Here is a 56,310-nt window from a genome sequence, read left to right on the forward strand (position 1 = left end):
GCAAACCGTACGCCGCGCGCTTGGCGACCTGCCGCTGGCTGGCTTCTTTGCCGGCGGCGAGATCGCAAGGGATCACCTCTATGGCTATACGGGGGTGCTGACGGTATTCACCGGCCATTGAATCAGCGAATGACAGCATCGATGTTGCGCATCTGGCGCGCAAACCAGATGCGCAACAGGCTGTTCGACGGCACCATCGGCAGCGAACACGCAATGATCCGATATACCTTGCTGCGCTGCAGCCGGGATGTCCTTGCCGGGTCCAGCCAGTCGTCGTTGCGCACCAGGAGCAGCAGGGTCTCCATGCCGATAAGGACGGGCCACAGGCAAGCCAGCCGCAGCCGGATAAAGTGCGGGGGAATGGCAAGCGTGTAGGCCATCGCCTCGTGAAAGTGGTCCAGCGTGTCGTGCACGAGTTCGAGCATCAAGGCCCGCGCGCGCAGCGAGGCGTCCGGGAGCAGGAGATCCTGCGGGCTCAAGCCATGCTGGTGCAGCATCGTCGCCGGAAGATAGCAGCGCCCGATGCGCAGGTCCTTGCCGCAGTCCCGCAGGACATTGGTCATCTGCAAGGCCTTCCCGAAGCGGACCCCGCGGCGCAGCATGGTGTCGGGCACGCCGATTGCGCCAGGCACATGGGCGGCAGTCATGCTGGTCCAGAATTCGCCGACGCATCCGGCGACCAGGTACGTGTAACGGTCAAGCGCTTCCGGTTCGCCAAGCGCGACGATGCGGCCGGCGTGTTCATCGGGGAACGTTCGCAGGTCGAATTCCATGCCCTCGGTCAGGGTCGACACGATCTGCCGTACCGCTTGCTGGTCGTCCGGCTCCAGCTGCGCCAGCAGCGCCAGCGCAGGGCCCAGTGACTGGAGCAGGATGCGTTCATCCGAGTGTTCCTGCCGGCCTGCCACCTCGGTTGCGATGCTGTCGGCCAGCGCTGAGTCTGCTGTGGCACCGTTGACCTGGTCGCGCAACGACAACAGCAGCGCCAGCCGCCGTTGTGGCGGGATCAGCGAGGTATCGGCAATCGTGTCCGCGGCGCGCGCCAGCAGATAGGCCAGGCCGACCGGATCGCGCATATGGACAGGCAGCACGCGCAGCGTCAGATAGAACGAACGCGAGACGCCTTTGAGCAGCGGTCCGAGGAGGAACGCCCGGCTGGGGTCGCGCATGGCTGGTGTCCTGTTCCCTGAGAGGTTTGCGAAAGTGACATTGCCCGGGTGGCCGTCAGGCCGGGCCCGGGCATTGTACCTTCGACGCCAGGGGCAGGTTGCAGGCCCTGGTCAGGGCGAGTCTTTGCCGAGATAACGCTCGAACCACTGCGCCGCCAGGCGAGCGACCGATTCCAGTGCGCCGGGCTCCTCGAACAAATGGGAGGCGCCGGGCACGATCACCAGCTTCTTGGTGCATGTCAGCTGGGCATAGGCCGACTCATTGCGTTCCAGCACGCTCAGATCCAGCCCGCCGATGATCAGCATGGTGGGCGCAAGCAGCTTGGCAAGGGCGTCGGGGCCCGCCAGGTCGACCCGGCCCCCGCGCGAAACGACGGCGTGTATTGGGATGGGCGACTGGCACGCGGCACGGATCGACGCGGCGCCACCAACGCTGGCGCCGAAGTAGCCGAACCGCTGTGGCACGGCTTGCTGCCGCGCCACCCAGCTGGTTGCCTGTGCCAGCCGTGTCGCCAGGAGCTCAACGTCGAAGCGGATGGCCTGCACCTGGTCTTCGTCCGGCAGCAGCAGGTCCATCAGCAGCGTTGCCATGCCGCAGCGATTGAGCTCGGCGGCCACATAGCGATTGCGCGGGCTAAGCCGGGAACTGCCCGTGCCGTGCGCAAACAATACCAATGCGACAGCGCCGGGCGGCAATGTGAGTATGCCTTGCAGTTCCACGCCGCCGGCGGGGATCACAACCTCGATGGCTTCTGAATTGCTCCGCATGGCGCAGTCCTCCGACAGGTGGTGCGTTGACGTGCATCGCGTTGCAATCGCGCCCATCCAAGTCCACTATAGGGCGGGCGTGGCGGCGAGGCCAGTCGCCGTGTGCAGGTCTGCTGACGCGCAATCGACAACCATCCCTGTGGATCAGGAGGGAACATGAAGACCCTGTTTCTCGTCCGGCATGCCAAGTCAAGTAAAGATGATCCCTCCTTGCCCGACCGCGAGCGCCCCCTGAATGACCGGGGCCGGCACGACGCCCCGGAAATGGGCAAGCGCCTGGCCGAGCGCAAGCTGAAGCCCGACCTGCTCCTGTCGAGTCCGGCCCTGCGTGCGCTGACGACAGCGCAACTGATTGCCGACGAGCTCGGCTATGCCCGCAAGGACATCGCGCTCGATGACCAGCTGTACGCCACCAGCGCGGAGGAGTTGCTGGCCGTCGTTCGTGCGCTCGACAAGAAGCTCGATTGCGTGATGCTGTTCGGTCACAACCCCGAGTTCACCGACTTCGCGCATCGCTTGTCGGACGAGATTACCGACATGCCGACCTGCGCCGTCGCCAGATTCAGCTTCGACACAAAGGCGTGGGAGGATGTCGGCGAAATCACCCCCTCGAAAGTCACGCTGGAATCGCCGAAGGAGTAATCCGATGCCGGCCGCCGTCGGCGTGACAGTGATATCTTCGGCTTGACCATACGGGGCGAAGCGATAAGAATTTGTGATCGCAGGCGAAAGCCGGCCCTCACGCTTCTCTACGCTTCGTCCCACCCATGATCCCACCCGTCAGCACCCTCCACGGCCGCCTGAAAATGCAGCACCTGCGCCTGTTGCTGGCGGTGGAGGAGCGCGGTTCGCTGCGCCAGGCCGCCGAGGCGCTGACGCTGACGCAGCCCGCGGTCAGCAAGATGCTGCAGGACATGGAAGACCTGCTCGGCGTGCCGCTGTTCGAGCGCCATGCGCGCGGGCTGCGGGCCACGCGCTTCGGGCTGGCGGCCACGCGCTATGCCCGGCTGGTGTTTGCCGACATGGGCGGGCTGCGCGATGAACTGGTGGCGCTGGAGTCCGGCAAGATCGGACGCGTGCGGGTCGGGGCGGTGATGGCGCCCACGCCGGGGCTGCTTGCCGATGTGATCCGGCAGCTCAATCGCGATCATCCGCGGCTGGAGGTGGCGGTGCATGTGGAGACCAGCGATGTGCTGATGCCGCAGCTTGAGCGCGACCAGCTCGATATTCTGCTGGGGCGCGTGCCGGATGGCTGGGACAGCAGCGGGCTGGAGTTCGAGCAACTGGGCGACGAGGGCCTGGCCATCGTGGTCGGGCCGCAGCACCCGCTGGCGCGGCGCCGCAAGCTGTCGTTCGAGGAACTGACGGGCTACCCGTGGATCATGCAGCCGCGCCCCAGCCCGATGCGGGCGCTGATCGACCGCTCGTTCGAGGATGCCGGCGTGCCGGCGCCGCCGTCTACCATCGAGACGGCGGCGGTGCTGATGACCACGTCATTGCTGGCGGACAGCGAACTGATTGCGGTGTTGCCGGAGTCGGTCGCCGCCTACTACGGCCGGCTTGGCGCGCTGGCGGTATTGCCGCTGCCCCTGCCGCGCAAGCTGGGGCCTTATGGCATCGTCACGCGGCGGGGCCGCCCGCGGACGGCATCGATGAGCCTGCTGATCGATGCGTTGCGGGCGTTGTCGAGGTGAGCCTCAGCCGGGCATGACTTGCAGCTTGCCGTCGAGGCGCCACGCGTGGCGTTGCGGGCTGTCCGGGCGCAGCGATGCGGGCAGCAGGCCGGGCGGCATGTCCTGGTAGCTGACCGGGCGCAGGAAGCGCGCGATGGCGAGGCTGCCGACCGAGGTGCTGCGGCCGTCGGACGTAGCCGGCCAGGGTCCGCCATGCACCATCGCATGCCCGACCTCCACGCCCGTGCCGAAGCCATTGACCAGGATGCGTCCCGCCAGGCGCTCCAGCGCTGGCAGGAAGGTGCGGGCCGCGTCGTGGTCGGCATCGTCGATATGGAGGGCGGCGGTCAGCTGGCCTTCCAGTGCGTCGATGACGCGCCGCATCTCGGTGAGGTCGCGGCAGCGCACCACCAGCGAGGCGGCGCCGAAGACTTCGTGGCGCAGCGCTTCGTCGGCCAGGAAGGCACCGGCGTCGGTGGCGAACATTGCGGCCTGCCCTTGCGCAGCCGATCCCGCCGCGCCACGCGCAACGGTCTGCACTTGCGCATGGCTGGCGAGCGTATCGACGCCGGCGCAATAGGCACGATGGATGCCGGGCGTCAGCATCGTGGCGGCCGGCAGCACGCCCAGCCGCGCAGCCGCGGCATGCAGGAAGCGATCCAGGTCATCCCCCGCAACCGCCAGCACCAGGCCGGGGTTGGTGCAGAACTGCCCCGCGCCCAGCGTCAGCGAATCAGCGAACGCCGTGCCGATGGCTTCGGCGCGATTGGCCAGTGCGTGCGGGAACAGCAGCACTGGGTTGATGCTGCTCATCTCGGCAAACACGGGGATCGGCTCGGACCGTGCGGCCGCGATCGCCATCAGCGCCATGCCGCCGGCGCGTGAGCCGGTGAAGCCGACGGCCTTGATGCGCGGGTCGGCCACCAGCCCTTGCCCGACCTCCAGCCCGGCATCGAACAGCAGCGAGAAAGTGCCTTCGGGCAGGTCCATGTCGTCAACGGCCTTGCGGATGGCGCGGCCGACTAGCTCAGATGTGCCCGGGTGCGCCGGATGCGCCTTGACGACGACCGGGCAGCCCGCGGCCAGGGCCGAGGCGGTATCGCCGCCGGCCACCGAGAATGCCAGCGGGAAGTTGCTGGCGCCGAATACCGCCACTGGGCCCAGCGGGATATGGCGCAGGCGCAAGTCGACGCGCGGCAGCGGCTTGCGTTCAGGTTGCGCGGGGTCGACGCGCAGTTCAAGGAAGTCGCCCTGGCGCGGCAGGCTTGCGAACATGCGCAACTGCGCCACGGTGCGGCCGCGTTCGCCTTCGATGCGGGCGCGCGGCAGGCCGGATTCGCTGGTGCAGCGTTCGATCAGGGCATCGCCCAGCGCCAGGATATTGGCGGCGATGGCCTCGAGGAAATCGGCGCGCCGCTCGGGCGCGGTCTCGCGGTAGGCGTCGAATGCCTGCCACGCCAGCGCGCAGGCCTGGTCGAGCTGCGCGGCCGTGGCGCCGCCGAATGCCGGTTCGAGGTTGGCACCGGTGGCCGCGTCGATGGCGCGGATGGTGCCGTTGCCGCCGCGTTCCGCGCGGCGGCCGATCAGGAGTTCGCCTGAGAGAGTCATGTCTTGTCCTTTCAATGAGATCAGCGGGCCCAGCGCAGCACCAGCGGATCGAGCCGGCGTGCAATCATCAGCAGCCCTTCGCGGGTGGCCGGGTGCATCGGCTGCAGCGGATGGCGCACGGCGTCCGATGCGATCACGCCGCCTGCCTGCATCAGCACCTTGCTGGTGGCCAGCCAGCCTTGCCGGTTCTCGTAGTTGATCAGCGGCAGCCATTGCTGGTAGCGCTGCGCGGCCAGTTCGGCGTCGCCGGCCTGCCAGGCATCGAGGATGTGGCGGATGCCGTCGGGGAAGCCCGCGCCGGTCATGGCGCCGGTGGCGCCCGCTTCCAGGTCGGCCATCAGCGTGATGGCCTCTTCGCCGTCCCACGGGCCGACGATGGCGTCGCCGCCCAGTTCGATCAGCTCGCGCAGCTTGGCCGCGGCCTGAGGCACTTCGATCTTGAAGTACGACACATTGCCGATCTCGCGCGCCATGCGCGCCAGGAACGGCGCGCTCAGCGTGGTGCCGCTGACCGGCGCGTCCTGGATCATGATGGGAATGTCGATGGCATCCGAGACCGTGGCGAAGAACTCGTAAATGCTGCGCTCGGGCACGCGGATGGTGGCGCCGTGGTAGGGCGGCATCACCATCACCATGGCCGCGCCCGCGTCCTGCGCCGCGCGGCTGCGCTCGGCGCACAGGCGCGAGCTGAAATGCGTGGTGGTGACGATCACCGGCACGCGGCCGTCCACGTGTTCCAGCACGGTCTTCATCAGCACGTTGCGCTCGTCGTCGCTCAGCACGAACTGCTCGGAGAAGTTCGCCAGGATGCAGATGCCGTGCGAACCCGCGTCGATCATGAAGTCGATGCAGCGGCGCTGGCCGTCGAGGTCGAGGCCGCCCTGTGCGTCGAAGATGGTGGGGGCCACCGGGAACACGCCGCGGTAGGCGGTGGGGGATGGGGTGCGGGTCATGGTCTCCTCCGGCTGCTTATGAATTGGATCGGGCCAATATACGAGCCGCCCCGCGGGCTGTATATTGAAACCTTTCCATCTGATGATCGCTTTTGCGACTCACAGACGCTTCATGAAATCCACCCTCGACACCCTGACCGGCCGGCTGCGCATGAAGCAGCTGCAACTGCTGATCGCGCTGGACGAGCATTCCTCCCTGCACCAGGCTGCCGCGGCGATGGCGATGACCCAGTCGGCGGCCAGCAAGTCGCTGCAGGAACTGGAAGGCATGCTGGAAGCGCCGCTGTTCGAGCGCTCCAAGCGCGGCATGCGTCCCAATGCCTTTGGCCATTGCGTGATTCGGCACGCACGCCAGCTGGTGGCCGACCTGGGCGCGATGTGCGAGGAGGTGGCGGGCATCCGCGCGGGCAGCGGCGGGCGCGTGGCCATCGGCGTGATCATGGGCGCGGTGCCGGAGGTGCTGGTGCCGGCGCTGGCGCAGTTGCGCCAGGCGCAGCCGGAGCTGGCGCTGGAGATCATCGAGGACACCAGCCTGCGCCTGCTGGGGCTGCTCGACGACGGCCACCTCGACCTGGTGATCGGCCGCTCGCTGGTCAGCGATGAACCGGCGCGGTACCACTACCACCCGCTTGGCGACGAGCAGGTCGCGGTTGTGGCGGGCCATGCGCATCCGGCGCCGCGCGCGCGTGCGATGGGGTTTGCCGACCTCGCGGGTTATCGCTGGATCACCTATGCCGGCCATATGCCGATGCATGCGCTGCTGCAGCGCGAGCTGGACCTGGCCGGCATGAGCTTCCCCGCCAATGCGATCTCGACCTCGTCGGCCCTGGTCACCGTTGCCATGCTGCAGGGTGACCCGGGGCTGGTGTCGCTGCTGCCGACCGGCGTGGCGGCGATGTTCGAGCGCCAGAAGATGCTGCGCATCCTGCCCGTGCGGCTGCAGTCGCGGCAGCAGACTTTTGGCATCGTGACGCGGCGCGGCGGCGCCTTGTCCGCGTCGGCGCGGCAGCTGGTCGCGATCCTGAAGGCATTGCCGCGCACCGCGCGGCAGGCGGCAGCCGAGGTATAACGCCAAGTGATCGCCAGTTCAAAAAACATCAGTAGTGGCGAATCACTGATGCTCCTATAGTCTGCCCATCCGCGCCGCAGAGCCGGACAGCAAAACGACGGAGACAGCAATGAAGACATGGATCGCCGGCGCACTCGCCGGCCTGGCCACGGTGGCGGCGGTAACGGGCAATGCCTGGGCGCAGGACACACGGCCGGTGCGGCTGATGGTGGGCGCCGCGCCCGGCGGCGGCACCGACGTGATGGCGCGCATCGTCTCCGACAAGCTCGCCGCGCAGCTGAAGCAGCCCGTCGTGGTCGACAACCGCCCCGGCGCGTCCAACACCATTGCCGCGGATTTGACCGCCAAGGCGGCGCCGGACGGCAACACGCTGCTGATGGGCGTGGTGACTTCGCAAGCGATCGCCCCGCACCTGCTCAAGCTGCAGTTCGATCCGCTCAAGGACCTCGCGCCGGTGGCGCTGGTGTCGTCGGTGCCCAATGTGCTGGTGGTCAACAACCAGGTGCAGGCGCGCGACGTCAAGGCGCTGGTGGCGCAGATCCAGGCCAATCCGGACAAGTTCCGCTACAGCTCGTCCGGGGTCGGCAGCACCCAGCACCTGGCCGGCGCGTCCTTCGCGCGGCAGATCAAGGGCAAGCTGCTGCACGTGCCATACAAGAGCAGCAGCAGCGCGCTGGTGGACCTGATGGGCGGGCAGGTGGACATGAGCTTCGAGACCATGCCGTCGGTCATCAGCCATATCAAGGCCGGCAAGCTGCGCGCGCTGGCGGTCACCGCGGACCAGCGCTCGGCGCTGCTGCCCAACGTGCCCACGCTGGCTGAAGCGGGCGTGCCCGGCATCCAGATGAGTGCGTGGTACGGTGTCTATGCGCCGGCCGGCACGCCGCCCGCGACGCTGCAGAAGCTGGGCAGCGCGCTGGCCACGGTGATCAAGGACCCTGACACCGTGCGCCGGCTGGCCGATGTGGGCGCGGTGCCCGGCGCGCTGACCGCGGCGCAGTTCGATGCCTTCTCGCGTGCCGAGTATGTGCGCTATGGCAAGCTGATCGCTGAGCTGGGCGTCAAGCTCGACCAATAACAACCACGGAAGTCCCATGAATTCCCGTCCAAGAATCGCCATGGTGCTGGGCGACCCCGCCGGCATCGGCCCCGAACTGATCGCCAGGTTGCTGGCCGACCCCGCGACCGCCGCGCAGGCCGAGATCCTGCTGATCGCCGACCGCGACGAATGGCGCCACGGCATGCGGATCGCAGGCGTCGAGCTGGCGCTGGCCGAGACCGATGCGCCCGCCTTTGCCGATGATGGCAAGCCGCGCCTGTACCACTGGCAGCTGCCGGAGCGCCCGGCGTATGCGCGCGGCGAAGCCAGTGCCGAGGGCGGGCGCTACAGCCTGGGCACGCTGGCGCTGGCACTGCAGCTGGCGCAGGCGGGCCAGGCCGACGCGATCCTGTTCGGGCCGCTCAACAAGAGCTCGCTGCACGCCGCCGGCATGGCGCATAGCGATGAGCTGCACTGGTTTGCCGAGCAGCTTGGCTACCACGGCAACTTCTGCGAGTTCAATGTTCTGGACGGGCTGTGGACCTCGCGCGTGACCTCGCACGTGGCGCTCAAGGACGTGCCGGCGATGATCACGCCGGAACGCGTGGGCGGCGCCATCGACCTGATCGACCACGCCCTGCGCCGCGCCGGCATGGCGCGCCCGCGCATCGCGGTGTGCGGCCTGAACCCGCACAACGGCGACAACGGCGCCTTCGGCCGCGAAGAGATCGACGTGATCGCCCCGGCCGTGGCCGCGGCGCGTGAGCGCGGCGTGGCGGCCGACGGTCCGTTCCCGGCCGACACCATCTTCCTGAAGGTGCAGGGCGGGCCGTCGCAGCGCCAGTTCGATGCCATCGTCACCATGTACCACGACCAGGGCCAGATCGGCATCAAGCTGATGGGCTTCTCGCGCGGCGTGACGGTGCAGGGCGGGCTGCCGGTGCCGATCACCACGCCCGCGCACGGCACCGCGTTCGACATCACGCAGCAGGGCCGCGCCGATCCGGGCGCCACGCTGCAGGCATTCCAGATCGCCTGCCGCATGGGTGCGCAGCGGCGCGCCGCGCCCTAGCCACCACCTTCACCACACCAAGACCAGCAAGACCGCCCCCGGTGCGGCCGGGGAGCGTTCGCGCCAACACATCGCCATCAGGAGCTGAACATGAAGATCACCAACGTCCGCGCCCGCGTCTTTGAATGGAAGGGCAAGACCGTGCCGCCGCAGGCGCATTTCTGCACCAACGCCACCGACATCCTGTTCGAGCGAGGCGACGCCATGGGTTCGTTCCGCTTCCATGGCTGGCTGGTGGTGGAAGTGGAAACCGACACCGGCCTGGTCGGCATCGGCAACTGCGCGCTGGCGCCGCGCGTGGCCAAGGAGATCGTCGACCAGTACCTGGCACCGGTGGTGATCGGCCAGGACCCGTTCGACAACGAATACCTGTGGCAGAAGATGTACCGCCGCACCCATGCGTGGGGCCGCAAGGGCATCGGCATGGCGGCAATCTCCGCAGTCGATATCGCGCTGTGGGACCTGATGGGCAAGGCGGTCGGCAAGCCCGTGTTCAAGCTGCTGGGCGGGCGCACCAAGGAGAAGATCTGGTGCTACGCCTCCAAGCTCTACAACAACGACGACCGCGACGCGTTCCTGGCCGAAGCGCAGGGCTACCTCGACCAGGGCTTCACCGCGATGAAGATGCGCTTCGGCTACGGCCCCAAGGACGGTCCCGCCGGCATGCAGAAGAACATCGAGCAGGTGCGCCTGCTGCGCGAGCTGGTCGGCGACGGCGTCGACATCATGCTGGAGTGCTACATGGGCTGGACCCTGGAGTACGCGCGCCGCATGCTGCCGCGCCTGGCCGAGTTCAACCCGCGCTGGCTGGAAGAGCCGGTGATCGCCGACGATATCGAAGGCTACGCCGAGCTGAAGAAGGCGAGCCCGTTCCCGATCTCCGGCGGTGAACATGAATTCACCTCTTACGGCTTCAAGGACCTGCTGGAGCGCCGCGCAGTGGACGTGATCCAGTACGACACCAACCGCGTCGGCGGCATCACCGCGGCGCAGAAGATCAACGCCATGGCCGAAGCGTGGTCGGTGCCGGTGATCCCGCATGCCGGGCAGATGCACAACTACCACCTGACCATGGCCTCGACGGCTTCGCCGATGGCCGAGTACTTCCCGGTGCACGACGTCGAAGTCGGCAATGAGCTGTTCTATTACATCTTCAAGGGCGATCCCGCACCCGACAACGGCTACCTGCAGCTGGACGACAACCTGCCGGGGCTGGGGCTGGAGCTGAACGAGGAGTACTTCAGCCAGTTCGACATCATCGGCTGAAGCAAGGAAAGGCGCCGGTTCAGGCCGGCGCCTGCCCGCCATAGATGGACTGCCCGCTCTCGCGCAGCGCGTCGGCCACCAGCAGCGCGCCCGGCGACATCAGCCGGTCGGTTGGCGTAATCAGGCCGAAATCGTCCATGTGGCAGGGCATCTCCATCGGCAGGATCTCCACCATGCCGAACGCGGCGTAATACTGCGCCACATCGGCGGTCAGCACCGCGATCATGTCCGATTGCGTCACCATGCGTGTCAGGAACAGCAGCGCGGCGGTCTCCACCACGTTGACCGGCGGCGCCAGGCTGGCGCGCTGGAACATCAGCTCGAAGCGGTGGCGCAGCACCGTGCCCGCCGGCGGGATCAGCCACGCGGCCTCGGTGGTGTCGGCCAGCGACAGGCCCCATGCCGACAGCATCGGGTGGCCCGGCCTGACCACTGCGCACACCGGCTCTTCCGACATCGGCTCATAGCGCAGCCGCCCCTTGTCGTGCTCCGGAAAGAGGCGCGCCACTACCATGTCCAGCTTTTCCTGCCCCAGGCGGTCGAGCAGCACGTTGCTGTTGTCGATCTCCACCGACACGCGCAGGCCCGGGTAGAGCGTCTTGATCTGCGCGATCGCCGGCGGCAGCAGCCGCACGCCTGGCGACGTGATGGCGCCGATCGCCACATGGCCGAGCCGCCCCGCCTTCAATGCCAGCACCTCTTCACGCGCCTGGTTCAGGCTGCCGATCACCGCGCGCGCATGCCGGATCATCGCCCGTCCGTAGTCGGTCGGCGCCATGCCGCGCGGCAGGCGCTCGAACAGCGGCACCGACAACATCTCTTCCAGTTCCCGCAGCAGTTTGGACGCGGCTGGCTGCGTCATCGCCAGCCGCTCGGCGGCGCGATGGATGCTGCCTTCGTCGGCGACTGCCAGCAGCAGCAACAATTGCCGGGTCTTGAGGCGGGTGTGGCTTTGCCAGAGCGGCGCGGCGTCGGGGGAAGGGGAATTGGCGGGGGCTTGCATAAAGACTAGGGTTAATACCAATGCCGGGATTGATATGGCAACGGCTGAACTCTTCATTAGTAGCATATCGGCAAGCTGCATACACTCCGTCCGACAAAAGAAAAACGACCGGAGACAGCATGGCGCGGCGCCGGCATGACGCAACGCTGCTGGATCCGTCGTCCCTGCCATTCCGGCCGCCAGCCATGGCGGCCATCGCATCAGGAACAACATGTCGGATTCCAAGGACAAGCAACCCAAGCCGCTGCGCTCGACGGCGTGGTTCGGCAGCGCGGACAAGAACGGCTTCATGTACCGCAGCTGGATGAAGAACCAGGGCATCCCCGACCACGCCTTCGACGGGCGCCCCGTGATCGGCATCTGCAATACGTGGTCGGAGCTGACCCCTTGCAACGCGCACTTCCGCAAGCTGGCCGAGCACGTCAAGCGCGGCGCGTATGAAGCCGGCGGCTTTCCGGTCGAATTTCCGGTTTTCTCCAACGGCGAGTCCAACTTGCGCCCGACTGCGATGCTGACGCGCAACCTGGCGGCGATGGATGTCGAGGAAGCCATCCGCGGCAACCCCATCGATGCGGTGGTGCTGCTGACCGGCTGCGACAAGACCACGCCCGCGCTGCTGATGGGCGCGGCCAGTTGCGATGTGCCGGCCATCGTCGTCACCGGCGGGCCGATGCTCAACGGCAAGCTCGACGGCAAGGACATCGGCTCGGGCACCGCGGTGTGGCAGCTGCATGAATCGCTCAAGGCGGGCGAGATCAACCTGCACCAGTTCCTGTCGGCAGAGGCCGGCATGTCGCGCTCAGCCGGCACCTGCAACACCATGGGCACGGCTTCGACCATGGCTTGCATGGCCGAGGCGCTGGGGACTTCGCTGCCGCACAATGCCGCGATTCCGGCGGTGGACTCGCGCCGCTACGTGCTGGCCCACATGTCCGGCATCCGCATCGTCGAGATGGCGCGCGAGGACCTGACGCTCTCCAGGATCCTGACGCGCCAGGCCTTCGAGAACGCGATCCGCGTCAACGCCGCGATCGGCGGCTCCACCAACGCAGTGATCCACCTGAAGGCCATCGCGGGCCGCATCGGTGTGCCGCTGGAGCTGGAAGACTGGAGCAAGGTGGGGCGCGACACGCCGACCATCGTCGACCTGATGCCGTCGGGCCGCTTCCTGATGGAAGAGTTCTATTACGCGGGCGGCCTGCCGGCGGTGCTGCGCCGCATGGGCGAGGCCGGCCTGCTGCCGCACCCCGGCGCGCTGACCGTGAACGGCAAGGCGATCTGGGACAACGTCAGGGACGCGCCGATCACCAACGATGAAGTGATCCGCCCGCTGGACCAGCCGCTGATCCGCGACGGCAGCATCCGCATCCTGCGCGGCAACCTGTCGCCGCGCGGCGCCGTGCTCAAGCCCTCGGCGGCCACGCCGAAGCTGCTGCGCCATCGCGGCCGCGCGGTGGTGTTCGAGAACCTGGAACACTACAAGGAACGCATCGTCGATGAAGCGCTCGACGTCGACGAGAATTCGGTGCTGGTGCTCAAGCGCTGCGGACCGCGCGGCTACCCAGGCATGGCCGAGGTGGGCAACATGGGCCTGCCGCCCAAGCTGCTGCGCCAGGGCGTCAAGGATATGGTGCGCATCTCCGATGCGCGCATGAGCGGCACCGCCTATGGCACCGTGGTGCTGCACGTGGCGCCGGAAGCCGCGGCAGGCGGCCCGCTGGCGATCGTGCGCGACGGCGACTGGATCGAACTCGACTGCGAGGCCGGGCGCCTGCACCTGGATATCGACAAGGCCGAATTTGCGCGCCGCATGGCCGACGTGCAGCCGCTGGAAGCCCCGGCCGACGGCGGCTATCGCAAGCTCTATGTCAACCACGTACTGCAGGCGGACGAGGGCTGCGACCTCGACTTCCTGGTGGGCTGCCGCGGCCGCGAGGTGCCGCGCCACTCGCACTGAACCACGGCGCCGGCTGCCGCCGCGCAGCCGGCGCGATCCTGCCTGTCACAATAAGAGGAGACTTGCCATGCATGGCACCCAGACCGCGCCGATGGAGCGCGCCGCCCCGACACAGGGTGAAGATTCACAAGCGATAGAGGAAAGCCGCATCATCGGCATGCTGGTGCGGCGGCTGATCCCGTTCCTTGCGCTGATCTACGTGGTCGCGTATATCGACCGTTCAGTGGTGGGTTTCGCCAAGCTGCATATGAACGCAGCCATCGGCATCAGCGATGCGGCCTACGGCCTGGGCGCGGGCCTGTTCTTCGTCGGCTACTTCCTGTGCGAAGTGCCGAGCAACCTGGCGCTGGAGCGCTTTGGCGCGCGCCGCTGGTTCGCGCGCATCCTGCTCACGTGGGGCGTCATTACCATGGCGATGGCGCTGACCAGCGGCCCCTACAGCTTCTATGCGCTGCGCTTCCTGCTGGGCGCGGCCGAGGCGGGCCTCTACCCGGGCATCCTTTACTTCCTCACCAAGTGGTTCCCGATGCGGCACCGCGCGCGCATCATCGGTCTGCTGGTGCTGGCGCAGCCGATCGCACTGATCATCACGGGTCCGCTGGCAGGGCTGGTGCTGTCCACGCATGGGCTGTTCGGCATGAACAACTGGCAGACGCTGTTCGTGCTGAGCGGCCTGCCCGCGGTGCTGCTGTGTCTGCCGACGCTGAAGCTGCTGCCGGAGTCGCCGGCCAGCGCCGCGTGGCTGGCGCCGGGCGACCGCGCCTGGATCGAGCGTGAGCTGGCTGCCGACCAGGCCGCCTATGCGCTGAAATCCCACGGCAATCCGCTGCAGGCGCTCAAGGACAAGCGCGTGCTGCTGCTGTCGCTGCTGTTCCTGCCATTCCCGCTGAGCATCTACGGACTGTCGCTGTGGCTGCCGACCATCATCAAGCAGTTCGGCGTCACCGATGTGATGACCGGGATGCTGTCGGCCGTGCCCTACCTTTTCGCCGTGGTCGGGCTTTACCTGGTGCCGCGCCATTCGGATCGCAAGCGCGAGCGCTACGGCCATATCGTGGTGGTGTCCGGCATGGCCGCGGTGACCATGGCGCTGAGCGCATGGGTGCAGTCGCCGGTGCTGCAGTTCCTGTTTATCTGCCTGACGGCGTTCTCGATCTATTCGATCCAGGCGGTGGTGTGGGCGCTGCCGGGCGAGTTCCTGACCGGCGCCAGCGCCGCGGTGGGCATCGCTACGATCAATTCGCTGGCCAATCTCGGTGGCTACTTCGGGCCGTATGGCATCGGCGTGATCAAGGACGCCACCGGTAGTCTCGCTGCCGGCCTGTACTTCCTGGCGGTGATGCTGCTGTTTGCGGTGCTGATGGCCTTCGTGGTGCGCGCCGCGCTGCAGCCTGCGGCCGTGCGGGCCTGAGGGAGCAGGCGGCCTGGGAATCCTCAGGGCCGCCTCTTCTTCCACTCGTAGTCGGGCGGCGGATCCGCCGCCCCGGCTCGTCCCACCGAGTTGGGATTCTCCGAGCACAGCGTGACACCCATTAGCCGACCGGAGTCAAGGGACAACACTACCCCGTCGTTGGGTGCAGGGGTGATGCAGCAGTACATCACCCCTGCACCCAACGAAACATTCGGCAATCACTACCCTGCTGCTCTTGGAGCGAAATCGCGCCCATGTTTTCGTTTGGCTGGCTGCGAACTGAATCGCGCCAGACACCCATCGGGATCAAGCTGGCTGCGCCAATATCCGCAGCCGCCCTGGCGGCGCTGACCGCCCCAGAAAACCATCGGTGCCAGACCGTGTCCAAAGGCGTGTTTACAATGCCTTGGCTATCGCACGCGACGCCAGTCTTTAGGTGGCTCACGGCCTGGGCGATTCAATCATCCGCAAACAGTCGGTCGGCGCAGGGGGAGCGTCCAATCAAAGCCCTGGTTGCAGGCCAGTCACGTTACTGGCTCGCCAGCTTGCGCCGAACCATCAAACAAAGCATCGGTTCACATCGAATGGCTGCTGCTCGCGCAGCATGTAGTAACAGGCGCGCGCTAGTTTGTGGGCCACGGCCTTGAGCGCGACAAACCGGTTCGTGGCGCGAAGCTTGCGTTCATAGAAGCGCCGCGCCGGTAAGCATTGGCGCAAGGTGAAATTGGCCGCCTCGACGAAGGCCCACGCGAGATACGCATTGCCGTTGCGGGTGTTGCCTTCGCCTTTCTTCTTGCCATTACTTTGCCGTGCGCTGTCCACGCAGCGGCAATACGAACTGAATTTGCCGACCTCCGCAAACCGCGTTGGCGTTCCGGTCTCCAGCATGATGGTGGTGGCCAGCGTTTCACCGATCCCGGGCACGGTCTTCAGCAGAAGATACTCGGCTCGTAGTTTGACGCATTCGGTTAGCCGCTTCTCGAGGATGGCAATCTGTTGTTGCAACGCGTCGCTGATCGCAAGATTTGCCTTGACCGCGAGTGCGACGTCCGCCGGCAGGCCGATCGCGTCCACTTGCTCGGTGGTCATGCGCTTGACCGTGCGACTGCTCATTGACTTGCCCGTATGGCGCGCGAAGAGGTTCTCGATCGCCAGAATCTGGGCGGTTCGGCACCGGACTAGCTGGATCCGCTTGCGAGCCAGGTCGCGTGCAGCCCGCTGCTCGCGTGGATAGATGTAACCTTCAGGCAATAGCCCCAGACGTAGCAACTGCGCCAGATAGGCGGCATCGGCCGCGTCTCCGCTATGCTTCAATCCTTCGTACCGCTTGATCGCTGCGACGTGCGCCAGATGAACCTGGTAGCCGGCATCCATTAACCCATCCACTAGCCAGTACCAGTTGTAGGTCGATTCCACCACGACGCCAACCAGCTCATCCTGGTGGGCAGCAAGGGCCGACAGGATCTGCTCCAGATCATTGGGCAGACGCCGTTGTAGCACGATACGATCCTCCACATCGCTGACCACCACCACACTGTTATTCGAGTGCAGGTCTATTCCGCAGTACTTCATGTCGGCCTCCGTCAGGTCAAAGTGCACGTCCCACCTTGACTCTAACCTCACCACTTCTCAGGGCGAGGCCACGACCGGCTATATGATTATCAAAGCTCACCGGCTCGCCCGCGTGCTGGCGCTGGCGCAGCGCTTCGGTAAAACGCAGCGCTTCGCGCATGGCATCGCTGGGAAATGACTGCGCGTGGGGGCTGAGCCCGGCGCCGTCGGCTTCGGACCAGTAGACCATGTACATGGGGGCTTCCTCTTCGTTGTGCCGGGTCACGTGCCGGGTGCTGCATCCTGCGTTCCCGGCATGCCCATTGCAATCCCTGCATCCGGATTTTGCAAGCCTGGGCCTGCCGCAGGCACAATGGGCACTTCCCGATACCTCGCCGGGTGTGGCGAGCCCGGCCTTCAGATTCGTGCCACCTGTCATGTCCGATCTTGCGCTGATCCCCGCCACGGCTGCCGATGCCGAACGGCTTGCCGCCATGCACGCCGCCAGCTGGCAGCACACCTATCCCGGCATGCTGCCGGCCGCTTACTTGCGGGACCAGGCTTTCCCGGAACGGCTGGCCGCCTGGCGCGCCCGCATGCACAACGGCGCCGACGGCCCCGTGGAAGTCACGCTGGCCATGGTCGACGGCGAAGCCGCTGGCTTTGCCTGCCTGCTGCCCGAGGCGGAGCCCCGGTTCGGCATCTATCTCGACAACCTCCACGTGCTGCCTGCCTTCCACGGTCAGGGCCTGGGCAAGCGCTTGCTGGCCCACTGCGCGCAGCGCGTGGCCGCGCACTGGCCCGGGCGGCCGCTGTTCCTCTATGTGCTGGAAGCCAATACGCAGGCGCGCGAGTTCTACCAGCGGCTGGGCGGCGAGGAATCCGAGGCGTTCGAGGATGATTTCCACGGTCCGGACCTGCGGGTCATGGTCCGCCGCGTGACCTGGCCGGACGTGGCGGCGCTGGTCAGGCGCCTGGACTGACCAGGGCGCGTCCGGGTCTGTCGCCGGCAAAACCTTCCCACAGGAGTCGCTTCCCCATGCTGCAAGCCATTGCTCTCGTTGTGCCAAGGAAACCATGCCGGGCTTTGGCCGGTGCCGCCATCGCCATGGCCGTGCTGGCCGGTTGCGCCAGCGCACCTGACGCGCCTGCCGCCGCCAGGGCGATAGAGGCGGCGGCCACGCCGGCCCAGGCGAAGCCGCACTGGCAGCGCGTGCACCTGGGCGCGGGCGCGGGCTATGACTTCCCGGTCTACGCCAACCATCAGCTCGACCAAGACCTGTCGCGTATCCGCGAGGTGGTGTTCGTGCAGCACGGCCTGCAGCGCAATGGCGATGACTACTACGCCGCCGGTGCTGCACTGCTCAAGGCCAGCGGCCGCAATCCGGACGAGGTGCTGCTGGTCGCGCCCAATTTCCCCGGCACGCCTGACCACGGCAAGGGCTTCGACGGCATGCCGCAATGGTCGGTGCAGGGCTGGATGAGTGGCGAGAACGCGGTCAACGCGCCGCTCACGGTCAGTTCACTGCAGGTCCTCGATGACCTGATGGCCTTCGTCACCGACCAGGCGCGCCTGCCGCAGGTGGCCAGGGTGACCGTGGCCGGGCATTCAGGCGGTGCGCAGATCGTGCATCGCTATGCCGTGCTGAACAATGTCGACGAGCGCATCCGCGCGCGCGGCATCGACCTGCGCTATGTGGTGGCCAACCCCTCGTCCTACCTGTACTTCACGCCGGTGCGCCCGGCCGGCGCGGATGGCCGCTCGTTTGCGCCTTACGACAAGGCGGCGTGCCCGGATTACGACAAGTACCGTTATGGCATGCAGGACATCGTGCCCTACGCAAGGGGAGCCAATGGCCTGTCGCTGTACCAGCGCTACGCCGGGCGCCAGGTGACCTATCTGGCCGGCACGGAAGACAACGACCCCAACCACCGCGTACTCGACAAGGCGTGCGGCGCTGAGGCCGAAGGTCCCACGCGCCTGCAGCGTGCCCGCGGCTACCTGCGCTATGAGCGCTACCTGGCCAGCCCCGGGCTGCTGATCCGCCACCAGGCCTATGAAGTGGTGGGCGTGGGCCACGACCAGGCACGCATGTTCGGCTCGCAATGCGGCGCCAGGGCGGTGTTCGGCATGGCGGAAACGGCCAACCCGGACGGCGCGGCCTGCCTGGCGCCGCAGCTCTGATTCGGCCGGCCAAGAAAAAACCCGCGAAATTCACGGGTTCAAGTCCCTGCCCGCAGGAACGGGCTCGGAGGAGACAACCACAGGGAAACGGTTACGTGCCTGGTCAGCCCAGGCTGAATTTGACAACCTGTTCTTCGACACCGACAAAGCGTACCAGCTGGCGTAGCCCGCTGGCGTATTCCTTGATATGGTGCCCGTCCGGCGTATCGGGCAGGCGGTAGTAAATGGGCGCCTTGTCGCGCATGGGCGGCAGGATGCCGAACGGGAGCTCGCTGGCGTCGGCTTCCCAGGCCACGTCGCGCTCTTCGGCAAGCAGGATTCTTCCGGTCATGGACACACTCCAGGTTTGCTGCAAGGTGCGGCCGGGGGCGGATATTTCGCTCGCACTGGATTTCAATGTATGGAATGTATTGCATTAAGCGCTGAAATGCCATTCAGCGTTTTTTAATTCTGTCTGCCAGGAAATTTCGAAACTGACAAATTTGATGAATGTATGGCATTTGCTGGCGACGCCGATGACGACATCGCAGAGGGTGCTGCGCAAGGCCGGCATTGCGATACCATAGCGCCAGCCCGGCGAAGTGCGGCTACCGGCGCGTTCCGGTTCCGGGTCTGCCGCATCCGCTTCCAACCATTTTTCATCGCCCTCCGACGGGCCACTGCCCAGACGCATGTCGACCCAGCACGCCTTGTTGATTTCCCTGATCGAAAAACCGTCGTCCGGTTATGACCTGGCGCGGCGCTTTGACCGTTCCATCGGCTATTTCTGGCATGCCACGCACCAGCAGATTTATCGCGAGCTGGGGCGGATGGCTGACAGTGGCTGGATTGCCGCGGATGAAGCCGAGGCGGCGGAAGGCGAGACCGGTGCCGGCGATCGCAAGAACCGCAAGAAGGTCTACCGGGTGTTGCCGGCCGGCCATGACGAACTGGCACGCTGGGTGCTGACCCCCGGCGCCAGCCTGGACCAGCGCGAGGAAATCCTGGTCAAGCTGCGCGCCGATGCGGTGATCGGGCCGCTTGGCCTGGGTGACGAGATGCGGCGGCTGATCGCGCTGCACCGGGCCCGGCTGGAGACTTACCTTGCCATCGAGCGGCGCGATTTCTCGGCGCCGGACATGGACCGCGCGCAGCAGTTGCGCTATGCGCTGCTGCAGCGCGGCATCCGCTTCGAGCAGGATTGGGTGGCCTGGGGCGAGGAACTGCTGCCGCTGCTGTAGCCGCGCCCGGCACGGGCGGCGGCTACGGCCTGCCAGGCCAGCTGACTGGCTGCGTCAGGCCAGATCGACGGCACGCGTGCCGGCCTGCCTGGCTTCTCCCAAGCCCAGGCGCCGGCGTGCCAGCGCATATTCCTCGGCAAAGCGGCGCACCAGCTCGCCCGCGGGCACCACGCGCTTGATTGCGCCCACGCCCTGGCCGGCGCCCCAGATATCCTTCCACGCCTTGACGCTGGTGGAGCCGAAATTCATTTTCGACGGATCCGATTCGGGCAGCGCGTTCGGGTCCAGGCCGGCGCGCTCGATGCTGCCGCGCAGGTAGTTGCCGTGCACGCCGGTGAACAGGTTGGAGTAGACGATGTCGCTGGCGGTGCTGTCGACGATCATCTGCTTGTAGCCGTCCTGCGCGTTGGCTTCCTGCGTGGCGATAAAGGCCGAGCCGATATAGGCCAGGTCGGCGCCGGCGGCCTGCGCGGCCAGGATGGCGTCGCCACTGGAGATCGAGCCCGACAGCAGCAGCGGGCCGTCGAACCATTCGCGGATCTCGTGCAGCAGCGCGAACGGCGACAGCGTGCCGGCATGGCCGCCGGCACCAGCGGCAACCGCCACCAGTCCGTCCGCACCCTTCTCGATGGCCTTGCGCGCGAAGGTGTTGTTGATCACGTCATGCAGCACGATGCCGCCGTACGAGTGCACTGCGTCGTTGACTTCCTTGCGCGCGCCCAGCGAGGTGATCACGATCGGCACCTTGTAGCGCACGCACAGCTCCAGGTCATGTTCAAGCCGGTCGTTGGACTTGTGCACGATCTGGTTGACGGCGAACGGCGCCGACGGGCGGTCCGGGTGTTTGGCGTCGTGTTCGGCCAGCTCGGTGGTGATGCGGTCCAGCCATTCTTCCAGCTTGGGTGCCGGGCGCGCATTCAGCGCGGGGAACGAGCCCACCACGCCGGCCTTGCACTGGGCGATGACCAGGTCGGGGTTGGAGATGATGAACAGCGGCGAGCAGACCACCGGCAGCGACAGCCGGTTCTGGAGGTGGGCGGGAAGGGCCATGGGTGAAGTCTCCTGGGTAATCCGGTAAAACGAAAAAACGGTGCTGCGAAACAGGGTTGCGTCAGGCCGCGCCGGTCAGCGTGTCCTTCTGGCTGGCCAGGCGCGCGCCCATGGCGGCGGCCAGCGCCTCCAGGCCAGAGCGCGGGCGAACCATGACTTCGAACTCGGCAATGCGGCCGGCGTCGTCGAAACGGATCATGTCGATGCCCTTGAGCGCCTTGCCGTCCACGGCCGCGCTGAATTCCAGCACCACGCTGTGGCCGTCCTCGCTGACAAAGCTGCGGTGATAGCGGAAGTCCTGGAACACCTGGTTCACCGTGGTCAGCACCAGCCCAATCGCGGCGCGGCCGGGGTAGGGAGTGTGTGCAACCGGCGAGCGGAACACCACCTCATCGGCCACGATGGCGTCGAGCCCGGCCATCGAACCGTTGGCCAGCATCTGGTGCCAGGCTTCAAGTGAGGCCTGTGCGGCGGGAATCAGGTTGGTGGTGGTCACGTCGGTCTCCTTGGCTGGCGTCGGTGCGCGGGCGTCTCGTTTGACGGGGTCTGACTGCAGGGTTTATGCAACCAGTTGCATAGTGGATGGAAAGGTAGCATGCGCCGGGGCACTGTGCAAGCGATGCGGGACCAACTGTGCCGGCGCCCCCGCCGCGCAGTGACGGGTTGTCTACAATAGGCGGGATCCCAACCCCCGCACGCCGGCCCCCGGCAGGAGAGTCAGTGACCACTAAGCCCTCCGCTGCCCATCCTGAACAGGCGGCCTTGTTCGATGCCGACCTGGCCGCCTGGCGTGACCATCCGGAGCGCGCGTTCGACGGCTGGCTGGCACGGCATGGCTTCCGGCATGGCACCAGCGTGGTGTACCGCGCCATGTGGGGCAAGCTGCTGCGCTGGTCGGCCGAGCGCGGGCTGCCGCCGCTGAGCTGGTCGGCGGAACAGATCGGTGAGTTCCTGGACGCGCAGCAGCTGCACAAATCGCACCGCTATCGCTATACGCGGCTGATCGAACGGGTGTTCCATCACCTGGCGCGGCTGCGCGAGGGCATGCACAACCCGGCCAGCCAGGCAGTGCGCGCCCATCTGGCCGACGGCGAGAACGATCCCACCGCCTTCCTGCTGCCGGGCGAGCGCGACCTGCTGGTGGCGCGGATACTCGGCCCGGCCGGCATGCCGGCCGGCGACACGCATACCGCGGCATCGCCCACCCAATGGAAGCGCGCCCGCGATGCGGCCCTGCTGGCGGTGCTGCTCGGCGGCGGCCTGAAGGTAGGCGAGGCCCGGGCGCTGCGGGTCGATGCCATCGAAGCTGGCGCACCCGGCCGGATGGCGCTGCGCATGGTCCGCGCGGACAACGGCCGGGCCTATACCGTGCCGCTGTTCAGCCTGGCCCATGCGCCGCTGCGGGCCTGGCTGGCATTGCGCGAAGCCTCCGGCACGCTTGGCGGCCTGGTGTTTCCCGCCATGCCGTCGGGGCGGCCGATGCATGCCGCCTCGGTCTACCGGCGCGTGGAGATCCTGCTGGACGAGGCCGGTGTGCTGGCCGGCCGCAGCGAACGCGCGTCGCCGCAGACGCTGCGCAATACCTGCGCCGCCATGCATTTCGAGGCTGGCACGGCGCCGGCCGAGGTGGCGCAATGCCTGGGCATGCGCGACCTGGAGTCCGGCTGGCGGTTGCACGCCGCCTATGAAGCCTGGCAGGCGCGCGCTGGGCTGGTGGCGGAAGCGCCGCGGAGCCGGGCCTAGCCTTGCCCGCGCTCTGCGCCGGCTACCAGCTAAGCTGGGCGCAACGGCAGATCGTGGATAATAAGCAGCTTCGCCGGCTTACGCCGCTGAAAGTGGTGCTTGAGTCATGTTTTGAATCCGCCAGGCCAAAGGCCCGGCCCTGAATCGAATTCCGACGCCTATTTTCCATGCCTGAAACCTTGCTCCTGACCGGTGCCACCGGCTATATCGCCTCGCATACCTGGGTTGCGCTGCTCAATGCCGGCTACCACGTGATTGGCCTGGATAATCTGTGCAACAGCAGCCCGGTGGTGCTGGAGCGGCTCGCCACCATTACCGGCCAGACCCCGCATTTTGTGCAGGGCGACGTGCGCGACCGCGCGTTGCTGGACCGGCTCTTTGCCGAACACCGCATCAGCGGGGTGATTCATTTTGCCGCGCTCAAGGCAGTGGGCGAATCCGTGAGCCAGCCGCTGGAGTATTACAGCAACAACCTGGGTGGGCTGCTGACGGTATGCGCGGCAATGGGCGCGGCCGGGGTGAAACAGCTGGTGTTCAGTTCTTCGGCCACGGTTTATGGCAATCCGCATGCGGTGCCAATCCTGGAGGATTTCCCGCTGTCGGCCACCAATCCGTATGGGCAGACCAAGCTGATGGGCGAGCAAATCCTGCGCGACCTGGAAAGATCGGATCCGGACTGGCGCATTGCCTACCTGCGTTATTTCAATCCGGTCGGCGCGCATGAAAGCGGTCTGATCGGCGAGGATCCGCGCGGTATTCCGAACAACCTGATGCCTTATGTGGCACAGGTGGCCGGCGGGCGCCGTGAAAAGCTGATGGTATTCGGCGGCGACTACCCGACGCCGGACGGCACCGGCGTGCGCGACTATATCCACGTCTGCGACCTGGCCGACGGCCACCTGGCGGCGCTGGGTTACCTGCGCGCGCAGGGCAAGAGCATGACCGTGAACCTGGGCACGGGCCGCGGCTACAGCGTGCTGGAAGTGGTGCAGGCCTACCAGCGTGCCAGCGGCAAGCCGGTGCCGCATGACATCGTGGCGCGGCGCCCGGGCGACATCGCTTCGTGCTACGCCGATCCCGCGCTGGCCAACCAGCTGCTGGGCTGGCGCGCGCGTCATGACATCGACCGCATGTGCGAGGACTCATGGCGCTGGCAGTCGATGAATCCGCAGGGGTTTGACGCCTGACGGCCCGGGCAGGCGGTGACGCGGTGTTGCACGGGCGCCGCTGCAGGCCAGAAAACAAAAACGCCACGGATCAATTCCGTGGCGTTTTGCCATCTGCCGGATCGCGTGTTTCAGCGGATCAGAAAGTCTTCAACTGCCTTGCCCTGGGCCAGGGCCTGGGTCAGCCAGCCCGGGCGCTTGCCGCGGCCGGTCCAGGTATTGCCGGCGCTGTCGCGATAGCGTACCGGCACCTTGCGGTTGACCGCCTTCTTGCCGGCCGGCACCTTTGCGCCAAAACCCAGGTCTTCCGCGGTCAGGCCATATTGCTCGATTTTCTCGCGAATATCCGCGATCACCGTGGCTTGTTCGCGTGCCTTGATTTCCTCGGCCTGCTTCTGCAGTTCACTGATTTTCTGAACGATTTCCTGATAAGTCGCCATTGGGTCCTCGGTTTCCGGTGGAGTGGAATGCGGTGGGTGTGTGCGGGGGTGAAAATGCTGAAAACAATTATAACGAGGTAGCCGCCCGCTGCAAATCCTGCCGTAGTAATCGGATGCTGTTTTTGCGAAAATTCTTGGCGCCGATAATTGTGTGAACTTTCGGTGTCGTGGTCTGTCACCGGGATTTCCGTCCTGGTCGGTGTTGCCCGGCTGCAGTTCCGGCCGCAGTTCGCGGTTCAGGCCCGTAAATGGTGCGGCCGTATGCAAACCGGTCCGGCGGCAGGCCAGCCGCCGCCAAAATCAAATCGCCATAATCGGCGGCGGCAAATTCGCCAGGGCGTTCGCGGCGATCGCGCGGCAAGCCAGGTGCCGTATATCCGACACGCCAGTTATGGCCGATTAATTGCGCCGCCACCGGCGCGGCGGCTCAAGTACCAGGAGGCGGCGCCGTTATCCGGGCAGGGCGGATCATCTGGGCGTCGATCCTGCCGGAACGGGGCCAGGGGTGTGCCCCGCGGGTTGCCACAGTCTTCTTTCATCATGTCCTTCCACAACAATATCCAGATCAAGACCCTGCTGCGGGGCGCCATGGGAATGCTGTCGCTGCTGCTGTTGCTGGTCGGCGGTGCCGGCCTGCACGGTATTTCTCAAAGCAATGACGCCCTCAGGGAGACTTATGCCAACCAGCTCGGCTCCACCGTCGCGCTCAGCGAGGCGATGCAGGCCACCACGCGCATGCGCCTGGCGCTGGACCGCAACGTGATGCAGGGCGAGCAGGACGATCCCAAGGTTCACGTGGACCGCTCCAGGGTGTTCGTTGAGGCATCGGAGGCTGCCTGGAAGCGCTATATGAGCCTGCCGCAGAATCCTGAGGAAAAGGCGCTCGCCGCGGAACTGGGCAAGCAGCGCCAGGTGTTCATGGAGCAGGGCGTGCTGCCGCTGCAGGCGGCCTCGCTGGCCGGCAACCAGGAAGAGGCCCTGCGGCTGGCGAAGAAGGTGCTGCCTGACCTGCAGCGCAGCATGTCGGGCGTGCACGAGAAGCTGCAGAAGTTCCAGATGACTGCCGGACAGGCCAACTTCGATGCCGCGCAGGCCAGCTTTGCGCGCATCCGCATGCTGTCGATCGTGCTGATCGTGCTGGGCCTGGCGGTCGCCGTGCTATGCACGGTCACGCTGAACCGCGCCATCGTCACGCCGGTGCAAGAGGCGCTGGCTGTGTTCGAGCGCATCGCCCGCGGCGACCTGACCTCGCGCATCGCCAGCGTCTCGAAGAACGAGATCGGCCGCATGATGCAGGCGCTGGCCGCGATGCAGGCCAGCCTGTCGGGCATCGTTGCCGAAGTGCGCACCGGCGCCGATTCGATGGCATCGGCCACGCAGCAGATTTCCACTGGCAACCTGGACCTGTCGCAGCGCACCGAGGAACAGGCCTCGTCGCTGGAGCAGACCGCCGCCAGCATGGAAGAGCTGACCACGGTGGTGCGACAGAATGCTGACAACGCGCGCCAGGCCGGCGTACTGGCCAACGAGGCCTCGCAGATCGCGCTCAAGGGCGGCGACGTGGTGGGCCGCGTGGTCGACACCATGAACGAGATCAACGGCGCCTCGCGCAAGGTGGTCGAGATCATCAGCGTGATCGAGGGCATTGCCTTCCAGACCAATATCCTGGCGCTCAATGCGGCGGTGGAAGCCGCGCGTGCCGGCGAGCAGGGCCGCGGCTTTGCCGTGGTGGCGGGCGAGGTGCGCAGCCTGGCGCAGCGCTCGGCCTCGGCCGCCAAGGAGATCGAGGCGCTGATCGGCGAGTCGGGCCAGCGCGTGGAGAGCGGCACCCGGCTGGTGGCCGAAGCCGGCCAGACCATGGGCGAGATCGTCCAGGCCGTGCGCCGCGTGACGGACATCATGAACGAGATCGGTGCCGCGTCGCAGGAACAGACCAGCGGCATCGAGCAGGTCAACCAGGCGGTGACCCAGATGGACGAGGTGACGCAGCAGAATGCCGCGCTGGTGGAAGAGGCCGCCGCCGCAGCCGGGGCGCTGGAAGAACAGGCGCAGAAGCTCAAGAACGTGGTCTCGGTGTTCAACCTTGGCACGGGTACGGGAGTGGGGGCAGGCGCGGCCGCGACGGCTGTCGCTGGCCGCACCGCACGCACCATGTCGGTGCGCCCGGCGGCAGCCGCAGCGCCGCGTACCGCTGGTGCCCGCCCGGCCGCGGCGCTGCCGGCAGGCCGTCCGGCGGCGAGGCCCGCGCTGGCCGTTGCCGGGGCCGATGATGACTGGAGCGCGTTCTAGACTATTGTCCCCACCATTGCCTTGTTCACACGGCGACTGCAAGATGCCATGATGCGGGGTTTGCCCCGCGTCCTGACCTTCTTCGCGCATTCTCTTCATCATCGCGCAGCCCAATGATTGCCCTGAGTTCCGTCCTGTTGCTGCTGGCTGCCCTGCTGGGCGTGGCCGCCGCCCTTGGCGTTCGTGCCGGGCGTGCGGACCAGTCAGCCGGTGGCCGCTCGCTGCGCACGCTGACCTGGTCGGCGGCACTGTTGTCGCAGCTGAGCGTAAGCGTGCCCGTGCTGGTGGTGATGCTGTCGGGCAGCGTGCCGGCGGCCAACGACACGGCGCAGATGGCGGCCAGCTTCGCTGCCGCCGCGGCCGCCACCGCGGCTGCCAAGCTGCTGGTGCAGTGGCTGCGCCAGGGCACGCGGCTGTGGCGTGGCGCGGCGATCATGGCGGTCGTCGCTGGCGCCGGGCTGGTGGCGGCGGCCGGCACGCACCTGGGCCGCGCCTGTGGCGCGGGCTCGGTCTCGGCGCGCGCCTGCATCGATGCCGCCGGCCTGCCGAACCCCGCCTGGCTGGCGGGCGGGCTGACCGCGTTGTGCGCGCTGATGTTCGCCGTCCACCGCGCGCAGTCGCGTGGCTTGCTGCCGGCGCACCACGAAGCCGGCCTGGCCGATGAGCTGGCGGACGAGGCGCATGGCCTGCCGCGCGGCCACGAGCCCCGGCTGGCGCGGCGCGGCGCGCGCATTCCCGGCCGCCCCGGCCGTCTTACCGTGCGTGCCGCCGCGCGCGGGCAGGGCACGGTGGGCGAGTACAGCGTGGCAACGACGATGCCTGACCGCGTCGCCTTCGGCCGCTGGCTGGACCAGGCGATCGCGCAGGCGCGGCTGGCCGAGACCGGCTGCGCCGTGTTGCTGATCCATATTGCCGACTACCGCGAGGTCGACGAGGTCTTCGAGATCCGCGCCGACGATATCCTGGCCCAGGACGCCGGCGCGCTGGCGCAGGCGGTGCTGGAGCCGCACGACTTCCTGGCCCGGCTGGCGCGCGACGAGTTTGCCGTGGGCGTGCCCGAGCTGGTCCACCATGGCCGCGCGCAGGAACTGGGCTCGCGCATGCTCGGCTCGCTGGCCGAGTTCATCGCTGCGCGCGGCTTGCAGATGCAGATCGGCGTGAACATCGGCATTGCCATCTATCCGCGCGATGCGCAGACCTCAGAGGCGCTGATGCAGGCCGCGCGCGTCAGCCTGGCCGAGGCCCGCCAGAGCGGCTCGAACCAGGTGCGCCTGTTCAACAGCGCCGCCGGCGAGCGCGCGCGCCGCACCCGCGTGATCCGGCGCGACCTGTGGCTCGCGATCCAGGACGACGCACTGTCGCTGCAGTTCCAGCCCAAGTACGATGCGCGCCGGCGCACGCTGGTGGGGGCCGAAGCGCTATGCCGCTGGCGCCATCCCGCGCTGGGCCAGGTGAGCCCGGCCGAGTTCATCACCGTGGCCGAGCAGTCGGGCCAGATCGACAAGCTCGACGACTGGGTCCTGACCAGCGTCTGTCGCCAGGTGCGCCAATGGCGGGACGCCGGCGTGCCCACCGTGCCGGTGGCGATCAATGTCTCGGGGCTGCGCTTTGCCAGCCGCAATTTCCCGCAATACCTGCTCGAGCAGATCCACCAGCACGACATCCCGCCCTCGGCGATCACGCTGGAGATCACCGAGACCGCGGCGATGAAGGATATCGGCAAGTCACTGGAAACGCTGGCTGAGCTGCAGTCGCTCGGCATCCAGGTGGCGCTGGACGATTTTGGCAGTGGCTATTCCAGCCTGGGCTATCTCAAACGCCTGCGCGTGGGCACGCTCAAGATCGACCGCACGCTGATCGGCGGGCTCGACACCGATGCGCAGGGCCGCGCCATCGTCGGCTCGATGGTGGCGCTGGCGCATGAGCTGCGCATGAAGGTGGTGGCCGAAGGCGTTGAATCGGCATCGCAGCTGGAAATCCTCAATGAGATGGGGTGCGACGAGGTGCAGGGTTACCTGCTGTCGTTGCCGTTGGATGCTGCCGGTTTTGCCGATGCGTTGCGGAAGCAGGGCGGCGCCTGACGGCTAAAGTTTTTTTGCAGCGCGGCCGATAACCGGTCTGGCAGGCTGCCAGCGTTCGCGGCGCAGCCCTGCGCCGGCCCGTCCGTCGCCGGCTGCGTTGCCCGTGCTGTCCATCCTGGCGGATCAATCGAGTCCTGCAAACCGGAGGCGCCCATGTTATCGCCCAGCATCCTCGTCGTCGACGATTCCCCTTCGCTACGCCGCATGATCGGCGCCTGCCTGCGCGCAGGAGGGTTTGACGTGACCGAGGCGGCTGACGGCGACCAGGCACATGCGCTCGCAGCCGGCGCCAGCTTCGGCATGCTGGTCACCGACCAGGTCATGCCCGGCATGGATGGCCTCACGCTGATCCGCAGCCTGCGCGCCACTGAGCGCTATGCGTGCATTCCCATCCTGATGCTGACCACCGAGCAGGACGGCAGCATCCGCGAGCAGGCCCGCGCCGCCGGCGCCTCGGGTTTCCTGCCCAAGCCCTTCGATCCTGACCAGCTGATGCAGGCCGTGACGGCGCTGCTGTCCACCGCGCCCCCTACCTCGGAAGGGTAAGGGAAGCCGGGCGTCGCCCTTCAGTCAGCCGGATTGCTGCCGTAAACACTGGTGGGCGAAGTCATGCCCCGGTGCCAGCCAGCGGCCTTGGCCGCAGCAGCGCCAGCAAACCAGCATGAGCCAATTTTGGGGGGCTAGACGATGAAGCACATCGACAAGGCAGACGGCGCGGGCGAGGAGTTCCTGGCCTTTACGCTGGGCCGGGAAGAATACGGCGTCGACATCCTGAAGGTCCAGGAGATCCGCGGCTACGAGTCGGTCACCCAGATTGCCAACGCACCGGACTACATCAAGGGCGTGATCAACCTGCGCGGCATCATCGTGCCGATCATCGACCTGCGCATCAAGTTCCGCCAGCAGAACGTCAGCTACGACCAGTACACGGTCGTCATCATCGTCGACCTCAACGACCGCACCACCGGCATCGTGGTGGATGGCGTGTCCGACGTGCTGACCCTTGCCGCCGAGCAGATCAAGCCCACGCCGCATTTCTCCGGCGAACTGGCGACCGACTACATCCGCGGGCTGGGCTCGGTCGAGCAACGCATGCTGATCCTGGTCGACATCGAGAAGCTGCTCAACACCGAAGAACTCGCCGCGCTCGAAGCGGTGGCCTGATCCCGCGGCAGCGCCAACGTTGTCCGGCCGGCACCCGCCTGCCGGACCGAACCCGCCCAGGGTGCAGCACATTGCCGCGCCCGGGCCTGCAGTATTGTCATAGATGCGAAACAACCAACCCGTTACGCAGCGCGAATACAAGCTCTCCCCATCGGACTACCTGATCTCGCGCACGGACCTCAAGGGCCGGATCACCTTTGCCAACCGCACCTTTATCGAGGCGAGCGGCTTTGCGGCCGAAGAGCTGCTCGGTGCGGCGCACAACCTGGTGCGCCATCCCGACATGCCGCCCGAAGCGTTTGCCGACCTGTGGCAGGACCTGCAGGCCGGCCGCACCTGGATGGGCGTGGTCAAGAACCGCCGCAAGAACGGCGACTTCTACTGGGTCAATGCGACCGTGACGCCTACGCGCGTCGATGGCAGCGTGGTCGGCTACACCTCGGTGCGCTCGATGGCGACGCGCGAGCAGGTGGAAGCCGCCGGCGCCGCCTACGCGCGCTTCCGGGCCGGCCGCGCGGACGGGCTGGCGATCCGCCACGGCGCCGTGGTGCGCACCGGGCTGCGCGGCCTGGTGCAGGGCCTGCTGCGCCTGAACCTGAAGCGCCGCATCCTGTGGGCGCAGGCCGGCGGCATGGTGTGGTTCCTGGCCGCACTGGTTGCGGTGGAAGCCCTGGGCGGCGCCGGCGTGGCCGCATTGCGCCCGTGGCTGTGGGGCGGCTTTGCGCTGGCGCTGGCGTCGTCGTTCGCGGCCGGCACCATGCTGCTGGCGCGCGTGCACCGTCCGGTGCGCCAAATGCTGGACTTTGCGCTGCGCATGGGCGCGGGTGACCTGACCACCCGCTTCGAGCACCGCAGCGCGGATGAGATCGGGGCACTGGCGCAGGCCATGCAGACCATGCAGCGCAGCCTGCAGTCAGTGGCGCACGAGATCCAGGAAGGCATGGCCAGTATCTCCACGGCGACGCGCCAGGTAGCCGCGGGCAACAACGACCTTTCGCAGCGCACCGAGCAGCAGGCGGCGGCGCTGGAGCAGACGGCGTCGAGCATGGAAGAGCTGACCAGCACGGTGCGCCAGAACGCGGACAACGCGCGCCAGGCCAGCGGGCTGGCGGCGAATGCGTCGGAGACGGCGCTGCGCGGCGGCGAAGTGGTGGGCCGGGTGGTGCAGACCATGGACGAGATCAACGATGCGTCGAAGAAGATCGTCGACATCATCGGCGTGATCGAAGGCATCGCCTTCCAGACCAACATCCTGGCGCTGAACGCGGCGGTGGAAGCGGCGCGCGCCGGCGAGCAGGGCCGCGGCTTCGCGGTGGTGGCGGGCGAGGTGCGCAGCCTGGCGCAGCGCAGCGCCAACGCAGCCAAGGAGATCAAGGGGCTGATCGGCGATACGGTGGAGCGCGTGGACAACGGCTCGGCGCTGGTGGGCCAGGCGGGCAAGACCATGGACGAGATCGTGCAGGCGGTCAAGCGCGTGACCGACATCATGGGCGAGATCAGCGCGGCGTCGGCCGAGCAGAGCGCGGGCATCGAGCAGGTCAACCAGGCCGTGGCGCAGATGGATGAAGGTACGCAGCAGAACGCGGCGCTGGTGGAAGAAGCCGCCGCCGCCGCGGGCTCGCTTGAAGAGCAGGCCATGCGCTTGCGCGACGCCATTGCCACGTTCCGCGTCAGCATGCAGGCCGAGGTGCGTCCGCAGCGCCTGCCGGCCCATGCGCGTGCCGACGCGGCCCAGTCACTGGCACAGGCCTAGTCCGAATCAAAGACGAGGCAGGCGCGGAACACCGGCCTGCATGCGTACAAAACGGGCGCGGCACGCCGCGCCCGAGGCTTCAGTTACAAGGGGGAGTTGCTATGCATTGGTTCAATCAACTGCGCGTCACGACCAGGCTGGTTGCCGGATTCCTGGTCGTTGCCGTGATCGGCGCCGTGATGGGGCTGCTGGGTGTGGTCAACATGGGGCGCATGGCCGACTGGACCGGCAAGATCTACAACGGCGACCTGCAGGCGCTGAAGGCTGTGCAGGACGCCAATATCAACCTGGTCTATGCCAGCCGCGCGCAGATCGCGCTGCTGTCGGCATCGACCATGGGCGAGCGTTCGGCCGAGAAGGAGCAGATCGTGAAGTCGCTCGGCGCGATGGACGAACGCATCCGCCAGGTCGCGGGCGTTTTCGACAAGCCTGAGGGCAAGGCACTGGTCAAGCAGTACCAGGAGCTGTCGCCGGCCTTCCGCGCGCGCATGGAGAAGTACGTCGAACTGGTCAGCAAGCAGCCGCTGGATACCTCGCAATTTGAAAGCCAGGTGTTCTCCGAGAGCGCCGACCTGCTCAAGGACAGCCATGCGCTGGAAGCGGTGATGTTCCAGATGGTCAAGCGCCGCGACGACCGCGCCCGCAACAACATGGAAGAAGCGCGCAGCGTCTACAACGCCTCCCGCCTGTGGATGCTGGGCCTGGTGCTGGGCGGCCTGGCGCTGTCGGTGCTGCTGGGCGTGCTGCTGGCGCGGGCGCTGTCGCGCCAGCTGGGCGGCGAGCCGGCCTATGCGGCCGCGATTGCCGCGCGCATTGCCGAAGGCGACTTCTCCTCGCCGGTGACCACGCGCGCAGGTGACAAGAGCAGCCTGGTCTATGCGATGCAGCAGATGCAGCAGCAGCTGTCGCGCATGGTGCGCGATTTCAAGGTCTCGGCCGAATCCATCGGCAGCGCCTCGCGGGAAATCGCCGCGGGCAACAACGACCTGTCGCAACGCACCGAGCAACAGGCGGCGGCGCTGGAGCAGACGGCGTCGAGCATGGAAGAGCTGACCAGCACGGTGCGCCAGAACGCGGACAACGCGCGCCAGGCCAGCGGGCTGGCGGCGAATGCGTCGGAGACGGCGCTGCGCGGCGGCGAAGTGGTGGGCCGGGTGGTGCAGACCATGGACGAGATCAACGATGCGTCGAAGAAGATCGTCGACATCATCGGCGTGATCGAAGGCATCGCCTTCCAGACCAACATCCTGGCGCTGAACGCGGCGGTGGAAGCGGCGCGCGCCGGCGAGCAGGGCCGCGGCTTCGCGGTGGTGGCGGGCGAGGTGCGCAGCCTGGCGCAGCGCAGCGCCAACGCAGCCAAGGAGATCAAGGGGCTGATCGGCGATACGGTGGAGCGCGTGGACAACGGCTCGGCGCTGGTGGGCCAGGCGGGCAAGACCATGGACGAGATCGTGCAGGCGGTCAAGCGCGTGACCGACATCATGGGCGAGATCAGCGCGGCGTCGGCCGAGCAGAGCGCGGGCATCGAACAGGTCAACCAGGCCGTGGCGCAGATGGATGAAGGCACGCAGCAGAACGCGGCACTGGTGGAAGAAGCCGCCGCCGCCGCGGGCTCGCTCGAAGAGCAGGCCGGCCGGCTGCAGGCAGCCGTGGCGACGTTCCGCCTGGCGGCTGAGGATGACCGCGCGGGTTCGTTCGTGGCCCAGTCCCTGCCTGCGGCGACGGCGGTGCCGGCCAGGGCGTCTCGTGCCGCCGGCGCGGTGCGCGCCATCCCTGCCGGCAAGCGGGTCGCCAAGGCCCTGCCTGCCAGCACGAAGGCCGCGGCTGTGGCTGCGGCGGACCATGCCGCCGCACCCGGGGCGGCTGATGCTGTCGCCGCGCAGCCGGCGCGGCTGGTGGCAGGCAGGACCGCGCGGCCCGTGCTGGCAGCCGCCGACAACGGCGACTGGAGCGCGTTCTGATCCCCAATGGCAACGGGCCGCGCGGCGGCCCGGATGGCAAGGCTATGACGACCGAGATCAACCTGGCCCTGCCGCATGACGATGCGGCCCGGCTGCGCAAGGAATTCGAGCAGTTCGTCGGGGTCTCGACCGGCCTGGACCGCGAGTTCCTGCCGCCCGATTTCCAGGAGTTCCTGCGCGCGCGGCTGCTGCAGCATGACGGCCCGCTCACCGAGCGCGCGGTCTCGCGGCTGCTGTCCGGCGGTGAATACGGCTGGGCCCGCCGCGTGTTCGACAAGCAGTTGCCCAATGCGCTGGCGGCGCTGATGCGCGATGCCCAGCGCTTTGGCTTCGGGTTGGCAGTGCAGCCCGACTGGACGCCGGACCAGCGCCTGGCGCATGCGCGCGAATGGGCGGCGCAGGTGCTGTCGGAATGCGGCGCCGATGCGGCCTTCACCGAGACGCTCGCCACGCAGGTGGCGGCTTCGGCGGAAGACGTGCGGGTGCTGGAAGAGCGCATGCGCACGCCCGCATGGCGCCTGGCCGAAAGCCTGCGCCAGCGCGCCTATGACCTGATGTACGCGCTGCAGACCGAAGACAGCGAAGCCGCGGGCCGCGCCCGCGTGGGCGAGCTGCGCGGCATGCTGGGCCTGGCCCTGGAATACGGCTCAGTGCGGCCGGAAGAAGCCTCGCGCGTGCTGGAGCAGGTGGAGCGCATGCGCCCGGCGCTGTTCCGCGAAGCGCCCGACGATGTGTTCGCCCGGCTGGCGGCGTGGCTGCGGCGCATGTTCGGGCACTGAGGGCGCGGTGGGCATCCGGCGCGCTGCATCCGGCCACGAATCTCGTACTGGGATGACGGACTGTGCTTGCGCGCTGAGCGCAATACGCGCCACTCGTCAATAGAGGATTCCAGCAGGCTACCGAGGGCGCTGGTCGGGCGTTTGCAGATATGACGTTTGCGTGTCTGGCTTGCGCCAGATCAAGTGTCAGAGATGTGACATGTTACAAAATGTGCGCGCTCATGTATGTTTCATGCGACATTTGGTTTCCCCCCCGCGTAAGTAGGGATTGGCATTGCGGGTCGATTGCCGATATAAACGTAACAGTCCCACTTACACTCTGTAACACTTGTAACGGGGTTGATTACAGTTGGACACGGGCGTAGTTCCTTCAGTCGTACGTTGTACCCGCCCAGCCGCATACAAACGATCTGGTCGCCGGGCCCGCGAGGGCACCGGTAAGCGCCGGACAAGCGGCTACGGCGGGTTTTTGGTAGCGGGGATAAATTGGAAAGCAGTGAAGTTCTCCAGGAGATCAGGGAGGTTAACCTCGCCTATCTGCTGCTCGCGCAACGCCTGGTGCGCGAAAACCAGGTCGAAGCCATGTTCCGGCTCGGGGTCAGCAAGGAAATCGCGGATATTCTTGCCAAGCTGACTTCCGCGCAACTCGTCAAGCTGGCGGCATCCAACATGGTGCTGTGCAGGTTCCGCTTCGACGACCATGCGCTTCTGTCCACTCTCACCCACACGGCCAAGAGCCATGACATGCAGCAGATCCACGCCGCGATCCTGCTTGCACGCCAGCCTGTGGAGTCGCTCAATTGACCGCGCTCCTGCAGGCCGAGCCGACCCGGAGTTACACGGCCACCTCCGTTCCCAGCCGCAAGAGCGTGCTCCAGGATGCCAACCAGACCCAGCTTGCGATCGAGCTGATCGGCCTGGGTGCGCGCCTGCAGGTGCTTGAAGCCGAGACCACGCTGTCGCGTGACCGGCTCATCCGCCTGTACAAGGAACTGCGCGGCGTCTCACCCCCCAAGGGCATGCTTCCCTTTTCGACGGACTGGTTCACCACCTGGCTGCCGAATATCCACTCGTCGCTGTTCTTCTCTGCCTACCAGTTCATGGTGCAGGAGGGCGAGACCGTGGGCATTCGCGCGGTGGTGGCTGCCTACCGCCTGTACCTTGAGCATGTTTCGCTGCTCGGCGGCGAAATTGTCTTAAGTTTCACGCGTGCCTGGACGTTAGTACGGTTCTTCGAGAGCAATATGCTGCAGCTGTCCCGGTGCACGTGTTGCGGCGGGCAGTTTGTCACGCACGCGTATGAGCCGCACGCGAATTTTGTGTGCAGCCTGTGCCGTCCGCCGTCACGCGCAGGGAAAGTGAAGAAGCTCTCGAAAGACGCCGCCGCCGTGCAGACCAACACCTGATCCTGGTCAAGGTCCGCCGGCTGGCAAGCTTGCTGCGCTGGCGGACGGATTCTCTCCGTGCGCCCGTGCAACGGGCAAATGAGCGTGGCTGACGCGCGTTTTTAGACGGGGATCCGATCGTGCTAGTAGTTCTTGGCTATGTCGTCGTGGTTGTGGCGGTGCTTGGCGGTTACGCCATGACCGGCGGCCACATGGGCGCGCTATATCAACCGGCGGAATTTGTGATCATCGGGGGCGCCGCCTTCGGCGCCTTCATCGCCACCAATACAGCAAAGGCCATCAAGGCCACCGCCAGGGCCCTGCCGGGCCTGTTCAAGAGTTCCAAGTACAAGAAGGAGCTGTACCTGGACGTCATGTCGCTGCTGTACGTGCTGCTGTCCAAGGCACGGCGCGAGGGCATCCTGTTCCTGGAAAAGGAAATCGCGGACCCCGCCGCCAGCAGCGTCTTCAGCCAGTACCCGCGCATCCTGTCGGATCCGGTGGTGATGGAATTCCTCACCGACTACCTGCGCATGATGGTCAACGGCAACATGAACGCCTTCGAGATCGAGGCCCTGATGGACCACGAGATCGAGACCTTCCGCCACGAGGCCGAGATCCCCGCCCATGCGCTGTCGCGCGTCGGCGACGCGCTGCCCGCCTTCGGCATCGTTGCCGCGGTGATGGGCGTGGTGCATGCGCTGGGTTCGGCCGACCTGCCGCCGGCCGAGCTGGGCGCGCTGATCGCGCACGCCATGGTCGGCACCTTCCTGGGCATCCTGCTGGCCTATGGCTTTGTCTCGCCGCTGGCCGCGCGCATCGAGCTGCAGGTGTCCGAGAACGTCAAGGTCTACGAATGCATCAAGGTGGTGCTGCTGGCCTCGCTCAACGGCTACGCGCCGCTGGTGGCGGTGGAATTCGGCCGCAAGGTGCTGTACTCCACGGTGCGGCCGTCGTTCCTTGAGCTCGACGACCACGTGCGTGAAGTCAAGAGCCTGAATTAAGGCGCGCAAGCAGCAAGGGGCACCGTCATGAGCAGCGCACACGATATGCGTCCGATCATCGTCCGCCGGGCGAAATCGCACGCCAGGCCGCACGGCAACCACAGCTGGAAGATCGCCTACGCCGATTTCATGACGGCGATGATGGCGCTGTTCCTGGTGCTGTGGCTGCTCTCCAGCGCCAACAAGAAGACGCTGGAAGGCATTGCCGAGTACTTCCGCATGCCGCTCAAGGTGGCCGTCGTCGGCGGCGAGAAGAGCAGCCAGACGCCCAGCGTGATCCCGGGCGGCGGCCAGGACGCGCTGCGCAAGGACGGCGAGACCCTGCGCGCGCGCACCAACGAACCCAGCGACGAGCAGCGGCGCAACGAGCAGCAGGAAGCGCAGCGCCTGCGCGCGCTCAAGCAGCGCCTTGAGCAGATCATTGAGAACAACCCGATGCTGCGCCAGTTCCGGCCGCAGCTGCTGCTGGACATCACCAGCGAGGGGCTGCGCATCCAGATCCTGGATACGCAGAACCGGCCGATGTTCCGCACCGGCAGCGCCACGGTCGAGACCTATATGCGCACCATCCTGCGCGAGATCGGGCCGGTGCTGAACGAGCTGCCCAACAAGGTCAGCCTGTCGGGCCATACCGATGCGGCCAACTATTCCAACGGCGAGCGCACCTACAGCAACTGGGAGCTGTCGGGCGACCGCGCCAACGCTTCGCGCCGCGAGCTGATCGCCGGCGGCATGCAGGAGGGCAAGGTGCTGCGCGTGCTGGGCCTGGCCGCGACCATGCCGCTGGACAAGGAAGACCTGCTGGCGCCGGTGAACCGGCGCATCAGCATCGTGGTGCTCAACCACAAGGCCCAGGCGCGCTTCGAGGCCGAGAACGCCAGCGCCGCCGAGGTCTCGGTTGCGGCGCAGGCCGGCAAGGCTGCGCAGGAGATGCAGGCGGGGCTGGCAGCGGCCTCCGCGCCCGCGCCTGCGCCCACGGGCAGCAAACCATGACGCGCAGCCGCTGCGGCAGCGCCAGTGCAGTAACCAAGTGACTCAGGACGCCATGTCTGTCGATATCGATATCACACAGTTTTACCAGACCTTCTTCGAGGAAGCGGAAGAACTGCTCGTCGAAATGGAGCAGCTGCTGCTCGGCCTGGACATTGAGTCGCCCGATCCCGAGCATCTGAACGCGATCTTCCGGGCGGCGCACTCCATCAAGGGCGGGGCCGCCACCTTCGGCTTCGCGGCGCTGACCGAGACCACCCATATTTTCGAGAACCTGCTGGACCGCACGCGCCGGCAGGAACTGGCGTTGACCAGGACCATCATCGACACCTTTCTGGAAACCAAGGACGTGTTGCAAGACCAGCTCAACGCCTACCGCAACGGCACCGAACCCGATCCGGAAACGCTGGCGCGCATCTGCGCCGTGCTGCAACAGCTGGCGCAGGAAGCCGCTGGGGCCGGCGCAGCTGCCCCGGCCCCGGCGCCCGCACCTGTTGCAGCAACGACCCCCGCTGCCGCTGCCACGGGCGGCGGGCTCAAGATCCGACTGATCCGGGTTTCCGCCTCTGACCAGGCGCTGCTGCGCGAGGAACTGGCCAACCTGGGCGAGATCACCGGCCAGCAGGAGGCGAATGGCGAACTGGTGGTGTGGCTCAACACCCAGTGCAGCGCCGACGACATCATCGCGGTGTGCTGCTTCGTGATCGACCTGGACCAGATCGTGATCGAAGCCGAAGCCCCTGCCGCTGCCCCCGCGGTGGTCGAGGCGCCGGTCCCGGCGCCCGTCCCGGCCGCGGCGGCCCCCGCAGCAGCGGCGGCAGCGCCCGCCGCCGCGCGCGAGAAGGCCAAGCCGCAGGCGGGCGCCGCGCACGGCGAAGGCTCGATCCGCGTGCCGACCGAAAAGGTCGACCAGATCATCAACCTGGTGGGCGAGCTGGTGATCACGCAGTCGATGCTGGCGCAGACTGCCTCTGCGCTGGACCCGGTGCTGTTCGACCGCCTGTTCTCCGGCATGGGCCAGCTCGAGCGCAACGCGCGCGACCTGCAGGAAGCGGTGATGTCGATCCGCATGATGCCGATGGACTATGTGTTCTCGCGCTTCCCGCGGCTGGTGCGCGACCTGGCCAGCAAGCTCGGCAAGCAGATCGACCTGGTCACCGTCGGCAAGGCCACCGAACTGGACAAGAGCCTGATCGAACGCATCATCGATCCGCTCACGCACCTGGTGCGCAACAGCCTGGACCACGGCATCGAAACCCCGGACAAGCGCGTGGCTGCCGGCAAGGACGCGACCGGCCAGCTGATCCTGTCCGCGCAGCACCATGGCGGCAATATCGTCATTGAAGTCAGCGACGACGGCGGCGGCCTGAACCGCGAGCGCATCCTGGCCAAGGCCATCCAGAACGGCCTGCCGGTGTCCGAGACCATCACCGATGAAGAGGTCTGGCAGCTGATCTTCGCGCCGGGCTTTTCCACGGCCGAAGTCGTCACCGACGTGTCGGGCCGCGGCGTTGGCATGGACGTGGTCAAGCGCAATATCCAGGAGATGGGCGGCCACGTCCAGATCAGCTCGCGCCCGGGCCTGGGCACCACCATCCGCATCGTGCTGCCGCTGACGCTGGCGATCCTGGACGGCATGTCGGTCAAGGTCGGCGAAGAGACCTTCATCCTGCCGCTGAACTGCGTGATGGAGTCGCTGCAGCCCAAGGCCGAGGATGTCCACACCGCCGCCAACTCCGATCGCGTCATGCACGTGCGTGGCGAATACCTGCCGCTGCTTGAGATGCACCGCGTGTTCAACGTGGCCGGCGCGCTGCAGGAGCCAACGCAGGGCATCGCCGTGATCCTGCAGGCCGAAGGCAAGCGCTTTGCGCTGCTGGTGGACCAGCTCATCGGCCAGCACCAGGTGGTGCTGAAGAACCTGGAAACCAACTACCGCAAGGTGCCGTGCATCTCGGCGGCGACCATCCTTGGCGACGGCAGCGTGGCGCTGATCGTCGATGTCGGCGCGCTGCAGCGCACCGGCGTGCGCCGGCAGGAGCCGGCGCTGGCGCAGTAACCGACCAATCACAGGAGAACTAGACATCATGGCCGGCATCGGACACATCGATACCCCCGGAAGCGACGCTTCGGGCCAGGAGTTCCTGGTCTTCACGCTGGGGTCGGAGGAATACGGCATCGACATCCTCAAGGTGCAGGAGATCCGCAGCTACGAGACCGTGACCCGCATCTCCAGCGCGCCGGACTTCATCAAGGGCGTGACCAACCTGCGCGGCGTGATCGTGCCGATCGTCGACCTGCGCCTGAAGTTCCGCCTGGGCAACGTGCGCTACGACCACCAGACCGTGGTCATCATCCTGAACGTGGCCGGCCGCGTGGTCGGCATCGTGGTGGATGGCGTGTCCGACGTGCTGACGCTGACGGGCGATGCGATCAAGCCCGCGCCGGAGTTCGGCGTGTCGATCTCGACCGAGCACCTGACCGGGCTGGGCACCATCGACGGGCGCATGCTGGTGCTGATCGATATCGAACGCCTGATGACCAGCGCGGAGATGGCGCTGGTCGAGGCCGAGCTGGCCTGACGCAGCGCACGCACCACTGAAGCACATCCCATGACGCCGTTCCGCACCGCCGCCAGCGTTCCCGGCCAGACCGGGTCGGTCCTTGCGCCGGGCGCCATCCTGCGGCGCGACGACGCGCGCGACTTCCTGCTGACCGAACGCGATTTCGAGAAAATCCGCGCGCTGATCCACCGGCGCGCGGGCATCTCGCTGGGCAGCCACAAGCGCGAGATGGTCTACAGCCGCCTGGTGCGCCGGCTGCGCGCGCTGCAGCTGTCGGACTTCGCCTCATACCTGGCGCTGCTGGACGCGGACGACCGCTCGTCGGAGTGGGAGTTCTTCACCAATGCGCTGACCACCAACCTGACCTCGTTCTTCCGCGAGGCCCATCACTTTCCGCTGCTGGCCGAGCACGCCAAGAAGACCGGCCGCCCCTACAGCGTGTGGTGCTCGGCGGCCTCCACCGGCGAAGAGCCATACTCGATCGCCATCACGCTGGCGGAGGCGCTGGGCGACCGCGCAGGCACGGTGCTGGCCACTGACATCGACACCCAGGTGCTGGCCAAGGCCCGCGGCGGCGTGTATTCCGCGGAGCAGGTCGCGCGGCTGCCGCCGGAACGGCTCAAGCGCTTCTTCCTGAAGGGCACCGGGCCGCGCACCGGTTCGGTCAAGGTCAAGCCGGAGCTGGCCGCCACCATCGCGTTCGAGCCGCTGAACCTGCTCGCGCCCGACTGGGGCATGCGCGAGCAGTTCGACGCCATCTTCTGCCGCAACGTGATGATCTACTTCGACAAGCCGACCCAGGGACGCATCCTGGAGCGCTTCGTGCCGCTGCTCAAGCCGCACGGGCTGCTCTTTGCCGGCCACTCGGAGAACTTCTCATATGTCACGCGCGCATTCCAGCTGCGCGGGCAGACCGTTTATGAACTGGCGCCGGACGCGGCCAGGGCGGGAAGGCCGTGATGCGCACGCCCCATCTGCCCGAAGCGCTTGCCACGCGCACATATTTCGACCGCGAGTTCGGCAAGCAGGCCATCAAGCTGTTGCCCAACGAGTACTACGTGACCCGCGAGGACGTGGTGCTGACCACCGTGCTGGGCTCGTGCGTGGCGGCCTGCATCCGCGACGAGAGCGCCGGCGTGGGCGGCATGAACCACTTCATGCTGCCCGATGACGACGGCAGCGCCGACCGCATGCTGTCGGCGTCGATGCGCTACGGCAGCTATGCGCTGGAAGTGCTGATCAACGAACTGCTCAAGATGGGCGCGCGCCGCGAGCGGCTGGAGGCCAAGGTCTTCGGCGGCGGGGCGGTGCTGGCCAATATGACCACGCTGAATATCGGCGACCGCAACGCGGACTTTGTGCTGCGCTACCTGAAGACCGAGGAGATCCGCGTTGCAGCGCAGGACCTGCGCGGCCCGCATGCGCGCCGTGTCAGCTACTTCCCGGTCGGCGGGCTGGCGCTGGTGCGCCGCCTGACGCGGCAGGACGACCAGGTTTCAGTGGCGCGCGACGAGCGCGCACTGGCCCGCGCCATTGCCACCTCGGCCCGGGCGCCGGCGCAATCGCCTGAACTGTTTGCGCGGCAGTCCTTTGCGCGCCAGCTTCCCTGAAACCAATACAAGCACGATCAATCATGACTGCCGCCAAGATCAAGGTGCTCTGCGTGGACGATTCCGCGCTGATCCGCAGCCTGATGACGGAGATCATCAACAGCCAGCCCGACATGGAAGTGGTCGGCACCGCGCCCGACCCGCTGGTGGCGCGCGACCTGATCAAGCGCCTGAACCCGGATGTGCTGACACTGGACGTCGAAATGCCGCGCATGGACGGCCTGGACTTCCTGGAACGCCTGATGCGGCTGCGGCCGATGCCGGTGCTGATGGTGTCGTCGCTGACCGAACGCGGTTCCGAGATCACCATGCGTGCGCTGGAGCTGGGCGCGGTGGACTTTGTCACCAAGCCCAAGCTGGGCATCCGCGACGGGCTGCTGGAATACACCCACACCATCGCCGACAAGCTGCGCGCCGCGTCGCGCGCCCGCGTGCGCGCGGCCGCGCAGCCGGCCGCGCCGACAGCGGCCGGCACCGAGCCCGTGCCGATGCTGCGCAGCCCGCTGCTGTCGACCGAAAAGCTGATCATCCTGGGCGCTTCCACCGGCGGCACCGAGGCCATCAAGGAATTCCTGATGCCGCTGCCGCCCGACAGCCCGGCGGTGATGATCGTGCAGCATATGCCGGCCGGCTTTACACGCTCGTTCGCGCAGCGGCTGGATGGCCTGTGCCGCATCACGGTCAAGGAAGCCGTGCACGGCGAGCGCGTGCTGCCCGGCCATGCGTATATCGCGCCGGGCGATTCGCACCTGCTGCTGGCGCGCAGCGGCGCCAACTATGTCGCGCACCTGTCGCAGGAAGCGCCGGTCAACCGCCACCGCCCGTCGGTCGACGTGCTGTTCGATTCGGCCGCGCAGCATGGCGGCAAGAACGTGATCGGCGTGATCCTGACCGGCATGGGCAAGGACGGTGCGCGCGGCATGCTGCGCATGCGCGAGGCCGGTGCCTACAACCTGGCCCAGGACGAGCACACATGCATTGTGTTTGGCATGCCGAAGGAGGCGATCGCCACCGGCGGCGTGCATGAAGTCGTGCCCTTGCCGGCGATGACCCAGCGCGTGATGGCACGCCTGGCCACATACGGCACGCGCGCGCAGCGGGTGTAAACGAAATCGGGACGAGCGGGGTGCGCATGCCGGCGCGCAGCGCTCGTCCTGGCAACAAGCCAACACTGTATTTACTGGAGCCCTCAAAGTGGACAAGAGCATCAAGATCCTGGTCGTGGATGATTTCCCGACCATGCGCCGGATCATCCGCAACCTGCTCAAGGAGCTGGGTTTCGTCAACGTCGAGGAAGCCGAGGACGGCGCCGCCGGCCTGGAGAAGGCCAAGGACGGCAGCTTCCAGTTCGTGATCTCGGACTGGAACATGCCCAATATGGACGGCCTGACCATGCTGCAGGCGATCCGCGCCGACGCCAATATCGGCAAGATCCCGGTGCTGATGGTGACCGCCGAAGCCAAGAAGGAGAACATCATCGCCGCGGCCCAGGCCGGTGCCAACGGCTATGTGGTCAAGCCGTTCACGGCCGCCACGCTGGACGAGAAGATCACCAAGATCTTCGAGAAGCTCGGCGGCTGAGGCGGAGGCGCGTTTGTCATGACCCCGACCCTGAGCAATGATTCCGCCGAGCAACTGATCCTGCGCATCGGCAACCTGACGCGGATGCTGCGCGACAATATGCGCGAGCTCGGCCTGGACAAGGAGATCGAGCGCGCCGCGCAGGCCATCCCCGATGCGCGCGACCGGCTGAACTACATCGCCGCCATGACCGAGCAGGCCGCCGAGCGCACGCTCACCGCGGTCGAACTGGCGCAGCCAATCCAGTCCGGTATCGAGCAGCAGGCCGAAACCCTGGACAAGCGCTGGGACGCCTGGTTCGAGCAGCCGGTGGAACTGGCCGACGCCCGTTCGCTGGTGCTCGACACCCGCGCCTTCCTGTCCGAGGTGCCCGCCCAGGCCCGCGCCACCAACAGCCATCTGCTCGACATCATGATGGCGCAGGACTTCCAGGACCTGACCGGCCAGGTCATCAAGAAGATGATGGACATGATCCGCGCGCTGGAGCAGGAGCTGCTGCAGGTGCTGATCGACAACGTGCCGTCTGAGCGCCGCGTGGAAGCGCAGGCGCCGTCGACGCTGATGAACGGGCCACAGGTGAATCCGGAGGGCAAGCCTGACGTGGTGTCGGACCAGGCGCAGGTGGACGATTTGTTGGCGAGTCTGGGGTTCTGACGTCCCGTTTGGGCTCGCTTTTAAGAGTTTGCCCATACTCGCACTTGCAGCCTCTCTTCATACTGGACTCGTCGCTGCGCCGTGGCGACCGGGTTTAGCAGCCTGAGTGAGAAAGTTAGCCGACCGCCTTCTGGCGGTATCCTTACATCCGCCGTGTCTGCGCACGCCTCTTCCATGGGCGGGCCATGGCGGGGGAGCCCTCGGGCTCGCCGGCTCCTTCTCACCGGTCTGCTAACCCTGCCTTGCGCCCGCCCGCCCCGATTAGCAGCGGGGTAGCGGGACTCAACCTGTGTGAGAAGGAGGTAGTTCCATGTATCAGTCTTTGCTCGCCCGTTCCGGGCGATTGGTAATCTCTGGCGCTTTCACGCTGCATCAGCGCCCGCAGACCTCGCATGCGGAGGTGTGCCATGTTTAGCCATAGTCATCACGGTATTACAGCGGAACACAATGGTGCCGACATGCTCGTGACCGCCCACAGTCCGGGCGAGAATCCGCTGAGCCTTGCTGTGCAACGTGCGGCGCAGCTTCATGGGCTTCTGCTCATGGCTAGCGATCATGGTGCCTCGAGTCTGGAGCCGGTGGATCTGGAGCAGGGGACGTGGGAGAGCTTGCTTTCCCTCGCGGCCTGGCTGGCGCATGAGACGCAGGTGTTGAGTGAGCTGGCCATGCTGCAGGGTCAGGCATTGCAGACTGACTGACGTTGGGCGGGGTGCGCAGCCGTGCAATCGGCTGCCGCCTCATTCTGGGAGCAAGGTCGAGTTGATCTTCGGCCAGACGCTGACGGGCGACTTGTTGACGAGGTCGGGGTTCTGAGGCGCTATCCGGCCAGAACGATAGCAGGTGAGCGCCCATAGGAAAGACCGCTGTCACGGGCACGTTTGCTGGTGGGCGTCAGATGGGAAAACGGAGGCCGGCTATTGCCAGCCGTCCTGGCTACTCTCCCGAAAAGGGAAGTTCATCGCCGGTCTGTTCGGGGAATGAGGGTCGCAGAACGACCCGAAGCGGCCAACGGCGTCCAGCGGAAGCGGACAGCCGTACCGCAGACTGGCAGCGATCTGCGCGTACCACACAATGTGCGCGCTATTTGCCACGAGGCAGATTTACAGAGAACACCGTTTCTGTTGCGTCGGATCGCGCATCGATTTCGCCCCCGTGTGCCCTGGCAATCTCGCGCGCGATATACAGTCCGAGCCCCAGACTGTTGTCGGTATTTGTGCCTTGATGGTTCGGGCCGCGCTGGAGTGGATTAAAAATGAGGTCGAGGGTCGACCGCTCAATGGCGGTGCCGGTATTCCTCACTTTCAGTAGGACTTCCGCGCCCTCGTCGGTCACTGTCACACATACAGGCGCGTCTTGCGCTCCGTACTTGATCGCATTTAGTACCAGATTGCCCAACAACTGCTGGAGACGTGGGCCATCCCAGACACCCATGCAGTCACCGACCACGTCCAGATCAATCTGACGGTCCGGATGTACTACCCGCAACTGGTCCAGCGTATCGGCAAACAACTGGGCCAGATTGATATCGGTTGGCGCGATATTGATACCCAAACCGAGCCTGGTTCGATTGAAATCAACCATATCGTCCAGCAGCGCCTGCATGCGAGCGCCGCTTCTGATCAAGCGGGACGCGGCTCCCGACACTTTTTCGCCGGCGTTCAGCGCCGCCAGATACGACGCTGTAATCTGGATGGTCTGGAGCGGACTGCGCATGTCATGCCCCAACATTCCGAGGAACAGATTACGGGCCAAGTCTACCTGCATGCTGAAAAAGTCTACCGATTCGGCGATTGCCTGATCGATGGCCTCGTTGAAACGGATCATGTCATCCTCGTGATGACTGTCGGGCGCGCACTCGTCCAGCCACAGTCGGAGTACGCTCGCGCGCAGGGCACGGTATTCGGCAACCATCTGGTTGATATCGAAGCCGCTTCGCGCGCGCAGAAGGGCGTGCATCTGGGCGGCTGTCTCAGGGGCTCCGGCCAGTTTGGGCGCGTGCCCCGTGGACTTTTCAAATTGTTCCTTCCTGCTTTGGGAACTAGACAGATCCTTTGCCACCGCCACCAGAATCTGCTGCGCATGGTCCCGTAAAGCCAGCGATCTCATATCTGCCGCTGCCGGCAACAGGGTGCGCGCAAAGTCCTCCCATTGCGACAGAATGGCATCCATATGGTCGAGGATAAAGTCGGCTAATCGCATGTCTGCTCCCGAAGGAAGGAAAATGCGTCGCATAACGCATTTTTTCGGAATCCATGCCTGGCAAAATTGCTACCTGATATTGTCGGGTACATCAATTGCTTATGGTAAGGCAATTGGAGAACCTAATGCCTACCCGAAACGCCGTGCGCCTGCTAATCGCGGACGACGACCCGAATGCGTTGGCAGCATACGAGTTGTTCTTCGACGCGCATGGTTACGAAACCCGGACAACAGGAGACGGCGCGGACGCGCTCGCGGAATACTATGCGTGGCGTCCGGACGCTGTTGTTCTCGACATTCAGATGCCCGGTTTGGACGGGCGCGCGGTGGCAAGGGAGATCCGGCGCCTACAATCAGCGCCGGCCCCATTGCTGGTGGCGGTTACCGCTCTGACATCGCCTTCCGAGCAGGCCGAATCAATCAGATCCGGGTTTGATCATCATTTTGTAAAGCCTGCCGATCTGCCGGCCGTCCTCGCTGCGATAGCGGCCCGCGTAGGCCCCTGGCGCCACAGATGATTCATGACAATCGGCTCCGCGGTCTGTGACCGCTTTCCGGCGCGCTAATGACTGGCCGTTCATGAACTCGGCCGACCGCGACCGAGCCCGGCCGGAAGTTGGACGAGCTGTCGAAACCAGCGTGCCGCGCAACCTTCGTCAAGGCAGGTTCGCTGACGATGCCTGATGGGCAAGCACAGCGCTGGCCAGAGGGATGCGTCTACGACGGGCGGTGGTTTGCTTCAAGGCATTCGCCGGTCGACGGCTTCTCCAGATTCCCCCTAAAGTCTCCCAATCCCCCCGCCGTTAACCCCCCAAGCACCCCCCATTTCCCCGCATGGATGTCAGATGATGGACATGATCCGCGCACTCGAGCACGAGCTGCTGCAGGTGCTGATCGACAACGTGCCGTCCGAGTGCCGCGTGGAAGCGCCGGCCGCCACGCTGCTGAACTGGCCGCAGGTCAACCCGGAAGGCAAGCCGGACGTGGTTTCGGACCAGGAGCAGGTGGATGATCTGCTGGCCAGTCTGGGGTTCTGAGAGCCTGATGAGCTGAGCTCTCCCGCCGGTTTGCTCCCCTCTCCCGCCTGCGGGAGAGGGGCAGGGGGTGAGGGCAGGCGCGTGTCTCGCGACAAGGGTTTTCGTCCATCAACGTCCCGCTCTCACTGGGGGCGCTGCCGTCAACCTCCACCTTCTATCGCAGGCGCGATTTCGCCGTGCGTGGCCGGTACTGGACGCACTGGCCGACCACACGCAAGCCGGCGTCCACTAAACTGCGTTGTCCGCGCCCCACGGAATGTTAACGATTGTGATGGCGTGGGGGGTGAAGCTTCTCCCGTGCGCTTGGCTGAAGCGCCTTTGCGGCGCCGCATTGCAGGTGCGCGACGGCCCAGGTCATGCTCGGACTGGCTGCCGCATGGCCCCGAAAGATTGCGGAAATATCCGCCGCGAGATTCGGAATCCTCCGACCCCGACGCCAGAGTCGGCTGGGTAGAGTGGCTAGTTTTGGCCTCATTCTGAGTCCCTGGCGGGCGCAACCGAATCGTCTGCGCACCCAGTCCTTCGAAGACTGACCTGCGAGGTGACCCTCGGCTGGCCGGTTCAAGAAGCCCGAGCGCGCGCCAGCCTGATCTCGCCGCACAGATCGGGGTGGCGTTCTGACCCGCCGAACGGGGCGGGGTATCGATTTGCTGTTGTGACAGAGCATGAATGTAGTGTTGACCCAACTGAAGGAGAAGATCGCATGAACAAAGTGACGGCCATATCCCTGGTCGCCGCGGCCGGGCTGCTAGCCATGCTCGGCGGCTGTGCCACCGAATCGTCCACGGCGCTGCCGGTGCAGAAGGTCGAGAGCGCCAGCCGTCCCTACGCCGGGGTGCGCACGCCGATTTCGGTCGGCAAGTTCGACAACCGTTCGAGCTACATGCGCGGCGTGTTCTCCGACGGCGTCGACCGCCTGGGCGGCCAGGCCAAGACCGTGCTGATCACGCATCTGCAGCAGACCAACCGCTTCAATGTGCTCGACCGCGACAACATGGACGAGATCAAGCGTGAGGCAGCCATCAAGAGCCAGGCTCAGCGCCTGAAGGGGGCCGACTACGTGATCACCGGCGACGTGACCGAGTTCGGCCGCAAGGAAACCGGCGACCAGCAGCTGTTCGGCATCCTGGGCCGCGGCAAGTCGCAGGTGGCGTATGCCAAGGTCGCGCTCAACGTGGTCAATATCGCGACCTCGGAAGTCGTGTTCACCGCCCAGGGCGCAGGCGAGTACGCGCTGTCGAGCCGGGAGGTGATCGGCTTTGGCGGCACGTCCAGCTATGACTCGACGCTCAACGGGAAGGTGCTCGACCTCGCCATGCGCGAAGCCGTGACCAATCTGGTCAGCGGCATCGAAAGCGGCGCCTGGAAGCCCGTCACCCCCTGATTCCAAAAAAACAGTCAAGGAGAAATCGTGAAGACATTGTTCCGGCCACAGCGCCTGGCGGTGCCTGCCCTGGTCGCAAGCGCATTGCTGGCGGGCTGCGCGGCTCCCGCCAAGCCCCTGTATCAGTGGGAAGGCTACCAGCCGCAGGTCTACCAGTACTTCAAGGGCGAACCGAAGCAAGCCCAGATCGAGGTGCTTGAGCGTGACCTGCAGAAGATCGTGGCGGCCGGCAATACCCCGCCGCCCGGCTACCACGCGCACCTCGGCATGCTGTATGCCGATATCGGCAAGGATGACGAAATGGTCCGCGAATTCCAGACCGAGAAGGTGCTGTTTCCCGAGTCGGGAGCCTATGTGGACTTCCTGCTGAAGAACGTCAAACGCAAGGGAGAGAAGAAATGAGCAAGCTATTCCATCGCGTCCTGATGCTGCTGGGCGTCGCCACGCTGGCAGCCGGCTGTTCCGCGCCGACGAAGAACGTGGATTACGCCGCCTTCAAGGAAAGTCACCCCCGCTCGATCGTGGTGCTGCCGCCGCTGAACAACTCGCCGGACGTGAAGGCCACTTACGCCATGCTGTCGCAGGCCACACAGCCGCTGGCCGAATCTGGCTACTACGTGCTGCCGGTCGCGCTGGTTGACGAGACCTTTCGCCAGAACGGCCTGACGATACCGGGCGACATCCACGCGGTGGCACCCGCGAAGCTGCGCGAAATCTTCGGCGCGGACACCGCCCTGTACATCACCGTGACCGACTATGGTCCGAAGTACCAGGTCGTCAGCAGCACAACCGTTGTCACCGCCGAAGCGAAGCTCCTGGACCTGAGGACGGGCAAGACGCTCTGGACCGGACAGGCGTCGGCTGCCAACAATCAGTCAGGTAACGCTGGCGGTGGGTTGATCGGAGCGCTGATCGGGACGGCCATTGCGCACGCGATCAGCAGCGTGTCGGATGCGGCCTATGGGGTGGCCGGCAGGACGAGCCAGCAACTGCTCTCGGCGGGTACGCCTGGCGGCATCCTGTATGGGCCGCGGTCGCCGAAGTACGGCACGGACTGACTATCATGGCTCTGGTTTTGTAGGGGACCGGCCTGACGTAGTTCGCGCGGGCATCTCCCGATGCCCGCCCCCCCATCCACGCCTAAAGTCCTCCCAATCAGGCGCCGTTAATGCCACCAGGCCCCTGATTTCCCAAACAACACCCAATTCCCCCGCCTTTTCCCATGAATGGGAAGGCTGTCCCGCTTCGATAATCCCTGCTGACGAATAGCGGCCTGCCGCTTCGCACGGAGCATGGATGTCCGAAGAAAGCGACCTCGAGAAAACCGAACCCGCCTCACCCCGGCGCCTGGAAAAGGCGCGCGAGGAGGGGCAGGTGGTGCGTTCGCGCGAACTCGCCACGTTCGTCATGCTGATTGCCGGCGTGACCGGCCTGTGGACGCTGGGCGGCCATCTAGGCAGCAGCCTGAACCAGGTGATGCAGGGGGCGCTGCGCTTTGAGCCGGCAACGGCGTTCGATACCTCGCGAATGCTGTCGCGCTTTTCCATGATGGTGTGGGACAGCCTGCTGGCCTTCCTGCCGCTGCTGTTCCTGTTCGGCGTTGCCGCGCTGGCGGCGCCGTTGCTGCTGGGGGGCTGGGTGTTCTCGGGCAACTCCTTCGCGCCGCAGTTCTCGCGCCTGTCGCCGCTGGCGGGGCTGGGCCGGATGTTCTCCGCGCATTCGCTGGTGGAGCTGCTCAAGGCCGTGGCCAAGTCGCTGCTGGTGGGCAGCGTGGGCGCCTGGGTGCTGTGGCGGCGCCTGCCCGAGGCCATCGCGCTGATGAACGCGCCGGTGCAGGAAGCGCTGCTGCACATGGTCGACCTGGTCATGTATTGCTGCCTGGTGGTGTCGCTGTCGCTGCTGGTGGTGGCGGCCATCGACGTGCCGTGGCAGTACTGGGAGTTCTTCAAGAAGCTGCGCATGACCAAGGAAGAGGTCAAGCAGGAATTCAAGGAAAGCGAGGGCGACCCGCATATCAAGGGCCGCATCCGCCAGCAGCAGCGCGCCATGGCGCGCCGCCGCATGATGACCGAGGTGCCCAAGGCCGACGTGGTGGTGACCAACCCCACCCACTTCGCCGTGGCGCTGCGCTATGAGGAAGGGCGCATGGGCGCGCCGCGCGTGGTGGCCAAGGGCACCGGCGATATTGCCGCCCGCATCCGCGAGCTGGCCGCCGAGCACCGCGTGCCGCTGATGTCGGCCCCGCCGCTGGCGCGTGCGCTGCACCGCCACGTGGAGCTGGGCCACGAAATCCCCGCCGGACTGTATACCGCCGTGGCGGAAGTGCTGGCCTGGGTCTATCAACTGAAGCATTGGCATTACTCGCAAGGTCCGCAGCCGCAGGCGCCCGCGGACCTGCCGGTGCCCGATGAACTCGCCGTACCGGAAAGCCGCGAATGAACGCTCTGAGCAACCTGTTCAACCTGCCCGGCCTGCGCGCCGCCGGCCAGCTCAAGGCCATGACCGGGCCGCTGCTGATCATCATGATCCTGGGGATGATGATCCTGCCGCTGCCGGCCTTTGTGCTGGACCTGCTGTTCACCTTCAATATCGCGCTGGCAATCATGGTGCTGCTGGTCAGCATGTACACGCAGAAGCCGCTGGACTTTGCCGCCTTCCCGGCGGTGCTGCTGTTCACCACGCTGCTGCGCCTGTCGCTGAACGTGGCGTCCACGCGCGTGGTGCTGCTCGAAGGCCATACCGGTCCGGACTCTGCCGGCAAGGTGGTGGAGGCCTTCGGCCACTTCCTGGTGGGGGGCAACTTCGCAGTCGGCATCGTGGTGTTCGCGATCCTGGTGGTGATCAACTTCATGGTGATCACCAAGGGTGCGGGGCGTATTGCCGAAGTCGGCGCGCGCTTCATGCTGGATTCGATGCCCGGCAAGCAGATGTCGATCGATGCCGACCTGAACGCCGGCCTGATCGACGAAGCCGCCGCCAAGAGGCGCCGCGCCGAAGTGGCGCAGGAGTCCGACTTCTACGGCGCCATGGACGGCGCCAGCAAGTTCGTGCGCGGCGATGCCGTGGCGGGCCTGCTGATCATGTTCATCAACGTTGCCGCCGGCATGGTGGTGGGCATGGTGCAGCACGACCTGGACTTCGGCACCGCCGTGCACAACTACACGCTGCTGACCATCGGCGACGGCCTGGTGGCGCAGATCCCGGCGCTGGTGATCTCCACCGCCGCGGGCGTGATCGTGTCGCGCGTGTCGAACGAGCAGGACGTGGGCGAGCAGCTCACCGGCCAGCTCTTTGCCAACCCGCGCGTGCTGTACCTGACCGCGGGCATCATCGGCCTGATGGGCATCATCCCGGGCATGCCGCATTTTGCCTTCCTGCTGCTGGCGGGCGTGCTGGTGTGGATGGGCCGCTATATGTCGCGCCGCGCCGCCACGCAGGAGCAAGTCAAGCAGCGCGAGGAGCGCACCCCGGCGGTGGCGCAGGAATCCACTGAAGCCAGCTGGGACGACGTCACGCTGGTCGACCCGCTCGGCATGGAAGTGGGCTACCGCCTGATCACGCTGGTGGACCGCGCGCAGGACGGCGAGCTGCTGGGCCGCATCAAGAGCATCCGCAAGAAGGTGGCGCAGGAGATCGGCTTCCTGGTGCCGGTGGTGCATATCCGCGACAACCTGGAACTCAAGCCCAACGCCTACCGCATCACGCTCAAGGGCGTGGAGATCGGCCGCGGCGAGGCCATGCCGGGCCAGTGGATGGCGATCAATCCCGGACAGGTCAGCGGCACGCTGCCGGGCGCGGCCACGCGCGATCCCGCCTTCGGCCTGCCGGCGGTGTGGATCGACGCGGGCATCAAGGAGCAGGCGCAGTCCTACGGCTATACCGTGGTCGATGCCAGCACGGTGGTGGCCACGCACCTGAACCACCTGATCCACATGCACGCCGCCGAGCTGCTGGGCCGCCAGGAAGTGCAGGCGCTGCTGGACCGCATCGCCAAGGACTCGCCCAAGCTGACCGAAGACCTGGTGCCGAAGGCCATTTCGCTGACCGCGCTGCAGAAGATCCTGCAGAACCTGCTGGACGAAGGCGTGCCCATCCGCGACATGCGCACCATCCTGGATGTGGTGGCCGAGCATGCGCCCAAGATCAGCGACCCGAACGAGCTGACCGCGATGGTGCGCGTGGCGCTGGGCCGCGCGATCACGCAGCAGCTGTTCCCGAACAACGCCGACCTGCAGGTGATCGGCCTGGATGCCGGCCTGGAGCGCGTGCTGTCGCAGGCGCTGACCAATGGCGGCGGGATCGAGCCGGGGCTGGCCGATGCGTTGCTGCAGCAGACCCAGGGCGCGGTCACGCGCCAGGAGCAGATGGGCATGGACCCGGTGCTGCTGGTGCCGTCGCAGCTGCGCCCGCTGATGGCGCGCTTCCTGCGGCGCACCATGCCGCAGCTGAGGGTGCTGTCGCATGCCGAGGTACCGGACAACCGCAATATCCGCATCACCGCCATGATCGGCGCGTGAGGAGTCATAGATGAGCGTAGCCAAGTTTGTCGCGGCCAACGGCCGCGAAGCCATGCGCCAGGTGCGCGAAGCCATGGGTCCGGACGCCGTGGTGCTGTCCAACCGCACCGTCGAGGGCGGCGTGGAGATTGTCGCCATGCGCGATACGGATCTGGGCAGCGTGCAGGCCACGGCGCAGGTCTACGTGCCACCCGCGCCGGTGGTCGAACCCGCCGCCATCGGCGACCTGCGCGGTGAGCTGCAATCGATGCGCGCGATGCTGGAGCGCCAGCTGGCCGGGATCAACCCTGCCCCAAGCGCGGCAGCGCACGGCGTGGCCGCCAGCGACCCGCTGCGCGAATCCCTGTTTGAATGGATGGTCGGCGCCGGCTTCTCCGGGCAACTGGCGCGCACGTTGCTGGCGCGGCTGCCACTGGGCTACGACCGCCCCGCGGCGATGGGCTGGATCCGCACCGAACTGGCCAGCAAGCTGCCGGTGCTGGGCGATGAGGACAGCCTGTTCGCGCAAGGCGGCGTGCTGGCGCTGGTGGGCCCCACCGGCGTGGGCAAGACCACCACCACGGCCAAGCTGGCGGCGCGCTTCGTGCTGCGCCACGGCGCCGACAAGCTGGCGCTGCTGACCACCGACAGCTTCCGTATCGGCGCGCATGAGCAGCTGCGCATCTACGGCGACATCCTGGGCGTGCCGGTGCATGCGGTCAAGGACGCGGCCGACCTGCGCTTCGCGCTGGCGGCGATGAAGGACAAGCACCTGGTGATCATCGACACCGTCGGCATGAGCCAGCGCGACCGCAGCCTGTCGGAACAGATCGCCATGCTGGCCGGCGTGCCGGCGCCGGTGCAGCGCGTGCTGCTGCTCAATGGCGCAAGCCACGGCGATACCCTCAATGAAGTGGTGCATGCCTACCGCCACGACGCCGCGCCCGATGGCGGCGGCATCGACGGCTGCATCATCAGCAAGCTGGATGAAGCCACCCACCTGGGCTCGGTGCTGGACGTGGTGATCCGCCACCGCCTGCCGGTGTTCTACGCCTCCACCGGCCAGCGCGTGCCCGAGCACCTTGAGCTGGCCAACAGCACCGCGCTGGTGGAGCGCGCCTTCCTGACGCCGCGCCGCGGTTCGGTATTTGCCGATGCGGACGCCGCACGCCGGCGCAGCGCCGGCACCGATGACGAGGCGCCCGCGCGTGGCGGCGCCGACGAGGTGCTGCGCTCGCTGACCGACAGCGCCGACGCGCTGAGCCAGTGCGTGGCAGAACTCAATGGCGCGGGCCTGGGCCTCGACCTGGCCCGCTCGCTGTGGCAACAGCGCGGCGCCGGCGCCCCGGCCCTGCGCGCCATGTCGCAGCAGGTGCGCGAAGCGGTCTGCCGCGACGTGACCCGCCAGTGCGAGCGGTACGTGCTGGCCAGCGCCGCCACGCTGCAAGTGGCCGTGCCCGGCCGCCGCACGCCGCAGCCGATGCAGCACACGCTGTGGCTCGCCGACCGCGACGGCATGCCGCTGGCCGCCACTGTGACCCCGACCGGCCGTGCCGGCCAGCCGTTGGGCGAGGCCGAGTCCGATGCCGCCAGTCTGCGCGCCGCCATGAGCGCCGCGCGCAAGGTGGTCAACCTGGTTGATGCCGTGCCATCCGCCGCCATGCTGGCACGCTGGCAGCAGGCCGGCGAGCGCTGGGTGGCCGGCGCGCGCAAGACCGCGCGCGTGGTCAGCGCCGGCGCCGCCTGGAAGCTCGATGCGCTGGCCGACACGCTGACTTTCCACGCCGTCGGCGAGGACACCGTGCGCGAGCGTGAAGCCGTGCGCTGGCTGGCCAGTGCGGAAGTGCGCGTGCCGGACAGCCCGGCGCGCGGCAAGGGCACGCCCGAAGGCGGCATCGATGCCTGCCTGGTGGTGGCCCGCCTGGCCGACCGCGCCACCGGCGAACTGCTGGATACCCGCTACCTGCTGTGCGATCCGGCGCTGGCGCAGGACGCCGCGCAGGTAGCGCGCTGGGCCCTGTGGACCGACGCAGCCGATGCGCGCCTGCGCACGCTGCGCCACGCCATCGACCACTTCGCGCAGGACGCAGAAGCCGGCCACGCCGCCGGCGCCGCGCTGGCCGCGTTGCAGCTGGGCCTGTCGGTGCTGCGCCTGGAACACGCGCCGACCGCGGCCGCGCCCGCCTTCCTCGCGCGCCTGGCTGGCCGCACGGTGCGCCAGGGCGTGGCGGTGCCGGGCACGGTGCTCAATGAAGGCATGGGCCGCATGCTGGCATTGCTTGACGTGCTGGAAAACTATCCGGGCCGCGGCAGCGCCGTGCCCGCTGAAGCGATGGAGGTCCTGCAGTGAGCGCCCTCGCGATGGATCAGGCCGAGAGCCTGCGCCGGATGCTGGCGCCGCGCACGACGCGCCGTATCGCCGTGGTCGCCAGCGAATGCGGTGCCGGCGCCACCACCGTGGCCCTGGGCTTGTCGCACGCGCTGGCCATGCAGGGCGAACGCGTGCTGCTGGTCGACGAAGACGCTGCCGCGGCGCGCGCCACGCGGCTGTCCGGCGCCAGGCCCGCCGGCACCCTGGCCGATGTCAGCGCAGGCCGCCTGTCGCTGGAAGCTGCTGCAGGCACCGGTCCCGGTGGCGTGCTGTCGGTACTGCCGGCTGGCCGGCCTGTGCCGGGCGGTGCCTTGCCGGCTGCTGCCGCGAGCGGCTTTCGCAGCGTGCTGGTGGATGCCGGCGTCGATGCCGACGGCACGCTGTCACCGCTAGCGGGCAGCGCACACAATGTGCTGATCGTGATGCGGCCTGAGCTCGCGTCGATCACCGCCGCCTACGCCTGCATCAAGCGCCTGCACCACCTGTATGCCTGGCGCCAGTTCCACCTGATCGTCAACATGGCCGCGAGCGAGGCCACGGTGCAGGCGATCCTGCGCAACCTCGCGCGCACGGCCAGCCAGTACCTGGGCGTCGAGGCGTTGTGCGCGGGCTGGCTGCCGTCCGACCCGCTGGTGGCGCGCGGCGTGCAACTGGGGCGCTGCGTG

General features: G+C 66.7%; 54 protein-coding genes and 1 pseudogene (2 of these 55 cut by a window edge). 42 read left to right on the forward strand and 13 right to left on the reverse strand.

The window, feature by feature from the left end; genetic code table 11:
* Nucleotides 1–121, forward strand: partial view of an FIST signal transduction protein gene (locus AC07UK_RS28585; protein WP_494686990.1) — the final stretch only. The gene continues 1,058 nt to the left of window position 1, outside the view; the window shows 121 of its 1,179 coding nt (coding positions 1,059–1,179); the start codon falls outside the window, past its left edge; its stop codon occupies nt 119–121.
* A 1-nt stretch (nt 122) separates the two neighbouring features.
* Here the strand turns inward: AC07UK_RS28585 and AC07UK_RS28590 are convergent, their stop codons facing one another.
* The gene (locus AC07UK_RS28590) at nt 123–1,169 is read right to left on the reverse strand and encodes a phytoene/squalene synthase family protein (protein WP_494686989.1); all 1,047 of its coding nucleotides are present in this window, start codon (nt 1,167–1,169) and stop codon (nt 123–125) included.
* Between the two features lie 111 nt (nt 1,170–1,280).
* Entirely contained in the window at nt 1,281–1,937 is a 657-nt protein-coding gene (locus AC07UK_RS28595) for a dienelactone hydrolase family protein (RefSeq protein ID WP_494686988.1), read from the reverse strand.
* Nucleotides 1,938–2,093: 156 nt separating this feature from the next.
* Here AC07UK_RS28595 and AC07UK_RS28600 point away from each other — a divergent pair, with 156 nt between their 5' ends.
* Complete coding sequence (locus AC07UK_RS28600) at nt 2,094–2,579, forward strand: SixA phosphatase family protein (RefSeq protein WP_494686987.1); 486 nt, start codon at nt 2,094–2,096, stop codon at nt 2,577–2,579.
* A 125-nt stretch (nt 2,580–2,704) separates the two neighbouring features.
* Nucleotides 2,705–3,631: a LysR family transcriptional regulator gene (locus tag AC07UK_RS28605; RefSeq protein ID WP_494686986.1), complete on the forward strand. Its 927-nt coding sequence runs from the start codon at nt 2,705–2,707 to the stop codon at nt 3,629–3,631.
* Nucleotides 3,632–3,634: 3 nt separating this feature from the next.
* Here the strand turns inward: AC07UK_RS28605 and AC07UK_RS28610 are convergent, their stop codons facing one another.
* Together AC07UK_RS28610 and AC07UK_RS28615 are read right to left on the reverse strand one after the other, a co-directional pair.
* The gene (locus tag AC07UK_RS28610) at nt 3,635–5,218 is read right to left on the reverse strand and encodes an aldehyde dehydrogenase (NADP(+)) (RefSeq protein WP_494686985.1); all 1,584 of its coding nucleotides are present in this window, start codon (nt 5,216–5,218) and stop codon (nt 3,635–3,637) included.
* A gap of 20 nt (nt 5,219–5,238) precedes the next feature.
* The gene (locus AC07UK_RS28615; RefSeq protein WP_494686984.1) at nt 5,239–6,171 is read right to left on the reverse strand and encodes a dihydrodipicolinate synthase family protein; all 933 of its coding nucleotides are present in this window, start codon (nt 6,169–6,171) and stop codon (nt 5,239–5,241) included.
* A 112-nt stretch (nt 6,172–6,283) separates the two neighbouring features.
* Here AC07UK_RS28615 and AC07UK_RS28620 point away from each other — a divergent pair, with 112 nt between their 5' ends.
* The 4 genes from AC07UK_RS28620 to AC07UK_RS28635 all read left to right on the forward strand — a co-directional run bounded on the left by AC07UK_RS28620 (nt 6,284) and on the right by AC07UK_RS28635 (nt 10,617).
* Entirely contained in the window at nt 6,284–7,240 is a 957-nt protein-coding gene (locus AC07UK_RS28620; RefSeq protein WP_494686983.1) for a LysR substrate-binding domain-containing protein, read from the forward strand.
* A 109-nt stretch (nt 7,241–7,349) separates the two neighbouring features.
* Nucleotides 7,350–8,318 carry a Bug family tripartite tricarboxylate transporter substrate binding protein gene (locus AC07UK_RS28625; RefSeq protein ID WP_436224378.1) on the forward strand — a complete coding sequence of 323 codons (969 nt, stop codon included), beginning with the start codon at nt 7,350–7,352 and terminating at the stop codon, nt 8,316–8,318.
* A 16-nt stretch (nt 8,319–8,334) separates the two neighbouring features.
* A complete protein-coding gene (locus tag AC07UK_RS28630) occupies nt 8,335–9,351 on the forward strand; it encodes a 4-hydroxythreonine-4-phosphate dehydrogenase PdxA (RefSeq protein ID WP_494686982.1) in 1,017 nt (338 codons plus the stop codon).
* Between the two features lie 90 nt (nt 9,352–9,441).
* Nucleotides 9,442–10,617, forward strand: a complete 1,176-nt coding sequence (locus tag AC07UK_RS28635) for an L-rhamnonate dehydratase (RefSeq protein ID WP_494686981.1) — start codon at nt 9,442–9,444, stop codon at nt 10,615–10,617.
* Between the two features lie 19 nt (nt 10,618–10,636).
* On the opposite strand, the gene AC07UK_RS28640 is transcribed toward AC07UK_RS28635, so the two are convergent.
* Nucleotides 10,637–11,620: a LysR substrate-binding domain-containing protein gene (locus AC07UK_RS28640; protein WP_494686980.1), complete on the reverse strand. Its 984-nt coding sequence runs from the start codon at nt 11,618–11,620 to the stop codon at nt 10,637–10,639.
* 211 nt (nt 11,621–11,831) lie between these two features.
* Between AC07UK_RS28640 and AC07UK_RS28645 the strand changes: the two genes are divergently transcribed.
* Nucleotides 11,832–13,577, forward strand: a complete 1,746-nt coding sequence (locus AC07UK_RS28645) for an IlvD/Edd family dehydratase (RefSeq protein ID WP_494686979.1) — start codon at nt 11,832–11,834, stop codon at nt 13,575–13,577.
* Between the two features lie 67 nt (nt 13,578–13,644).
* Complete coding sequence (locus AC07UK_RS28650; RefSeq protein WP_494686978.1) at nt 13,645–14,988, forward strand: MFS transporter; 1,344 nt, start codon at nt 13,645–13,647, stop codon at nt 14,986–14,988.
* A 558-nt stretch (nt 14,989–15,546) separates the two neighbouring features.
* On the opposite strand, the gene AC07UK_RS28655 is transcribed toward AC07UK_RS28650, so the two are convergent.
* Together AC07UK_RS28655 and AC07UK_RS28660 are read right to left on the reverse strand one after the other, a co-directional pair.
* The gene (locus tag AC07UK_RS28655) at nt 15,547–16,560 is read right to left on the reverse strand and encodes an IS110 family RNA-guided transposase (protein ID WP_435385428.1); all 1,014 of its coding nucleotides are present in this window, start codon (nt 16,558–16,560) and stop codon (nt 15,547–15,549) included.
* 16 nt (nt 16,561–16,576) lie between these two features.
* Nucleotides 16,577–16,795 (reverse strand): hypothetical protein, encoded by a 219-nt coding sequence (locus AC07UK_RS28660; protein ID WP_494686977.1) that lies wholly within the window; start codon nt 16,793–16,795, stop codon nt 16,577–16,579.
* A gap of 181 nt (nt 16,796–16,976) precedes the next feature.
* Between AC07UK_RS28660 and AC07UK_RS28665 the strand changes: the two genes are divergently transcribed.
* Both AC07UK_RS28665 and AC07UK_RS28670 read left to right on the forward strand, forming a co-directional pair.
* Nucleotides 16,977–17,522 carry a GNAT family N-acetyltransferase gene (locus AC07UK_RS28665; protein WP_494686976.1) on the forward strand — a complete coding sequence of 182 codons (546 nt, stop codon included), beginning with the start codon at nt 16,977–16,979 and terminating at the stop codon, nt 17,520–17,522.
* A 56-nt stretch (nt 17,523–17,578) separates the two neighbouring features.
* Nucleotides 17,579–18,724: a hypothetical protein gene (locus tag AC07UK_RS28670; protein ID WP_494686975.1), complete on the forward strand. Its 1,146-nt coding sequence runs from the start codon at nt 17,579–17,581 to the stop codon at nt 18,722–18,724.
* 103 nt (nt 18,725–18,827) lie between these two features.
* Here AC07UK_RS28670 and AC07UK_RS28675 read toward each other — a convergent pair whose 3' ends face one another.
* Both AC07UK_RS28675 and AC07UK_RS28680 read right to left on the reverse strand, forming a co-directional pair.
* Nucleotides 18,828–19,055, reverse strand: a complete 228-nt coding sequence (locus AC07UK_RS28675; protein ID WP_114135613.1) for a hypothetical protein — start codon at nt 19,053–19,055, stop codon at nt 18,828–18,830.
* 84 nt (nt 19,056–19,139) lie between these two features.
* The gene (locus tag AC07UK_RS28680; RefSeq protein WP_436224369.1) at nt 19,140–19,397 is read right to left on the reverse strand and encodes a hypothetical protein; all 258 of its coding nucleotides are present in this window, start codon (nt 19,395–19,397) and stop codon (nt 19,140–19,142) included.
* Here AC07UK_RS28680 and AC07UK_RS28685 point away from each other — a divergent pair.
* Nucleotides 19,396–19,944, forward strand: a complete 549-nt coding sequence (locus AC07UK_RS28685; protein ID WP_436224368.1) for a PadR family transcriptional regulator — start codon at nt 19,396–19,398, stop codon at nt 19,942–19,944. The two genes, AC07UK_RS28680 and AC07UK_RS28685, sit on opposite strands and share 2 nt — an antisense overlap.
* A gap of 54 nt (nt 19,945–19,998) precedes the next feature.
* Here the strand turns inward: AC07UK_RS28685 and AC07UK_RS28690 are convergent, their stop codons facing one another.
* On the reverse strand, nt 19,999–20,994 hold the full coding sequence (locus AC07UK_RS28690; RefSeq protein ID WP_436224367.1) for an NAD(P)H-dependent flavin oxidoreductase: 996 nt from the start codon (nt 20,992–20,994) through the stop codon (nt 19,999–20,001).
* A 61-nt stretch (nt 20,995–21,055) separates the two neighbouring features.
* Nucleotides 21,056–21,490 (reverse strand): nuclear transport factor 2 family protein, encoded by a 435-nt coding sequence (locus AC07UK_RS28695; RefSeq protein WP_436224366.1) that lies wholly within the window; start codon nt 21,488–21,490, stop codon nt 21,056–21,058.
* Nucleotides 21,491–21,714: 224 nt separating this feature from the next.
* Here AC07UK_RS28695 and AC07UK_RS28700 point away from each other — a divergent pair, with 224 nt between their 5' ends.
* Nucleotides 21,715–22,737 (forward strand): tyrosine-type recombinase/integrase, encoded by a 1,023-nt coding sequence (locus AC07UK_RS28700; protein WP_436224365.1) that lies wholly within the window; start codon nt 21,715–21,717, stop codon nt 22,735–22,737.
* A gap of 167 nt (nt 22,738–22,904) precedes the next feature.
* Nucleotides 22,905–23,924: a UDP-glucose 4-epimerase GalE gene (gene galE, locus AC07UK_RS28705; protein WP_436224364.1), complete on the forward strand. Its 1,020-nt coding sequence runs from the start codon at nt 22,905–22,907 to the stop codon at nt 23,922–23,924.
* A 110-nt stretch (nt 23,925–24,034) separates the two neighbouring features.
* Here galE and AC07UK_RS28710 read toward each other — a convergent pair whose 3' ends face one another.
* Entirely contained in the window at nt 24,035–24,343 is a 309-nt protein-coding gene (locus AC07UK_RS28710; RefSeq protein WP_010809859.1) for an H-NS histone family protein, read from the reverse strand.
* A 540-nt stretch (nt 24,344–24,883) separates the two neighbouring features.
* On the opposite strand from AC07UK_RS28710, the gene AC07UK_RS28715 reads away from it, so the two are divergent.
* From AC07UK_RS28715 to AC07UK_RS28805, 19 genes are all read left to right on the forward strand, one after another.
* Entirely contained in the window at nt 24,884–26,632 is a 1,749-nt protein-coding gene (locus AC07UK_RS28715) for a methyl-accepting chemotaxis protein (protein ID WP_436224363.1), read from the forward strand.
* Nucleotides 26,633–26,745: 113 nt separating this feature from the next.
* The gene (locus tag AC07UK_RS28720) at nt 26,746–28,713 is read left to right on the forward strand and encodes a putative bifunctional diguanylate cyclase/phosphodiesterase (RefSeq protein ID WP_436224362.1); all 1,968 of its coding nucleotides are present in this window, start codon (nt 26,746–26,748) and stop codon (nt 28,711–28,713) included.
* A 153-nt stretch (nt 28,714–28,866) separates the two neighbouring features.
* A complete protein-coding gene (locus tag AC07UK_RS28725) occupies nt 28,867–29,259 on the forward strand; it encodes a response regulator (protein ID WP_436224361.1) in 393 nt (130 codons plus the stop codon).
* A gap of 141 nt (nt 29,260–29,400) precedes the next feature.
* The gene (locus AC07UK_RS28730; RefSeq protein WP_018311878.1) at nt 29,401–29,877 is read left to right on the forward strand and encodes a chemotaxis protein CheW; all 477 of its coding nucleotides are present in this window, start codon (nt 29,401–29,403) and stop codon (nt 29,875–29,877) included.
* Nucleotides 29,878–29,980: 103 nt separating this feature from the next.
* Complete coding sequence (locus tag AC07UK_RS28735) at nt 29,981–31,630, forward strand: methyl-accepting chemotaxis protein (RefSeq protein WP_436224360.1); 1,650 nt, start codon at nt 29,981–29,983, stop codon at nt 31,628–31,630.
* 101 nt (nt 31,631–31,731) lie between these two features.
* The gene (locus tag AC07UK_RS28740) at nt 31,732–33,591 is read left to right on the forward strand and encodes a methyl-accepting chemotaxis protein (RefSeq protein ID WP_494686974.1); all 1,860 of its coding nucleotides are present in this window, start codon (nt 31,732–31,734) and stop codon (nt 33,589–33,591) included.
* Between the two features lie 44 nt (nt 33,592–33,635).
* On the forward strand, nt 33,636–34,370 hold the full coding sequence (locus AC07UK_RS28745; protein WP_436224358.1) for a DUF4088 domain-containing protein: 735 nt from the start codon (nt 33,636–33,638) through the stop codon (nt 34,368–34,370).
* Nucleotides 34,371–34,856: 486 nt separating this feature from the next.
* Entirely contained in the window at nt 34,857–35,174 is a 318-nt protein-coding gene (gene flhD / locus AC07UK_RS28750; RefSeq protein WP_010812713.1) for a flagellar transcriptional regulator FlhD, read from the forward strand.
* Nucleotides 35,171–35,776, forward strand: coding sequence for a flagellar transcriptional regulator FlhC (gene flhC / locus AC07UK_RS28755; RefSeq protein WP_013951937.1), 606 nt, complete (start codon nt 35,171–35,173; stop codon nt 35,774–35,776). Before flhD ends, flhC begins: the two co-directional genes overlap by 4 nt.
* 119 nt (nt 35,777–35,895) lie before the next feature.
* Entirely contained in the window at nt 35,896–36,759 is an 864-nt protein-coding gene (motA, locus tag AC07UK_RS28760; RefSeq protein ID WP_013951938.1) for a flagellar motor stator protein MotA, read from the forward strand.
* A gap of 27 nt (nt 36,760–36,786) precedes the next feature.
* Complete coding sequence (gene motB, locus AC07UK_RS28765; protein WP_436224357.1) at nt 36,787–37,752, forward strand: flagellar motor protein MotB; 966 nt, start codon at nt 36,787–36,789, stop codon at nt 37,750–37,752.
* Nucleotides 37,753–37,804: 52 nt separating this feature from the next.
* Entirely contained in the window at nt 37,805–39,808 is a 2,004-nt protein-coding gene (cheA, locus tag AC07UK_RS28770; RefSeq protein ID WP_436224356.1) for a chemotaxis protein CheA, read from the forward strand.
* Between the two features lie 28 nt (nt 39,809–39,836).
* A complete protein-coding gene (locus AC07UK_RS28775; protein WP_010812708.1) occupies nt 39,837–40,331 on the forward strand; it encodes a chemotaxis protein CheW in 495 nt (164 codons plus the stop codon).
* A 30-nt stretch (nt 40,332–40,361) separates the two neighbouring features.
* Nucleotides 40,362–41,273: a CheR family methyltransferase gene (locus tag AC07UK_RS28780; RefSeq protein WP_436224355.1), complete on the forward strand. Its 912-nt coding sequence runs from the start codon at nt 40,362–40,364 to the stop codon at nt 41,271–41,273.
* A complete protein-coding gene (gene cheD / locus AC07UK_RS28785) occupies nt 41,273–41,923 on the forward strand; it encodes a chemoreceptor glutamine deamidase CheD (protein ID WP_013951942.1) in 651 nt (216 codons plus the stop codon). The genes AC07UK_RS28780 and cheD overlap by 1 nt, the downstream gene beginning before the upstream one ends.
* Nucleotides 41,924–41,946: 23 nt before the next feature.
* Nucleotides 41,947–43,029: a protein-glutamate methylesterase/protein-glutamine glutaminase gene (locus AC07UK_RS28790; protein ID WP_436224354.1), complete on the forward strand. Its 1,083-nt coding sequence runs from the start codon at nt 41,947–41,949 to the stop codon at nt 43,027–43,029.
* A gap of 88 nt (nt 43,030–43,117) precedes the next feature.
* Nucleotides 43,118–43,504: a chemotaxis response regulator CheY gene (gene cheY, locus AC07UK_RS28795; protein WP_011616433.1), complete on the forward strand. Its 387-nt coding sequence runs from the start codon at nt 43,118–43,120 to the stop codon at nt 43,502–43,504.
* Nucleotides 43,505–43,522: 18 nt separating this feature from the next.
* Nucleotides 43,523–44,158 (forward strand): protein phosphatase CheZ, encoded by a 636-nt coding sequence (gene cheZ / locus AC07UK_RS28800; protein WP_114134182.1) that lies wholly within the window; start codon nt 43,523–43,525, stop codon nt 44,156–44,158.
* Between the two features lie 407 nt (nt 44,159–44,565).
* Entirely contained in the window at nt 44,566–44,856 is a 291-nt protein-coding gene (locus AC07UK_RS28805; RefSeq protein ID WP_436224353.1) for a hypothetical protein, read from the forward strand.
* Between the two features lie 382 nt (nt 44,857–45,238).
* On the opposite strand, the gene AC07UK_RS28810 is transcribed toward AC07UK_RS28805, so the two are convergent.
* Nucleotides 45,239–46,357: an ATP-binding protein gene (locus tag AC07UK_RS28810; protein ID WP_436224352.1), complete on the reverse strand. Its 1,119-nt coding sequence runs from the start codon at nt 46,355–46,357 to the stop codon at nt 45,239–45,241.
* A gap of 125 nt (nt 46,358–46,482) precedes the next feature.
* Between AC07UK_RS28810 and AC07UK_RS28815 the strand changes: the two genes are divergently transcribed.
* From AC07UK_RS28815 to AC07UK_RS28855, 9 genes and pseudogenes are all read left to right on the forward strand, one after another.
* Nucleotides 46,483–46,875 carry a response regulator gene (locus AC07UK_RS28815; RefSeq protein ID WP_436224351.1) on the forward strand — a complete coding sequence of 131 codons (393 nt, stop codon included), beginning with the start codon at nt 46,483–46,485 and terminating at the stop codon, nt 46,873–46,875.
* A 324-nt stretch (nt 46,876–47,199) separates the two neighbouring features.
* Nucleotides 47,200–47,394 (forward strand): annotated as a pseudogene (locus tag AC07UK_RS28820) (protein phosphatase CheZ); the annotation flags it as partial.
* 703 nt (nt 47,395–48,097) lie between these two features.
* A complete protein-coding gene (locus tag AC07UK_RS28825) occupies nt 48,098–48,778 on the forward strand; it encodes a CsgG/HfaB family protein (protein WP_011616438.1) in 681 nt (226 codons plus the stop codon).
* Between the two features lie 27 nt (nt 48,779–48,805).
* Nucleotides 48,806–49,180: a DUF4810 domain-containing protein gene (locus AC07UK_RS28830; RefSeq protein WP_436224350.1), complete on the forward strand. Its 375-nt coding sequence runs from the start codon at nt 48,806–48,808 to the stop codon at nt 49,178–49,180.
* Nucleotides 49,177–49,836: a DUF799 domain-containing protein gene (locus tag AC07UK_RS28835; protein ID WP_436224349.1), complete on the forward strand. Its 660-nt coding sequence runs from the start codon at nt 49,177–49,179 to the stop codon at nt 49,834–49,836. Before AC07UK_RS28830 ends, AC07UK_RS28835 begins: the two co-directional genes overlap by 4 nt.
* A gap of 238 nt (nt 49,837–50,074) precedes the next feature.
* A complete protein-coding gene (flhB, locus tag AC07UK_RS28840) occupies nt 50,075–51,217 on the forward strand; it encodes a flagellar biosynthesis protein FlhB (protein ID WP_436224348.1) in 1,143 nt (380 codons plus the stop codon).
* Nucleotides 51,214–53,295 (forward strand): flagellar biosynthesis protein FlhA, encoded by a 2,082-nt coding sequence (gene flhA, locus AC07UK_RS28845; protein ID WP_436224347.1) that lies wholly within the window; start codon nt 51,214–51,216, stop codon nt 53,293–53,295. Before flhB ends, flhA begins: the two co-directional genes overlap by 4 nt.
* A 10-nt stretch (nt 53,296–53,305) precedes the next feature.
* Nucleotides 53,306–55,624 carry a flagellar biosynthesis GTPase FlhF gene (gene flhF / locus AC07UK_RS28850; protein WP_436224346.1) on the forward strand — a complete coding sequence of 773 codons (2,319 nt, stop codon included), beginning with the start codon at nt 53,306–53,308 and terminating at the stop codon, nt 55,622–55,624.
* A gap of 11 nt (nt 55,625–55,635) precedes the next feature.
* Nucleotides 55,636–56,310, forward strand: partial view of a MinD/ParA family ATP-binding protein gene (locus tag AC07UK_RS28855; RefSeq protein WP_436225344.1) — the 5' portion only. The gene runs 120 nt beyond the window's last position; the window shows 675 of its 795 coding nt (coding positions 1–675); its start codon is at nt 55,636–55,638; its stop codon lies off the right edge, out of view.

This window comes from Cupriavidus sp. GW821-FHT07C08 (assembly GCF_059419025.1).

Excerpts from the sequence above, each read along its gene's own strand:
- cheA (WP_436224356.1), top strand. The coding sequence starts at position 37,805 with ATGTCTGTCGATATCGATATCACACAGTTTTACCAGACCTTCTTCGAG.
- AC07UK_RS28650 (WP_494686978.1), top strand. The coding sequence starts at position 13,645 with ATGCATGGCACCCAGACCGCGCCGATGGAGCGCGCCGCCCCGACACAG.
- galE (WP_436224364.1), top strand. The coding sequence starts at position 22,905 with ATGCCTGAAACCTTGCTCCTGACCGGTGCCACCGGCTATATCGCCTCG.
- flhB (WP_436224348.1), top strand. The coding sequence starts at position 50,075 with ATGTCCGAAGAAAGCGACCTCGAGAAAACCGAACCCGCCTCACCCCGG.
- AC07UK_RS28610 (WP_494686985.1), bottom strand. The coding sequence starts at position 5,218 with ATGACTCTCTCAGGCGAACTCCTGATCGGCCGCCGCGCGGAACGCGGC.
- AC07UK_RS28665 (WP_494686976.1), top strand. The coding sequence starts at position 16,977 with ATGTCCGATCTTGCGCTGATCCCCGCCACGGCTGCCGATGCCGAACGG.
- AC07UK_RS28825 (WP_011616438.1), top strand. The coding sequence starts at position 48,098 with ATGAACAAAGTGACGGCCATATCCCTGGTCGCCGCGGCCGGGCTGCTA.
- AC07UK_RS28675 (WP_114135613.1), bottom strand. The coding sequence starts at position 19,055 with ATGACCGGAAGAATCCTGCTTGCCGAAGAGCGCGACGTGGCCTGGGAA.
- AC07UK_RS28685 (WP_436224368.1), top strand. The coding sequence starts at position 19,396 with ATGTCGACCCAGCACGCCTTGTTGATTTCCCTGATCGAAAAACCGTCG.
- AC07UK_RS28720 (WP_436224362.1), top strand. The coding sequence starts at position 26,746 with ATGATTGCCCTGAGTTCCGTCCTGTTGCTGCTGGCTGCCCTGCTGGGC.
- AC07UK_RS28590 (WP_494686989.1), bottom strand. The coding sequence starts at position 1,169 with ATGCGCGACCCCAGCCGGGCGTTCCTCCTCGGACCGCTGCTCAAAGGC.
- AC07UK_RS28710 (WP_010809859.1), bottom strand. The coding sequence starts at position 24,343 with ATGGCGACTTATCAGGAAATCGTTCAGAAAATCAGTGAACTGCAGAAG.
- AC07UK_RS28730 (WP_018311878.1), top strand. The coding sequence starts at position 29,401 with ATGAAGCACATCGACAAGGCAGACGGCGCGGGCGAGGAGTTCCTGGCC.
- AC07UK_RS28635 (WP_494686981.1), top strand. The coding sequence starts at position 9,442 with ATGAAGATCACCAACGTCCGCGCCCGCGTCTTTGAATGGAAGGGCAAG.
- cheD (WP_013951942.1), top strand. The coding sequence starts at position 41,273 with ATGCGCACGCCCCATCTGCCCGAAGCGCTTGCCACGCGCACATATTTC.
- AC07UK_RS28625 (WP_436224378.1), top strand. The coding sequence starts at position 7,350 with ATGAAGACATGGATCGCCGGCGCACTCGCCGGCCTGGCCACGGTGGCG.
- flhF (WP_436224346.1), top strand. The coding sequence starts at position 53,306 with ATGAGCGTAGCCAAGTTTGTCGCGGCCAACGGCCGCGAAGCCATGCGC.
- AC07UK_RS28630 (WP_494686982.1), top strand. The coding sequence starts at position 8,335 with ATGAATTCCCGTCCAAGAATCGCCATGGTGCTGGGCGACCCCGCCGGC.
- AC07UK_RS28745 (WP_436224358.1), top strand. The coding sequence starts at position 33,636 with ATGACGACCGAGATCAACCTGGCCCTGCCGCATGACGATGCGGCCCGG.
- AC07UK_RS28815 (WP_436224351.1), top strand. The coding sequence starts at position 46,483 with ATGCCTACCCGAAACGCCGTGCGCCTGCTAATCGCGGACGACGACCCG.
- cheZ (WP_114134182.1), top strand. The coding sequence starts at position 43,523 with ATGACCCCGACCCTGAGCAATGATTCCGCCGAGCAACTGATCCTGCGC.
- AC07UK_RS28805 (WP_436224353.1), top strand. The coding sequence starts at position 44,566 with ATGTTTAGCCATAGTCATCACGGTATTACAGCGGAACACAATGGTGCC.
- AC07UK_RS28605 (WP_494686986.1), top strand. The coding sequence starts at position 2,705 with ATGATCCCACCCGTCAGCACCCTCCACGGCCGCCTGAAAATGCAGCAC.
- AC07UK_RS28790 (WP_436224354.1), top strand. The coding sequence starts at position 41,947 with ATGACTGCCGCCAAGATCAAGGTGCTCTGCGTGGACGATTCCGCGCTG.
- AC07UK_RS28620 (WP_494686983.1), top strand. The coding sequence starts at position 6,284 with ATGAAATCCACCCTCGACACCCTGACCGGCCGGCTGCGCATGAAGCAG.
- AC07UK_RS28640 (WP_494686980.1), bottom strand. The coding sequence starts at position 11,620 with ATGCAAGCCCCCGCCAATTCCCCTTCCCCCGACGCCGCGCCGCTCTGG.
- flhA (WP_436224347.1), top strand. The coding sequence starts at position 51,214 with ATGAACGCTCTGAGCAACCTGTTCAACCTGCCCGGCCTGCGCGCCGCC.
- AC07UK_RS28600 (WP_494686987.1), top strand. The coding sequence starts at position 2,094 with ATGAAGACCCTGTTTCTCGTCCGGCATGCCAAGTCAAGTAAAGATGAT.
- AC07UK_RS28775 (WP_010812708.1), top strand. The coding sequence starts at position 39,837 with ATGGCCGGCATCGGACACATCGATACCCCCGGAAGCGACGCTTCGGGC.
- motB (WP_436224357.1), top strand. The coding sequence starts at position 36,787 with ATGAGCAGCGCACACGATATGCGTCCGATCATCGTCCGCCGGGCGAAA.
- AC07UK_RS28780 (WP_436224355.1), top strand. The coding sequence starts at position 40,362 with ATGACGCCGTTCCGCACCGCCGCCAGCGTTCCCGGCCAGACCGGGTCG.
- AC07UK_RS28655 (WP_435385428.1), bottom strand. The coding sequence starts at position 16,560 with ATGAAGTACTGCGGAATAGACCTGCACTCGAATAACAGTGTGGTGGTG.
- AC07UK_RS28835 (WP_436224349.1), top strand. The coding sequence starts at position 49,177 with ATGAGCAAGCTATTCCATCGCGTCCTGATGCTGCTGGGCGTCGCCACG.
- AC07UK_RS28595 (WP_494686988.1), bottom strand. The coding sequence starts at position 1,937 with ATGCGGAGCAATTCAGAAGCCATCGAGGTTGTGATCCCCGCCGGCGGC.
- AC07UK_RS28680 (WP_436224369.1), bottom strand. The coding sequence starts at position 19,397 with ATGCGTCTGGGCAGTGGCCCGTCGGAGGGCGATGAAAAATGGTTGGAA.
- AC07UK_RS28725 (WP_436224361.1), top strand. The coding sequence starts at position 28,867 with ATGTTATCGCCCAGCATCCTCGTCGTCGACGATTCCCCTTCGCTACGC.
- AC07UK_RS28645 (WP_494686979.1), top strand. The coding sequence starts at position 11,832 with ATGTCGGATTCCAAGGACAAGCAACCCAAGCCGCTGCGCTCGACGGCG.
- AC07UK_RS28715 (WP_436224363.1), top strand. The coding sequence starts at position 24,884 with ATGTCCTTCCACAACAATATCCAGATCAAGACCCTGCTGCGGGGCGCC.
- AC07UK_RS28660 (WP_494686977.1), bottom strand. The coding sequence starts at position 16,795 with ATGTACATGGTCTACTGGTCCGAAGCCGACGGCGCCGGGCTCAGCCCC.
- AC07UK_RS28615 (WP_494686984.1), bottom strand. The coding sequence starts at position 6,171 with ATGACCCGCACCCCATCCCCCACCGCCTACCGCGGCGTGTTCCCGGTG.
- AC07UK_RS28735 (WP_436224360.1), top strand. The coding sequence starts at position 29,981 with ATGCGAAACAACCAACCCGTTACGCAGCGCGAATACAAGCTCTCCCCA.
- AC07UK_RS28810 (WP_436224352.1), bottom strand. The coding sequence starts at position 46,357 with ATGCGATTAGCCGACTTTATCCTCGACCATATGGATGCCATTCTGTCG.
- AC07UK_RS28740 (WP_494686974.1), top strand. The coding sequence starts at position 31,732 with ATGCATTGGTTCAATCAACTGCGCGTCACGACCAGGCTGGTTGCCGGA.
- AC07UK_RS28670 (WP_494686975.1), top strand. The coding sequence starts at position 17,579 with ATGCTGCAAGCCATTGCTCTCGTTGTGCCAAGGAAACCATGCCGGGCT.
- AC07UK_RS28690 (WP_436224367.1), bottom strand. The coding sequence starts at position 20,994 with ATGGCCCTTCCCGCCCACCTCCAGAACCGGCTGTCGCTGCCGGTGGTC.